Annotated in this window: 41 protein-coding genes and 8 tRNA genes (2 of these 49 only partly in view); 27 read left to right on the top strand and 22 right to left on the bottom strand. The window is 27.7% G+C overall.

Going from position 1 to position 57,671, the window contains the following annotated elements; translation table 11 throughout:
- The 3 genes in view from argS to HNR35_RS01285 are tightly spaced (at most 28 nt apart) and all read right to left on the bottom strand, a layout consistent with a single transcriptional unit that may run on beyond the window.
- Positions 1–1,442, bottom strand: the 5' portion of a protein-coding gene (gene argS, locus HNR35_RS01295; RefSeq protein WP_183223405.1) for an arginine--tRNA ligase. Its footprint begins 319 nt before the window's first position; 1,442 of the gene's 1,761 nt are visible here — the first part of the coding sequence; the start codon lies at positions 1,440–1,442; its stop codon lies beyond the left edge, outside the window.
- On the bottom strand, positions 1,435–2,034 hold the full coding sequence (locus HNR35_RS05775) for a hypothetical protein (protein WP_236845779.1): 600 nt from the start codon (positions 2,032–2,034) through the stop codon (positions 1,435–1,437). The genes argS and HNR35_RS05775 overlap by 8 nt, the downstream gene beginning before the upstream one ends.
- A 28-nt stretch (positions 2,035–2,062) precedes the next feature.
- Positions 2,063–4,210, bottom strand: a complete 2,148-nt coding sequence (locus tag HNR35_RS01285) for a methyl-accepting chemotaxis protein (RefSeq protein WP_183223401.1) — start codon at positions 4,208–4,210, stop codon at positions 2,063–2,065.
- Between the two features lie 266 nt (positions 4,211–4,476).
- Here HNR35_RS01285 and HNR35_RS01280 point away from each other — a divergent pair, with 266 nt between their 5' ends.
- A complete protein-coding gene (locus tag HNR35_RS01280) occupies positions 4,477–6,684 on the top strand; it encodes a methyl-accepting chemotaxis protein (protein ID WP_183223399.1) in 2,208 nt (735 codons plus the stop codon).
- Here the strand turns inward: HNR35_RS01280 and murB are convergent.
- Positions 6,681–7,601, bottom strand: coding sequence for a UDP-N-acetylmuramate dehydrogenase (gene murB, locus HNR35_RS01275; protein ID WP_006434000.1), 921 nt, complete (start codon positions 7,599–7,601; stop codon positions 6,681–6,683). The two genes, HNR35_RS01280 and murB, sit on opposite strands and share 4 nt — an antisense overlap.
- Before the next feature lie 51 nt (positions 7,602–7,652).
- Here murB and HNR35_RS01270 point away from each other — a divergent pair, with 51 nt between their 5' ends.
- The 4 genes from HNR35_RS01270 to HNR35_RS01255 are packed head-to-tail and all read left to right on the top strand — an operon-like array spanning position 7,653 to position 12,687.
- Complete coding sequence (locus HNR35_RS01270) at positions 7,653–9,095, top strand: cysteine--tRNA ligase (RefSeq protein ID WP_183223397.1); 1,443 nt, start codon at positions 7,653–7,655, stop codon at positions 9,093–9,095.
- A gap of 3 nt (positions 9,096–9,098) precedes the next feature.
- Complete coding sequence (locus HNR35_RS01265) at positions 9,099–10,655, top strand: IPT/TIG domain-containing protein (RefSeq protein WP_183223395.1); 1,557 nt, start codon at positions 9,099–9,101, stop codon at positions 10,653–10,655.
- Positions 10,655–11,908 (top strand): serine hydroxymethyltransferase, encoded by a 1,254-nt coding sequence (gene glyA, locus HNR35_RS01260; RefSeq protein ID WP_183223393.1) that lies wholly within the window; start codon positions 10,655–10,657, stop codon positions 11,906–11,908. Before HNR35_RS01265 ends, glyA begins: the two co-directional genes overlap by 1 nt.
- Positions 11,909–11,934: 26 nt before the next feature.
- Positions 11,935–12,687, top strand: a complete 753-nt coding sequence (locus tag HNR35_RS01255) for a J domain-containing protein (protein WP_183223391.1) — start codon at positions 11,935–11,937, stop codon at positions 12,685–12,687.
- A 57-nt stretch (positions 12,688–12,744) separates the two neighbouring features.
- Here the strand turns inward: HNR35_RS01255 and HNR35_RS01250 are convergent, their stop codons facing one another.
- Positions 12,745–14,601, bottom strand: coding sequence for an integrin-binding adhesin P66 family protein (locus HNR35_RS01250; RefSeq protein ID WP_183223389.1), 1,857 nt, complete (start codon positions 14,599–14,601; stop codon positions 12,745–12,747).
- Between the two features lie 238 nt (positions 14,602–14,839).
- Positions 14,840–16,345, bottom strand: a complete 1,506-nt coding sequence (locus HNR35_RS01245; protein WP_183223387.1) for a lactate permease LctP family transporter — start codon at positions 16,343–16,345, stop codon at positions 14,840–14,842.
- A gap of 81 nt (positions 16,346–16,426) precedes the next feature.
- Between HNR35_RS01245 and HNR35_RS01240 the strand changes: the two genes are divergently transcribed.
- From HNR35_RS01240 to HNR35_RS01180, 13 genes are all read left to right on the top strand, one after another.
- Positions 16,427–17,632: a D-alanyl-D-alanine carboxypeptidase family protein gene (locus HNR35_RS01240; RefSeq protein ID WP_183223385.1), complete on the top strand. Its 1,206-nt coding sequence runs from the start codon at positions 16,427–16,429 to the stop codon at positions 17,630–17,632.
- Positions 17,633–17,648: 16 nt separating this feature from the next.
- Complete coding sequence (gene cheD, locus HNR35_RS01235; RefSeq protein WP_006433932.1) at positions 17,649–18,140, top strand: chemoreceptor glutamine deamidase CheD; 492 nt, start codon at positions 17,649–17,651, stop codon at positions 18,138–18,140.
- A 2-nt stretch (positions 18,141–18,142) separates the two neighbouring features.
- Positions 18,143–20,119: an ATP-dependent helicase gene (locus HNR35_RS01230; RefSeq protein ID WP_214645957.1), complete on the top strand. Its 1,977-nt coding sequence runs from the start codon at positions 18,143–18,145 to the stop codon at positions 20,117–20,119.
- 127 nt (positions 20,120–20,246) lie between these two features.
- Complete coding sequence (gene pepD, locus HNR35_RS01225; protein ID WP_183223383.1) at positions 20,247–21,683, top strand: beta-Ala-His dipeptidase; 1,437 nt, start codon at positions 20,247–20,249, stop codon at positions 21,681–21,683.
- A gap of 133 nt (positions 21,684–21,816) precedes the next feature.
- Positions 21,817–21,891, top strand: a tRNA-His gene (locus HNR35_RS01220).
- An 18-nt stretch (positions 21,892–21,909) separates the two neighbouring features.
- Positions 21,910–21,983 (top strand) — tRNA-Arg (locus HNR35_RS01215).
- A 79-nt stretch (positions 21,984–22,062) separates the two neighbouring features.
- Positions 22,063–22,143, top strand: a tRNA-Leu gene (locus HNR35_RS01210).
- A gap of 5 nt (positions 22,144–22,148) precedes the next feature.
- Positions 22,149–22,220, top strand: a tRNA-Gly gene (locus tag HNR35_RS01205).
- Positions 22,221–22,260: 40 nt separating this feature from the next.
- Complete coding sequence (gene tig, locus HNR35_RS01200) at positions 22,261–23,619, top strand: trigger factor (RefSeq protein ID WP_183223381.1); 1,359 nt, start codon at positions 22,261–22,263, stop codon at positions 23,617–23,619.
- Between the two features lie 14 nt (positions 23,620–23,633).
- Positions 23,634–24,218, top strand: coding sequence for an ATP-dependent Clp endopeptidase proteolytic subunit ClpP (gene clpP / locus HNR35_RS01195; protein WP_095456353.1), 585 nt, complete (start codon positions 23,634–23,636; stop codon positions 24,216–24,218).
- Between the two features lie 23 nt (positions 24,219–24,241).
- On the top strand, positions 24,242–25,534 hold the full coding sequence (gene clpX / locus HNR35_RS01190; protein ID WP_183223611.1) for an ATP-dependent protease ATP-binding subunit ClpX: 1,293 nt from the start codon (positions 24,242–24,244) through the stop codon (positions 25,532–25,534).
- Positions 25,521–27,911 carry an endopeptidase La gene (lon, locus tag HNR35_RS01185; protein WP_183223612.1) on the top strand — a complete coding sequence of 797 codons (2,391 nt, stop codon included), beginning with the start codon at positions 25,521–25,523 and terminating at the stop codon, positions 27,909–27,911. Before clpX ends, lon begins: the two co-directional genes overlap by 14 nt.
- 39 nt (positions 27,912–27,950) lie before the next feature.
- A complete protein-coding gene (locus HNR35_RS01180) occupies positions 27,951–28,103 on the top strand; it encodes a hypothetical protein (protein ID WP_006433397.1) in 153 nt (50 codons plus the stop codon).
- 61 nt (positions 28,104–28,164) lie between these two features.
- On the opposite strand, the gene rpsD is transcribed toward HNR35_RS01180, so the two are convergent.
- From rpsD to HNR35_RS01165, 3 genes are all read right to left on the bottom strand, one after another.
- Entirely contained in the window at positions 28,165–28,791 is a 627-nt protein-coding gene (rpsD, locus tag HNR35_RS01175) for a 30S ribosomal protein S4 (RefSeq protein WP_006433396.1), read from the bottom strand.
- A gap of 28 nt (positions 28,792–28,819) precedes the next feature.
- Positions 28,820–28,892 (bottom strand) — tRNA-Met (locus HNR35_RS01170).
- 67 nt (positions 28,893–28,959) lie between these two features.
- Positions 28,960–30,327, bottom strand: coding sequence for a cation diffusion facilitator family transporter (locus HNR35_RS01165; protein WP_183223379.1), 1,368 nt, complete (start codon positions 30,325–30,327; stop codon positions 28,960–28,962).
- Positions 30,328–30,447: 120 nt separating this feature from the next.
- Between HNR35_RS01165 and HNR35_RS01160 the strand changes: the two genes are divergently transcribed.
- Positions 30,448–30,816 carry a hypothetical protein gene (locus tag HNR35_RS01160; protein WP_183223377.1) on the top strand — a complete coding sequence of 123 codons (369 nt, stop codon included), beginning with the start codon at positions 30,448–30,450 and terminating at the stop codon, positions 30,814–30,816.
- Positions 30,817–30,834: 18 nt separating this feature from the next.
- Here the strand turns inward: HNR35_RS01160 and cdd are convergent, their stop codons facing one another.
- Positions 30,835–31,275 (bottom strand): cytidine deaminase, encoded by a 441-nt coding sequence (cdd, locus tag HNR35_RS01155; RefSeq protein WP_006433771.1) that lies wholly within the window; start codon positions 31,273–31,275, stop codon positions 30,835–30,837.
- Between the two features lie 118 nt (positions 31,276–31,393).
- Here cdd and HNR35_RS01150 point away from each other — a divergent pair, with 118 nt between their 5' ends.
- Entirely contained in the window at positions 31,394–32,356 is a 963-nt protein-coding gene (locus HNR35_RS01150) for a DHH family phosphoesterase (protein WP_183223609.1), read from the top strand.
- On the opposite strand, the gene HNR35_RS01145 is transcribed toward HNR35_RS01150, so the two are convergent.
- Positions 32,334–33,929, bottom strand: coding sequence for a glycoside hydrolase family 3 N-terminal domain-containing protein (locus HNR35_RS01145; protein ID WP_183223375.1), 1,596 nt, complete (start codon positions 33,927–33,929; stop codon positions 32,334–32,336). The genes HNR35_RS01150 and HNR35_RS01145 overlap by 23 nt on opposite strands.
- Positions 33,930–34,137: 208 nt before the next feature.
- Between HNR35_RS01145 and HNR35_RS01140 the strand changes: the two genes are divergently transcribed.
- Both HNR35_RS01140 and HNR35_RS01135 read left to right on the top strand, forming a co-directional pair.
- A tRNA-Met gene (locus HNR35_RS01140) sits at positions 34,138–34,211 on the top strand.
- Between the two features lie 13 nt (positions 34,212–34,224).
- Positions 34,225–34,779: a DJ-1 family glyoxalase III gene (locus tag HNR35_RS01135; RefSeq protein ID WP_183223373.1), complete on the top strand. Its 555-nt coding sequence runs from the start codon at positions 34,225–34,227 to the stop codon at positions 34,777–34,779.
- Positions 34,780–34,834: 55 nt separating this feature from the next.
- Here the strand turns inward: HNR35_RS01135 and HNR35_RS01130 are convergent, their stop codons facing one another.
- A complete protein-coding gene (locus HNR35_RS01130; RefSeq protein ID WP_183223371.1) occupies positions 34,835–36,052 on the bottom strand; it encodes an acetate kinase in 1,218 nt (405 codons plus the stop codon).
- A 25-nt stretch (positions 36,053–36,077) separates the two neighbouring features.
- Positions 36,078–39,467 (bottom strand): transcription-repair coupling factor, encoded by a 3,390-nt coding sequence (gene mfd, locus HNR35_RS01125; protein ID WP_183223369.1) that lies wholly within the window; start codon positions 39,465–39,467, stop codon positions 36,078–36,080.
- A 96-nt stretch (positions 39,468–39,563) separates the two neighbouring features.
- Here mfd and HNR35_RS01120 point away from each other — a divergent pair, with 96 nt between their 5' ends.
- The 3 genes from HNR35_RS01120 (at position 39,564) to HNR35_RS01110 (ending at position 42,696) form a co-directional block, all read left to right on the top strand.
- The gene (locus HNR35_RS01120) at positions 39,564–40,526 is read left to right on the top strand and encodes a hypothetical protein (RefSeq protein ID WP_183223367.1); all 963 of its coding nucleotides are present in this window, start codon (positions 39,564–39,566) and stop codon (positions 40,524–40,526) included.
- Positions 40,486–42,582, top strand: a complete 2,097-nt coding sequence (locus HNR35_RS01115) for a LysM peptidoglycan-binding domain-containing protein (protein ID WP_183223365.1) — start codon at positions 40,486–40,488, stop codon at positions 42,580–42,582. The genes HNR35_RS01120 and HNR35_RS01115 overlap by 41 nt, the downstream gene beginning before the upstream one ends.
- A gap of 42 nt (positions 42,583–42,624) precedes the next feature.
- Positions 42,625–42,696, top strand: a tRNA-Asn gene (locus HNR35_RS01110).
- On the opposite strand, the gene rnmV is transcribed toward HNR35_RS01110, so the two are convergent.
- Positions 42,678–43,223: a ribonuclease M5 gene (rnmV, locus tag HNR35_RS01105; protein ID WP_183223363.1), complete on the bottom strand. Its 546-nt coding sequence runs from the start codon at positions 43,221–43,223 to the stop codon at positions 42,678–42,680. The two genes, HNR35_RS01110 and rnmV, sit on opposite strands and share 19 nt — an antisense overlap.
- Before the next feature lie 2 nt (positions 43,224–43,225).
- A complete protein-coding gene (locus HNR35_RS01100) occupies positions 43,226–44,497 on the bottom strand; it encodes a M18 family aminopeptidase (protein WP_006433660.1) in 1,272 nt (423 codons plus the stop codon).
- Positions 44,498–44,581: 84 nt separating this feature from the next.
- Here HNR35_RS01100 and HNR35_RS01095 point away from each other — a divergent pair, with 84 nt between their 5' ends.
- On the top strand, positions 44,582–45,310 hold the full coding sequence (locus HNR35_RS01095) for a hypothetical protein (protein WP_006433739.1): 729 nt from the start codon (positions 44,582–44,584) through the stop codon (positions 45,308–45,310).
- Between the two features lie 29 nt (positions 45,311–45,339).
- Here the strand turns inward: HNR35_RS01095 and HNR35_RS01090 are convergent, their stop codons facing one another.
- Complete coding sequence (locus tag HNR35_RS01090; RefSeq protein ID WP_183223361.1) at positions 45,340–47,202, bottom strand: fructose-specific PTS transporter subunit EIIC; 1,863 nt, start codon at positions 47,200–47,202, stop codon at positions 45,340–45,342.
- 89 nt (positions 47,203–47,291) lie between these two features.
- Between HNR35_RS01090 and pfkB the strand changes: the two genes are divergently transcribed.
- Positions 47,292–48,215: a 1-phosphofructokinase gene (pfkB, locus tag HNR35_RS01085; RefSeq protein ID WP_183223359.1), complete on the top strand. Its 924-nt coding sequence runs from the start codon at positions 47,292–47,294 to the stop codon at positions 48,213–48,215.
- 48 nt (positions 48,216–48,263) lie between these two features.
- Here the strand turns inward: pfkB and HNR35_RS01080 are convergent, their stop codons facing one another.
- The 6 genes from HNR35_RS01080 to HNR35_RS01055 form a co-directional block, all read right to left on the bottom strand.
- Positions 48,264–48,581, bottom strand: coding sequence for a hypothetical protein (locus HNR35_RS01080; protein WP_006433772.1), 318 nt, complete (start codon positions 48,579–48,581; stop codon positions 48,264–48,266).
- 152 nt (positions 48,582–48,733) lie between these two features.
- Positions 48,734–48,807 (bottom strand) — tRNA-Asp (locus HNR35_RS01075).
- Between the two features lie 37 nt (positions 48,808–48,844).
- The gene (recD, locus tag HNR35_RS01070; RefSeq protein WP_183223357.1) at positions 48,845–50,677 is read right to left on the bottom strand and encodes an exodeoxyribonuclease V subunit alpha; all 1,833 of its coding nucleotides are present in this window, start codon (positions 50,675–50,677) and stop codon (positions 48,845–48,847) included.
- Positions 50,674–54,195 (bottom strand): exodeoxyribonuclease V subunit beta, encoded by a 3,522-nt coding sequence (gene recB / locus HNR35_RS01065; RefSeq protein WP_183223355.1) that lies wholly within the window; start codon positions 54,193–54,195, stop codon positions 50,674–50,676. Before recB ends, recD begins: the two co-directional genes overlap by 4 nt.
- Positions 54,196–54,200: 5 nt before the next feature.
- Positions 54,201–57,440, bottom strand: coding sequence for a PD-(D/E)XK nuclease family protein (locus tag HNR35_RS01060; protein WP_183223353.1), 3,240 nt, complete (start codon positions 57,438–57,440; stop codon positions 54,201–54,203).
- A gap of 3 nt (positions 57,441–57,443) precedes the next feature.
- Positions 57,444–57,671 carry the final stretch of a nicotinate phosphoribosyltransferase gene (locus HNR35_RS01055; RefSeq protein ID WP_006433740.1) on the bottom strand. 1,218 nt of this gene lie beyond the right edge of the window, so only the last 228 of its 1,446 coding nucleotides appear in the window; its start codon lies off the right edge, out of view; the stop codon is at positions 57,444–57,446.

Raw genomic sequence — 57,671 nt, 5'->3', positions numbered from 1 at the left:
TATTTTTCAAGAATACTATTAATTCTTGCTCCGACGTATTGGATATATGGTCCAGAATTTCCTGTAAAAGATAGGCTTTCTTTTTTGTTAAATATAATATCTTTATGTACAGCTGATTTTAGTAGATAATAGTGAATTGCTCCTAATGCAATATTTAAAGCATTTTTTTTAGCATTCTCTTTGTTTTCAATTTTTTGTGTAATTTCAGGCGACATTATTGATTCCATGAGGTCTGAGATTAAATTATCTCCATCAATTACATTTCCTTCTCTTGATTTCATTTTGCCATCAATAAGATTGACCATTCCGTGTGACAAATGAAAAAGTTTTTTGTTTTTAGAAATTTCTAATTTTTCTGATACAAAAAATAAGTTTTTAAAGTGCTGAATTTGTTCATTTCCAACCACATAAATCATTTCCTCAAAATTAAATTCTTTTGTTCTAACTGCTATATTTCCTAAATCCTGAGTAAGGTAGATAGATGTTCCGTTTGATCTTATGAGTACTTTTTGTTTTACTTTAGTGTCCACTTTTTCATCTGAATCTAAGGGCAAATCAATGCATATTGCGCCATCTTCTCGTTTATAACAAAATCCTTTTTCAAGCCCTTCTAGCACGACATTTTTCCCAATTTCAAAAATTTCACTTTCAAGATAAATTTTATCAAATGAGGTATTTGTAATTTTGTATGTTTCTTTTATTCCTTCAATTGCCCATTTATTTAACTTTTCCCAAAGTTCAATTGTGCTTGCATCTTTTTGTTCCCATTTTAAAAGTAGATCTTGAATTTCTTCTTCAGCATTTTTATTTTCTTGAGCGTATTTGTTGTATTGAACATAAAAATCTCCAATAAAATGGTCTCCTTTTTTAAAAGCTTTTTCAGGGGTAATTCCATTTCCAAATTTTTTGTATGCAAGCATTGATTTGCAGATATGAACCCCACGGTCATTTATTAAGTTTATTTTTGTAATTTTTGCACCCACAGCTTTTAATATTCTAGACAGGCTTTCCCCTATTGCGTCATTTCTAAGATGTCCCACATGCAGTGGTTTATTTGTATTGGGCGATGAAAATTCTAATATTATTTTTTTATTGTCTAGATATTTACTTGTTCCATAGGTGTCTTTTTGGATATTTATCATTTGTATTGTATTTTTTATATATTCTTTTCTAGGAATTTTGATGTTTAAGTAAGGCCCCATAGCTTTAATTTCATATTTAGCTTTAAGATTTTTTATTATTTCTTCAGAAATAGTTGCAATAGGAAGTTTCAAAGTTTTGCTAATTTCAAATATTAATATAGAAATATCTCCTAGATCGTTTTTGGGAGGTTTTTGAATATTTATATTAATTTTGTCTAGCTTTATATTTTTTGATAATGCCAGATTGGTAACTATAATGCTAATTTCGTCTTTAATATTTTTTTTGACACTTTTATTCATTTTTTTCCTCTTTAACGTTCGTTAGTATATTTATTAATAGTAAAATTAAAGACGCTACAATAAAAATGTTTGAGCTATGGGCTGACATTTTTGTATTTATAAGCTCTTTTATTATAGGTATCTCTTTGTTAAAAAGTTTTAAGCTTCCTGTGTTTAATATTTCTCTAATAAGTGAAATTATTGAGCTTAGGCTAATGAAAATTAAAATTGGAATTTTAGAATATTTAATTATCATCGATGGAGTTTTTAGGATTTTAAAAGGCTCATTTTTATGGAATGATATTATTATGGCTATTAAAATAGGTATTGAAAATTTAAATTCTTTGTATAAGGTTGGTGTTAAATAGAGCATGAATAAGTAAGTCAGGCTAGTAAAAATTCCTATTATTAATAGATATATTCCTAATATATGACTTTTATGTTTTTTCAATTCTATTTGATTGATTATTAAAGCAGGAAATATAATGCACAGTGAAATCCAAACAGATACGATACTACCATCTAAAAAGTTTTTTGTATAGGCAAAAATAGGAAATAACATTAAGTGGCTTTTGAGATATTTTTCGGTCTTATAAAATGTCTTTTTTTGCATATTATTTCCTTTTAATCTATTTTATATTTTATTTGGTTTTAAATTGATTTGTACTCTCACTAATTCCAGAAATATGGCTTGAGTTTGTAGTTCCTAAAACTTTAATACGCCCAATCGCTTCTATTAGTTTGTTAATTTCTTCTTTTAAGCCTTTCATAGAGTTTGAGACTGTAATATTAATTTCTCCTAACAGTTTAACAGTGTTAATGATTTCTTTGTTGCCTCTAAACATATCATTTGAGCCAATTTTGACCTCATATGTTATTTCTCTCATTGTATTTAAGGCTTTTAAAATTTCTTGGCTGCCTATTGATTGTTCTTGCATTGTATGATTTATTTCTTCTATTACTTGAACAACTAGATTAATTGAATCGAATATTTGGTTGAAAGCTTTATTTGTTAATTCAGAAGTATTTACGGTTTTGGTTATGGAGTCCATTATTTCGTTAATTGATGAAGCAACCGATTCTGATTGTGATGTTACTTGTTCTGCTAGGTCTTTTATTTCTTCTGCAACAATAGCAAATCCTTTACCAGCTTCACCAGCATGAGATGCTTCAATTGCAGCGTTCATTGAAAGCAGGTTGGTTTGACTAGCTATAGATGAAATTAAAGAGTTTGCTTCTTGTAATCTTGTTGAGTTTTTGAAAATCTCTTTAATTTGAGCAATAATCTCTTCTTGTTTTTTTCGCCCATCATCAGAGAATCTTTTTAGTTCTTCTGTGCTTTTTGCAGCTTTTTGAGTTATTTCTGTTATTGATTGTATTCCTCCTATCATTTCTTCGATAGCGGATGAGGATTGTTCAACGCTTGCAGCTTGAGTTTCAATTGAGTTGTCAAGAGACGAAATGTTTTTTGAAAGACTTTCAATTACGTTTGTTGTATTAGAGATAAATTCTACTTGTTTTTCTACTTCTTCTTGTGTTTTTTCTATGTATTGATTTGAATTTTTTATTGTATTGTGGGTTTTATTTATTTCACTAAATAAATGGTCTCCGTTTTCTTTCAATAGCTTCACTCGTTCTTGTAGTGAATTTATTACATTTTTTAGATTTTCAATAAAATGACCAAAAAGATTGATTGTTGAGCTTATTGAATCTTTACCCTTTGATTCGATTTTAAATGTCAAGTCGCCGTTTTTAACTTTTGGAATGACAACATTGAGTTTATCTATTTTTGATATTATTAAGGTTTTTATGGTTGATATCATTATTAATATGAAAATTATTACCAAAATAAATATAATGGAAAGTGAAACCAATCTCATGTTTTTAAATTCTTTTGAAAATATGTTATTATAATCTATTTTTATTCCTAAGTACCAATTAGATGTTGTGATCCTTGCTAAGGAGATTATTTCATTTGAATTGCTTGTATTGTAGTTTGCTTTTCCTTGAGATAGTGCGTTTAATATTTGAGTTAATGTTTTTGCGTTAAAGCCAAATATGTGCTTTATATTTTTCAAAACCTCATCTTTTCCCCCAAATGCATCTCCACTGTTATTTATTATGTATATATTAAAGTATTTTGATGAATTTTGGCTGCTTGCATTTTGTTCTAGTAATGAGTTTTCTAAAAGTAGCAAAAGATATTCTTTTAGTTCAGAAATTTTTTCTGAAATGTCAGCATATAAAATAATATATCCAACATTAGATTTTTTTGAATCTGTTATTTTATATGCTATTGGAATATAAAAATTGTTATTTATTTTTGCTAAACTGTTGTGAAGAATTGAAATTTGAAATGCAGTTATAGCTTTACCCAAGATCAATTCTTTTAAGCTCATATATTGTCCAGATCTTTTTTTTTCACTTGATGCGATTATGTATCCATCTTTGTTTGCATACTCTATTATTTTAATAAAGGATGGTAATGTAATTAAAATTTTGTCAGATACCAAGTGTTCTTCATTTTTGTTATTTAGAATTGCGGATTTATAATCATACCTAGCTGTTAATATATTTAAAGCTTTTATTATTTCTCTAGATTCATCAGAAAAGCTTTTAATCATTGCTTGATTGATAAATTTTGTAAAGTCTTGAAGTTCTTTTGTTATGATTTTTTTATAGCCCTGATCTAGTAATAAAAAGGTTGTTGCAATGATAATTATTGTATATGCCAGAATTATAAAATTGAATTTATAAAAAAGGCTGGAGTTAAGTTTCTTTTTTTTCACTAAGTCTCCTCAAAATTTTGATTTTTTATAAAATCTTTAAAATTTTAAATTTTTAGTATTCTATATGTTTTATTATATAATTATATATGCATGTAGCTAAATTATAAAATAATTATTTGCAAATATTTAGGGATTTAATCTTTAAGCTTTAGAAAGGAAAGTCCGATTTGCTAATTGTTATTAGTAATTGTTTATATGTGGTTTGTGAAGGTAAAAGTTTTGTTTTAAAGCTTTAGTAATGTTAATGTTATGTTTGGAGAGCTTTTATGACTGATGAGAATGTAATCGATGTTAATTTGAAAAATACTAAACGAGTTCTTTATCTAGTTTTATTTGGATTTCTTTTTTTTAATATTTTATTTATAGGCTATTCTTATATGAATCATAAAAATGAATATTTGGATCGCTTTAAATTTGATTCTAAGTTGTTTTTAAACAGTGTGGCTGCTGTTATTAAGGCTAAATATTTAGAATCTTCTAGGGTTCTTGAGGAGCTTATAAAAGATAGCTATAGGTTTGGGATATTGGTGAATTCTTCAAAGAGCTTTCTTTTGTCTTCAAGTTTAAAATTGGGTGATAGTTTAAATGAAAATAGTGATTTGTTTTTAAAGTCAAGGGAATTTAGCTCTATAGATAAAATTTTTAAAACTATTCCTGTAGCAGAAAATTCACTAGAAGGTATATTTTATATTCCTATAGGAAAGAATGTTTTAATATCAAATTCAAATTTTTCACCTTTAGGTTTAAAAGATATTAGATTAGATCCAATTTATTCTGTTCCTATAGAAAAAAATTCTAAATATTATTCAAGGTATATGATAATAGATGGCAAAATTTATTCTGTAGTAAGTTTTCCTGTTAGGGATTCTGTTGCAATATTGGGCGTGATAGGGATTTTAATATGCTTTGATGAGTCGTTTGATATTATTGAAAATCAACTTTATTCTTCTCTTAAATTTGGCAGTAAGAATTATAATTTTTTTATGCTTGACAGAAATTATGTACCCATTTTTTTAAACTTTAATAATCTTAAATCCAAATCTTTTTCTACGGTTTATAGTGAGAATGTTTTAAGTAAGGTTATATCTTATACTAAGAAAGATTTTTCTCTTTCTCAGCAAACTTTTAATTATGGAGGCGATTTTTATTTTTTAAACTTTGCAAAAATCGATGATTTTTTGATTCAAGGATTGATTTTAAATGTCAATTCCATTCCTATTATGTTTAAGTCAAATTGGATTGTATTTTTTATATTTTTATTATCATCTTTTGCTATTATATTTTATTTATGTAATACTTTTATTTTTTCATTAATTAATGATTTTAATAGAATTGTTGATTATCAAAAATCAAAAAGCGATCCTTTTAGTCTTGATCCCCCTTTAGAGGTTAAGTATTCTTCGGCTATTGTTTCTTATATTGGTTCAAAGCTAGACAATCTGTCGTCTAAGAGTAACGAATCTTTTGAGAAGATAAAATTTTATTCTGAAGATTTAAATGGTTATTTAGAGCAAATAGAAACTGCAATATTAAATACTCAGAGCATAGATTCTAGCATTTTAGCTTACGAACAACTAAGAGATACTTTTTCCAGATTTGAAAAATCAATCGTTGATATTTTAAAGGGATTTGAATCTGTTACTGATCCGATTAATGATCACAATAAGTATATGTCAGAAATTTCCTCGAATTTTGAAGAGAATGTTAGTTTTTTTTATAGTATAGATAAAAATTTAGAAATTTTTAATAAAGTTGCTACTACAAATTCTACTGATATTGAAAGTATTAAAAGTAAAGTTTTTGATTTAAATGTTGTTTTTGAAAATGTTAATAAAAATTTTGCAGATCTTTTGTCTCAAACGAACAGCTTGCAAAGTGTAAATAAGCTTTTAGTTTCAATTTCAGCTCAGACTAATATGCTTGCTATGAATGCAGCAATTGAAGCAGCAAAAGCAGGCGATGCAGGTAAAAGTTTTGCGGTTGTTGCTGAGGAGATTAGAAAGCTTGCTATTAATTCTGGAAAATATTCTAAAACTATTAAAGATGAGCTTAAAACCGTTGATAGCATTATTGCAGTAATTAATTCAGAGATTGATACAATTTATAAAAATTTCATAGATATTCAAGATAATGTGGACAGCAATTTTTCAAGGCATGAGAAAGTAGATCTTACTCTTGCTAAGCATTTTAAAGAAATTGGTGAGTTTAAAGAAAGATATTTGTCTCATGACACTAAGATCAGAGATGCTAAGAATATGTATAAGGAAATATTTAATAATCATTTTTTTATTAGCGGCAAGTTTAATAACTTTAGTCAGGATTTAAAAGAGCTTAAAGCTTCTAAGATGAATTTAGATGTAGTAACCTCTCTTCAAGAATATTCATCTTTGATGAAATCTTGTAAGGATAAGATATTAAAGACAAGGGAATTGATTCAAAAAATTAATAATGAGATTAAGGATGTTCTTTTTTAGCGTTTTTGATTTTTAAATCCTATGTAAAGAACTTCTTCTTCGAGTAAAAGTCTAGTTTTCAAGTAGACTTCGGTTTTTACTTTTTCAATTAAGCTTTTTACTTCATTGGAAGTGGCATTGTCGATGTTGATAATAAAGTTTCCATGATACTTAGATACTGAGGCTCCCCCGATTCTTAGTCCTTTAAGTTTGCACTCTTCAATTATTTGTCCACTAGGTTTAAGAAATGCTTTATTATTTTTAAAGGTGCTCCCACTACTTGGGAATAAATAGTGCCCTTTGTTTATTCTTGTTTGTTTATTTCTATTCATTTCTTCTTCAATAATTTTTTTATTTCCCTTTTTTAAATTCAATTCAACTTTTAATATGAGAGAGTTTTTATTTTGAAAGGGTGATACTTTATACTTAAAGTCTTCTTTTTTAAATTCTTTGCAAATAGTTTCCCCTTTATCGTTTATAAATGTAATTTTTTTTAGTATTTCAGAGATTTCATTTCCAAAGCATCTGGCATTCATCCACACAGCGCCCCCTAGTGTTCCAGGTAATCCATAGATAAATTCTAGGCCACTTAAACTATTATCAAGCGCAATTTTACATAAATTTTCGAAATTTGCGCCACATTCGGCGATAATTTTATTGTCATGAATTTCTATTTTGTTTAGATGTCCAGTGTATATTATTGGAAAATCAAGTTCTTCTTCGTCATTGACTAAAATATTAGATCCTCCCCCAAGAATAAATAGTTCAATTTTTTCTTCTATTGCGGCTTTAAAAATACTTTCGGCTTCTTGAATATTTTCAGGAATAAAAAATAATTTCGAAATGTTTCCAATTTTATATGTTGTATAGTCAATCAAATTTTTTGTTTGAGGCTTTATATTGATTTTTTTAAAAAAATTATTTAGGCTTTTAAGCATACTTACTTAATAATAGATTAGACTTTTTATTTTTTCAATTTTGAGAAATGTATGATTTTAAAATTATATAATACTAGAACAAAGAATTTTTCAGAGTTAACAAATTTTAATAATGTTAAAGTGTATGCTTGCGGGCCTACTGTTTATGATTATGCCCATATTGGGAATTTTAGAACTTATATTTTTGGGGATTTATTAATTAAAGCTTTAAGGTTTTTAGGATATAAAGTTGACTATGCGATGAATATCACAGATATTGGGCATTTAACAGGTGATCTTGATGATGGAGAGGATAAAGTTGCTAAGACTGCAAGAGAGAAAGGGCTTACAGTCCATGAGATTAGTGAATTTTTTACAGAAGCCTTTTTTAAGGATTGTAGAAAATTAAATATTGTATATCCTAATAAAGTTCTTGTTGCAAGTAAACATATTCCCATCATGATAGAGGTTATTAAAATTCTTGAAGAAAAAAAAATTACTTATTTTTCTAATGGTAATGTGTATTTTGATACTTCTTGTTTTAAAAGCTATGGTGAGATGGCTGGTATTGATTTGATTAATAAAGACATGACTTTTTCTAGGGTTGATATTGATAAATTTAAAAGGAATAAAACCGATTTTGTTTTATGGTTTACTAATTCTAAATTTAAAGATCAGGAAATGAAGTGGGATTCTCCTTGGGGATTTGGTTATCCAAGTTGGCATTTAGAGTGCGCTGCTATGAATTTGGAGTATTTCAAAGATACGCTTGATATTCATTTAGGAGGAGTTGATCATATTGGAGTCCATCACATAAATGAAATAGCAATAGTAGAGTGTTTTTTGAATAAAAAATGGTGTGATATTTTTGTTCATGGAGAATTTTTGATCATGGATTATAATAAAATGTCAAAGTCACGCGGGAATTTCATTACAGTTGAAGACCTAGAAGAGCAAAATTTTTCTCCTCTTGATTTTAGATATTTATGTTTGACATCACACTACAGAAGTCAATTAAAATTTTCATTAAATAATCTTCAAGCAAGCAGGATTGCTAGGGAAAATATGATAAACAGGCTAAGTTATTTTTATGCATCTTTAGATCCAGTTGATTTAAGTATGCTTAATAAGGATTTAAAAAATTTTGCTTTTAGCGATGAAAAAGAATATTATGATTCTTTTATAGAAAGAGTTTCTTTTGATTTGAATATTTCTCAAGGATTGGCCTTGCTTTGGGAGATAATTAAATCTGAAAATCTAGGTCTTGTTTCAAAGCTCAGATTGGCTTTTATTTTTGATGAGGTTATTTCGCTTAATTTGAGAGAGGAAATTTTAAAAAATTTAGAAAATCATGATGTAGTTGTTGATGAGAGTATGAAAATTTTAATTGAGGAAAGAAGAATAGCTAAATGTGAAAAAAATTTTAAGCGTGCCGATGAGATTAGAGACTTTTTTGCTAAAAAAGGTTTTGTTCTGGTTGACACTAAGGAAGGAACCAAGGTTAAAAGAGGCTAGTATTTGGCTATTTTTTTAAAAAACAAATATTTTTATTTAAGCTTAATTTTTATTATTTTTTTATTTTTATTTGTTTTTTCTGGATTCTTATTTTATTCAAAGCCAATTATTTATGACATATCTCCAATTCCTACCTCACACAAGGATATTATTGTTATTAAAGGGAACAATTTAGGGTATAGTAAAGGTGATATTAATATTAACAATAATTATTTGGTTAAAAGTAGTATCATTAGCTGGAATAACACTGAAATAGTTTTTAAAATTACAGACGAAGTAAATTCCGGACTTATTTTTGTAAAAAGTGAAAGTGGGACTAGTAACGAACTTTTTCTTGTTATTAGTAGACAAGTTCCTATTAAGCTTAACAGAGAAAATATGCCTTATATTTTTTCAGGGGATAAAATAATTTTAAATGCAAATTCTTCAACTTTATTGCAGGGTATGAATTTATTTTCACATTCTAGTGCTATTAAAATTTTTCTTGAAACCAAGGACAAACTTTATACAATTTTACCCCAAAATATTTTAGATATTTCTGAAAATAGGGTAGAATTTATTTCTCCTAAAACTTTAAATTCTGGGGGTAAGCTTTATGTTTTATTAGACAAGCTTCAAAGCAATAAGGTTCCGTTCTCTTTTAAAGATGATTTTTTTAAGTGGACTTTAAGTGATTCAAAAGAGTTTACAATAGTTGAGGAAATTTATTTTGATCAAGATGTTAGTAATAATTTCGATTCAATCCCCGAAGATATTAATTTTAATATCTTTTATTTAAAACCAATTGAGAATGAGCGTCAAAAAATTGCAAAATGTAGTAATGAGGATCTTGATTTTAATATTAGTAATCTATTTTTTGAAAATCTGAAAACAAATAAATTTATTTTTAAAACTAAGGTAAAGACTTATAAACTTAATTTGAAATTTTTGGATACTAAATATTTAGAAAGCATTGAGGTTAATAAAGATATGAATAATCAAGAATACAAAACTTATGTTCAAAGCAAAAAAAAGGATTATGTATCTTACAGCTTTGTTGATTTAGTATCGTTAGATTCTCTAATCTTATCAATGACTGCTGGGAGTAATTCAGTTTATAGGTTGGCTAAAGCGATTATTGATGTTTTGACTTCAAATTTTAAAATTGTTGAGAATAATTTAAGTTTAAAGGATTCTATCAAAGAAAGAAAAATTTCATCTAGCAATTTAATAATTCTTACGAATTTATTATTTTTAAAGTATGAGATTCCACTGAGAAATATAGTTGGTCTTTACTACGATTCTAATTCTCTTAAATTGAATGAGCATTTTTGGTTTGAATTTTTTTTAGCTGGGGTTGGTTTTGTGTATTTTGATATAATAAATGCAGTATTATTTAAGGATATCCCTAAGTATTTTTTAAATATGTCTGAGAACTATATTCAATATGGGTGCAAAGAGGACTATGATAAAAATGAATTTTTTGATGGGTATTTAGATTCTAGGTTTTTAAAGTATAAAAGCTTGACAAACAGATCGTATTCTTTGATGCATAGGTTTGTTTTGGAGGATAATTTTTAATGAGAGATGATCAAATATTTAATTTAATTGAGAAAGAGAAATTAAGAGAGAAAGAGCATATTGAGCTTATTGCGTCTGAAAATTTTACATCTTTAGAGATAAGGCAGGCTGTTGGGAGTGTTTTAACTAATAAGTATGCTGAAGGATACCCTTTGAATCGATATTACGGAGGTTGTTCTTTTGTCGATGAGATTGAAACTTTAGCAATTTCAAGAGCAAAAGAGCTTTTTGGTGCAAAGTATGTCAATGTTCAACCCCATAGCGGATCTCAGGCTAATATGGCTGCTATAATGGCTCTTATTAAGCCAGGCGACAGGATTCTTGGTATGCAATTATCTCATGGGGGGCATTTAACTCACGGCAGTAGGGTGAATTTTTCTGGCATATTTTTTAACACTTATTTTTATGGTGTTTCTAGAGATTCTGAGGTGATTGATTATGATGAGGTTCTTAAAATAGCTAGAGATTGTAGACCAAATTTAATAATAGCTGGAGCTTCTTCTTATTCAAGAGAAATTGATTTTAAAAAATTTAGAGAAATAGCAGACGACGTTTCCGCTTATCTTTTGTGTGATATTGCGCATATTGCAGGTCTTATTGCCGCAGGTTTTCATAATTCTTCGATTGATGTGGCTCATCTTACTACAAGTACTACACATAAGACTTTAAGAGGGCCAAGAGGTGGAATAATATTTTCTGGAAAAGATTTTGACAGATTGGTAAACTTTAATGGAAAAGAGAAAGCTTTGTTTAATGCTGTGAATTCTGCAGTTTTTCCTGGAACCCAAGGGGGTCCTTTAGTTCATGTTATTGCAGGAAAGGCTATTGCATTCAAAGAGGCTCTTCAAGAAAATTTTAAAGAATACATTTCTAATGTAATAAAAAATACTAAAGTTATGGCCGAATATTTCAAGTCGGAAGGATTTCGGATTGTCAGTGGAGGCACAGATAATCATTTATTTTTGGTTGATCTTAGTAGTTTGGATATTACAGGTGCTGATGCTGAGAAATTGCTTGAGGGTGTAAATATTACTTTGAATAAAAATGCTATTCCTTTTGATAAAAAAAGTCCTTCCTTGGCTTCTGGTATTAGAATTGGGGGTGCTGCTATTACTTCTAGGGGCCTGAATGAAAGTGATTCTTTAAATGTTGCTAAATTTATTGTTAGAGCTTTAAAGACAAGGTCTGATATTGAATTAAAACAAATAAAAAAGGAAGTTGTAAGATTTATTAGAGATTTTGACATGCCTTAATTATGTTTGGAGGTTATGATTAATAAATGCCAAGCTTAATTAGAATATTTTTTTTAGTGTTGTTTCTTATTTTTGTTTTTAATCCCGTTTTAATAGGGATGCTTTTTATATTATTTCCTTTTTTTTTGATATTATTTAGTTTTTTAGGTGTTTTTAGAATCTATTTCACAAGAGATTACTCATATTCTAGATCTAGAGAGTTTGAATTTTATAAACTTTCTTTTTTATTAATGGCCAAGTTACTATCTATTTTGGGAACTGTAACTGGAGAACAGCTAAGTTATGTCAATTTTATTATCAATTCTTTAAATTTGTCTGAACGTGGTAAGTCAGAATTGTATACTATTTTTCATTCTGCTATTACTAAGAATAATAATGCAGATAAGATTTTATATACTCTTAAGCTTGGCTATTTTCAACATAAAGATCTTTTTGTATGGCTTTTTTCTGCGCTTAAAGAAATTAATAGGCTTTCTAGGTATAAAAACTTAGAAGCTGAGAAATTTATTTCTTATGTTGGTGTTTTTCTTGAACTTGAATTTAATGGTTATGAAGCTTATAAAGATATTAATATTAAAATTGTAAATCCTTATAGTGTTTTGGGGTTAGCTTATAGTGCTAGTGATGATGAGATTAAAAAGGCTTATAAAAGCCTTGTTATAAAGTATCATCCTGATAGGTTTGCAAATGATCCTGTAAGGCAAAAAGATGCAAATGATAAATTTATTAAAATTCAAAATGCTTATGAAAAAATTTGCAAAGAAAGAAATATTAAGTAATTAATTGATTTGTTTTTAAAGATAAAAAAGAAGGGCCTAAGGCCCTTCTTTACTACTTTAGCTTCCGCTGTAGGCTATTTTGAATTGTAAGAAAGCACTACCAATAGCGGCATTATTTGCGTTTTTATTGGCAAGTTCTATAATGTTATTTGAATCCCATCCAAGAGAAATTGTTGTAAATCTTATTAGTTTTTCAAGGCTAAGTCCTGTTTTTAAATAAATTTTTGTAGCATCGCTTGATATTTTATTAGAAGGCCCCAAAAGGTATGCTCCAATATATGGCACTACATATGCTTCTGTTGAAATAGATTCTATTGGAATTGCATAATCAAGATATAAAGCTATGCCGAGTTTCATTGCGTCTTCAAATGTCAGATTTGGTATAGCTTGTGTGCTTGTTGAGCTTTGTCCATTTTGATTGTTTGTATTAGCACTTGGGGTTGATGTAGGGTAGCTTTCTACAGATTTTTGTCTTAAAATATCATAAAGACCAATAGATGTTATCCATCCTAGTCCGTTCATAATCCCCTTTTTGTTGTCTTCATAGCTTGAGATTTCAACATTTAAGCTTTGAAATGCATTTTCGGATATGGTTTTTAATCTTTTTTCAGTATCCTTAGATCTGTAGAGATTTTGTCCATAGCTTATTCCTAATGCAACTCCAGATTTTTTGTCTTGCTCTCCAAATAGTCTTTTGCTGTAGGAATCAGCTCCCTTAACCTTCCAAGATTCTTTTTTCCCGGTGTCTTTATTCCAAGCAAGTCCTATGCTTGCCCCTGTTGAAAATGCAATGCCCAGTTCTGTATCTTTATTGAAGTTAAGAGCATTTCCATTTGGATCAAATATATTTTCGGACTTTTTAGTAGGATCTGAGGATATTTCTTGTTTAAAATTTGCTGCTTTTGAAATGTGTCCAAATACAGAAAAATCGCTTGCAAAAGGATCTATTCCAAAATCAGTGCCCATTTGTAAAACAAGATAGGTATTTTTATTGTTAATTTTTGTTAATCCAAGTTTATATTGAGCCCCAAGAGATGCTAAAATTGCAGAATTTGATAAAGTTGGACTCAATAAATCGTTGCCAACTACAGATTTATCTTTTAAAGAGTATGTTATTGATGAATTATTGAATGTTTCATTTCCATAAGCTCCTGATAAGCCAAAGTTTAATTCAAAAGGCGTTTCTGCGACTACAGATTCAGTATCTTCGTTTTGATCAAGCATATTTTTTATTGGCTTCCATGTTCCTTGAATTCCATAAAGGATTCCTTGATAGGTTTTATTATATGGAGTGTTTTTGTCATTCTCTTGATTTCTATTGCCTGTGCCTGTTCCTCCTATTGCAAATGTAAGGTCGAGTTGTGGGAGCTTGTATCCCAGTTGAATTGTTCCTATATTTTTAGAAGTGCCTCTTGCAAGAATTGTCCCTCTTACTGCTCTATCATTACTTGGGAATCCATAGTAAGTGCTTTTAAATCCAGTCATAGGTGCAAAACTAAATAAAGATTCTTTATTAAAGTCAAAATCTGTCATAGTACTTATTTTAATAAAAAAATCGTATATATTAATTTGGGCTGTTATGCTTCCTACATCAATTTTGAATTGAGCATCTTTTATGCCTTCTGCTTTTAATGCAAGATCTTCTACCTTAATGTAAGCCGAAAATGGATCGTCTTTACCTAATTCTGGATTAGCTTCAAATGGTTTAAGTTTAATAGTAATTTTGCTTTTGTTTTCAAATCCAGGGACAAGCTCGTCCATATCGAATCTGAACTCACTTGTATTTTCAAATCCAAATGTAGGTATCCACGGATTTATTTTAAATATATCTTTTTCCTTTAATGCATCTGCTGCAAATATTGCTACAGATGTAGTTAAAAATATAATTAGTTTATATAAAATATGATTTTTCATAATTATACCTTCCTGTTGTAACTACAAACTTTTTATTAGTTCTAGTTATTTATTAAACGTCTTAATAATATGTATTATATACATATTACTTATTCTACATAATAGCATGTATATAATATTAAAACTATTGGATAAAAATTCAAGACCATGTTGTTATTTTGTGCTTTTTATGTTCTTCAAATTTATAAATAAGATTAATTTTATTGTCAATTAATCTTATTTATTTTAAATGATTAATTTATACTAAATAAACTAGCAATCCTGTTGCTAAAATGTAGCATAAAGCGTAAGTTATTGTTTTTGATAAAAGCTTGCCTTCTTGTCCAATTAATCCAGCTGTTGTTGTTGCTATTGTGATGTTTTGGGGAGAAATCATCTTTCCTCCAGTTGCTCCTGTTGTATTTGCTGCTGCAAGCCAGTAAGGATTTGTTCCAATATTTTCTGCCATTTGTGTTTGCAAAGGTCCAAAAAGAACATTTGAAACTGTGTCACTTCCTGTTAAAAATGTTCCAATAGCCCCAATTAGTGGACTAAATAATGGACCAAATTGACCTGTTATTATTGAGATTCCATTGGCAAGATCTCTTATCATTCCACTGTGTGTCATTAATCTTGATATTGCAACAATACATATGATTATAAATGAAGATAATGCCATTTTTTTAAGGGTTAGTATAAATATTTTTAGTTGTTTAAATATTGGAACTCCTCGTATTGAGTAGGATATTATTGTTGCAAGTATAATCAAGAAGCCCGGAGAGGTAATCCATTTAAAGTGTAGGGGATTTGCTTCTGGATAAATGCTAATAGTGCTTTGGAAAGTTTTTAGGTATTCGTGAATTTTGTTAAAAAGAGGAGATACAAGTACTATAAACGTTACTATTAAAATGTAGGGTGAGCAGGCAATAATTCCTTTTGATAAAGGTATTGTGCTTTTGTTTTTGTGTTCGACATGCATTTCTTTATTTACAAAAAACTTTGCATAAACTATTGTTATTGTCATAGAAAGGATGCTCCCAAGGATTGCAGGAAGCTCTGGGCCTAAAGTTTTTGATATAAATATTTGAGATATTGCCATCGACATTCCTGAGAGTAGAGTAAGAAGAAACACCCCTTTTAATCCCTTGATGCCTCCTCCTGTAAGAATTACTAATACAAAAGGTATTGTTAAGGTTGGAAGTATTAGTTGTAATGCAATCTTAGCTGAAAGATTGTTAACATCTAAGTTGGTTGCTTGAGCTAAAGATATTATAGGAATTCCCACAGATCCATAAGCGGTTGAAGAGGTATTCATTATTAAACAGATTAAGCAAGCAAAAAATGGTTCAAATCCCATTGCTATTAATATTGACACGGGGATTGCAACGGCAGTTCCATATCCAGCAACTCCTTCTAAGAAATTTCCAAATCCCCACGCCACTAGCAAGACCATAATTCTTTTATCAGAAGATACGTTTGATAAAAGAATTTTAATAGTTTCTATATCTTTTTGATCTTCTGACATTTTGTATGTAAATATGGCAGCAATAATTACGGTTGCTATTGGCCATATTCCTATTAAGGCGCCTTCAAGTATTGCAAGACTTGTGTTTGCTATTCCTAAGTTTTTATAAAGCATAACTAGAGCAATAGTGATTATTAATGATATAGGTATTACATAGTAAGCAGGCTTTTTTATTATGCCAAGTCCAATAATTATTAGAATTATTGGTGCCAAAGCTGCTATAAAATCATAAGAATTCATAAAAAAATGACTCCTTTTAATTGTATTGTGATTAAAAATCAATAAATATTATATAATAATACATAATTTTAATATTATTATATGAATAGTATCTGTATTATTGAAAAATTATTATTAACTTTATTTTTATTTTTTTTATTACTTTGTGGTGATCTTTTTTCGGTTAATTTAGCTGAGATTAATAAATTATCTTTGCATGCAAAGTCAATAGTTTTAATGGATTTTGATACTAAGCGGGTACTTTATTCTAAAAAGCCCAATTTGGTTTTTCCTCCGGCATCACTTACAAAGATTGTTACAATTTATACAGCTTTAATTGAGGCTGGAAAGCGAAATATAAAATTAAAAAGCATAGTTCCTATTAGTGATTCTGCTTCATATTATAATGCGCCCTTGAATTCTTCTTTAATGTTTTTAGAAAAAGGTCAAATTGTTAATTTTGAAGAAATTTTAAAAGGGCTTTCCGTTTCTTCAGGTAATGATGCTTCTATTGCAATTGCTGAGTTTGTAGTAGGCGATTTAAATAGTTTTGTTAATTTGATGAATATTAATGTCATGAATTTAGGGCTTTTTAATATGCATTTTGTTGAACCTTCTGGATACAGTAATGAGAATAAAATTACAGCGCTGGATATGGCTTTTTTTGTAAAATCTTATATAGAAAAGTTTAAATTTATGCTTAATATCCATTCCTTAAAGTATTTTGTTTATCCAAAGAGTAAAAATTTAGGAACTACTTTAACATCAAAATTTTTAAACTTAAAACAAAGAAATGCTAATTTATTAATAGATGATTATCCTTATTCAGATGGTCTTAAAACGGGCTATATTAAGGAATCAGGCTTAAATCTTGTTGCAACTGCTCAAAAGGGCGATCGAAGATTAATAGCGGTTGTATTGGGAGTTGAAAAAGGAATTAACAGGTCTGGAGAGAGGATGAGGGCTTTGATTGCAAAAAATTTATTTGAATATGGATTTAATGAATATTCCAAATTTCCTTTAATAGTAAAATTAAAAGAAAAAGTCTATAATGGTATAGTAGATACAGTAGCTCTTTTTTCTAAAGAGCCTTTTTATTATGTTTTTACTAAAGATGAATTTAATAAACTTAATATAAGTTATACTGTTGATAAGTTAGTTGCTCCACTTACTGGGGATATGCCTGTTGGGAGGGCTGTGATTTTTTTAGAAAATGAAAAGGTAGGGGATATTGCTTTGTTTAGTAGTAAGGTAAATAAATTAGGGTTTTGGCAAGGCCTTTATAAGAGTTTTATAAATTTTTTTTAAGAGAGTATTAAATTTTATGTTAAATCATTTTAATTTTAAATTAAAACGAGATGTTACAATAATAGTTCCAGGCGAAGCTTTTGTTTCAAATAAAAGAGTTATTTCTACAATCCTCGGTTCTTGTATTGCTGTTGTGCTTTGGGACGAATCAAGCAATTTAATTGGAATGAATCATTATGTTCTAGTCAAGTCAGATCTTGATATATCTCCTGATCAAAGGGGAAGGTATGGAATTTATGCTATTCCCATGTTAATAAATGCAATGTTAGAAAATGGAGCTAATAAAGGTAATCTTAAAGCCAAGCTTTTTGGGGGAACTAATTTTATGGCAAAAGGATCGGTTAAGGTGGGACTTGAAAATTCAGAGTTTGCTGTTAATACATTAAATAAGTATCGTATTCCAATCTTAGCTAAAGATTTTGATCAATCTAAGTCAAGAAAGATTTTTGCTTTTCCTGAAAACTTTAAAGTTATTGTGGAATATCCAGATGGAACAAAGGTTTTTTAATCTTGCTTGATGATTTTTTTAAAAATTCTCTCAACCAATTTCAATATGAAGCAGTTACTACTATTGAAGGTGCCCTTTTAATTATTGCTGGTGCTGGTAGTGGAAAAACAAGGGTTGTTACTCATAGAATAGCTTATTTGCTTTTAAAAGGTATTGCTCAGAAGGAAATTTTAGCCTTAACTTTTACCAACAAGGCGGCTAATGAAATGAAAGATAGAATTAAAAAAATTTTAAAAAGTCCTCTTAGTAATCTTATGGTCTCAACTTTTCATGCTTTTGGACTTTTCTTTTTAAAAGAAAATTATAAATTGTTAGGATATAGAAAAAACTTCAGCATTTATGATGATAATGATAGAATTTCTCTTCTTAAAGAGATTTTACTTGATGAAGGTCTTTTAAATAAAAAAGTTTCTTTAAATTCACTCAGCAATGTTATTTCACTCTTAAAAAATGGGATTCTTACTCTTAATGATTTAAAGGAAGAAGATATAAATATTTTTAGACTTTATGAAGAGCGATTAAGGCTTTATAATTCTTTTGATTTTGATGATTTGATTTTAAAACCAAAAGAATTATTGAGTAATAATTCTGATATTAGAAATAAATATTCTAAAAGATATAAGTACGTTTTAATTGACGAGTTTCAAGATACTTCTTTGATTCAATATAATTTTATTCGCCTTTTGATAAATCATAGTAATTTATGTTGTGTTGGGGATGATGACCAATCGATATATTCTTGGCGTGGAGCTAGTTATAATAATATGTTGCAATTTGAAAAAGATTACAATGCTAAAGAAATAAAGCTTGAACAAAATTATCGCTCTGCAAAAAATATTTTAGATGTTGCCAATTCTGTGATTTTAAATAACAAAAATAGAAAAGAAAAGACTTTATGGTCTTCAAAGATGTGCAGCAAAGTTATAGATTTTTTTATATTTGAGGATGAAATTCAAGAATCTGAGTTTATTGCAAGTCAAATCATAGAACTTTCAAAACTAGAAGATTTTCAATCTAAAAAGATAGGAGTTCTTATGAGAACCAACGCTCTTTTTAAAAATGTTGAGATGATTTTTAGAAGACAAGGCATAAAATATAAAGTTTCGGGGGGAACATCTTTTTTTCAGAGAAAAGAAATAAGAGATATTATTTCTTATTTAAATGTAATAATAAATCCTAAAAGCGATTATGATCTACTTAGAATTATTAATGTTCCAAGAAGGGGGATTGGTAAGGAATATTTAAAAAAAATTAGAGATATAGCAGACAAGAAAGGTTGCTGTATTTATAATGCTCTTTGTGATATTGCTTTTTCTTTTGCAAGTATTTCTAGTTACGATAAAGTTTTAAATAAGCAGGTTATTGAAAGTATAGAAGATTTTGTGTCTTTTATTGAGGAGTATCAATATAAATTTAGCATAAAAAAAAATACCTATTCTAATATAATCAAAGAAATGATAGAAAGTATTGAATATTGGGGATTTTTAGTCAGTGAAAATCCTAATTCAATTAAAGTAGCTGAATATAAATATCAAAATATAGAAGGGTTTTTAAGTATTATTAAAAATTGGGAATCCAAACAATTTGGTGAATTGAGAGATTTAAGTAGTTTTTTAAACTATATAGTTCTTCAGTCTAACGAAATGAATGAGGAATCTGAAAATGTCAATATTAATTTAATGACAGTGCATTCCGCTAAAGGCTTGGAATTTGATTATGTATTTTTTATTGCTGTTGAAGACAATATTATTCCACACCATAGAATCATTGAAGAGAGTGAAGTTGGTTTAGAAGAAGAGAGGAGAGTTTTTTATGTTGCATTAACGCGTGCAAAAGATTCTCTTATTATTACTATGGCTAATAAGCGAAAAAAAGATAGGCAAATTTTTGAGCAATTGCCTTCAAGATTTATTTCAGAAATTCCTAAAGAATTTTTAAATTTTATTTATCATGCAAATTTTGCTGAAAATAAAGCTTAATGAACATTATTAAAGTTATTGAATGAATTTTAAGATTAATTTAGTATATTACTATGATTGATTATACTTAAATATAAGTAAGTAATAAGTATAATTATAAGTTTAATATAATCAAAGGGGAGTTATTATGAGTATCGTAATTGATTCTTTTAAAGAAATATCAAAAATTCCAAGATGTTCAAAAAATGTTAAAGGAATTATTAATTTTATTAAAGAGAAATCCAAAAAATTTGGTTATTCTTTTAAAGAAGATAGTGTTGGTAATATTGTAGTTCAGATAAAATCTAATAATAACATTGATATGTCCCCTATTATTTTACAATCTCATGTTGATATGGTTTGTGAAAAAAATGAATCAAGTTTGCATAATTTTAAAACAGATCCAATTAAAATTGTTGAAGAGAATGGGTATCTAAAAGGAGTAGGGACTACCCTTGGAGCTGATAATGGAGTTGGAGTAGCTATGATGCTAAGCATTATGAGTGAGGCCAATAGTTTTCCACATCCCGATTTAGAACTTCTTTTTACCGTTGATGAAGAAATAGGTTTAATAGGTGCTCTTGGTCTTGATTCTAAGTTATGTAGTGGTAAAAGCCTTATTAATCTTGATGGAGAGGAAGAGGGATATTTTTTAGTTGGCTGTGCGGGATCAAGACTTGTTGAGATTGTTTTTTCTCCCCAATATAGTCTTGCAATAAAAAAAACAAAAGTAGAGATTTTATTTAAAGGACTTAAAGGTGGTCATTCTGGGGCAGATATTCATTTAGATTTGGCAAATTCTTTAAAATTAATGTTTTTTGCTCTTTTTGAAATTAAAGCAAATATTGATTTTGAGATTGAAAGTATTTTTGGTGGAGAGAGCAGTAATGCGATACCAAATGAAGCTAAGGCTTTAATCTTCATCAATGATAGTGATTATGATTTGTTAAATAAAGAGCTTAAACTTTTTGTATTTAAAGTTAAAAGTATATATTCTCTTGAAAATGAATTTGACATTATTGTTAATAAAAAAGAATTTTCATCGGTTAAAGTTCTTGATGAAAGTAGCAAAAGTAAGCTTTTAAATATGGGAATGGGATTTTTACATGGAGTTCAAAAAGTAGAAAATTATGAAAATAAGCTTATCAAAACCTCTTTAAATTTTTCAAGTCTTTTTAAAATGAAAGACGACTATATTTTTACTTTTTTAATAAGATCTTTATTTGATTCAGATAAAGAGTATGTATTTAATCATTTGCAAGCAATAAGTGATTTATCAGGAGTGGCTAGCTTGCGTATAATTTATGACTATCCTTCTTGGAAATCTGATGAGAATAGCAGTCTTTTAAAACATCTTAAAGATGTATATAAAGAGATGTATCTTAAAGATGCTAATGTTTCTTTAATACATGCGGGGCTTGAAACAGGTATAATATCTTCTAGGTTGGGGGGGGGTATAGAGTCTGTTACTCTTGGACCTTGGATTGAATTCCCTCATACTACTAGAGAAAGAGTAAATATTTCTTCAGTTATTAGAGTTTATGATTTTTTGAAAAAAAGTTTAGAAAAATTTCGAAAATTTTAGTTTTAAAAATTTAATGTTTTAATACTTACTTATTTTATAATAAAAGTTGTGTGGTTTTTATTGTTTTTGCCTTTTATTGACTTAAAAATTAAATATTTATAAAATATTATAGTAAACATAGTTAGTCGTTATTGGTGGTTGTAGCTCAGTTGGTAGAGCGTCGGGTTGTGGTTCCGAATGTCGCGGGTTCAAGCCCCGTCAATCACCTTTTAGTAATTTTTTAACTGCATTCATAGCTCAATTGGATAGAGCAGTGGACTTCGAATCCGAAGGTTGCAGGTTCGAGTCCTGCTGAATGCGAAAATATTATTTATTTGATGGATTAGGCATACTTGCAAAAGCTTTTAAGTTTTTGTATACTAGTTTGAGTATGAAGTATGCAGGAGTGGTGGAATTGGCAGACACGCTAGACTTAGGATCTAGTGCCTTTGGCGTGTGGGTTCGACTCCCACCTTCTGTAAAAGTGCGAAAGTAACTCAGGGGTAGAGTGTCACCTTGCCAAGGTGGAAGTCGCGGGTTCAAATCCCGTCTTTCGCTTTTAAATAATTATCAATAAAGTTTAATTGAGGCATTAACAGTGATTTTGAGTAAAGATATTAAACTTCTTCCAGGTTCAAAAGTTGAGGTTGTCATTAGAGTTTCAAAAAATATTATTCAGGAAAAATATAACTTATTATTGCAAGATTATTCTTCTCGGCTTAAGATTCAGGGGTTTAGAATTGGAAAAGTTCCTATTAATATTATTGAGAAGAAATATTCTGAGGGTTTAAGAGCTACTGTTTTAGAAGAAGTGGTTAATAATTCTCTTAAAGAATTTTTTAAAGAAGAACCTAAAAGGCCTTTAAGTTATGCTTCTCCTACTATAAAGGAAGAAAATTTAAGATTAGATCTTGATAAAGATTTTGAGTTTACTTTTGTATATGAAACTTATCCTGAATTTAAAGTTCCAAATATTGATGGCATTGATGTTGAAGTGGAGGTTCCCGAAGTTTTTATTGATGATTCTGATATTGATGATGAAATTAGGCATCTTCAAATAGAAAATTCAATTATTATTGAAGATGAGGAAGGAGTTGTTAAGAAAGATAGTATTGTTAAAGTGAATTTTGTTGAACTTGACGATCTTTTAAATGAAATAGTATCAACAAAAAGACAAGATTTTGTTTTTACGGTTGGAAAATCTGAGACCTATTATGATTTTGATAGAGATGTAATTGGTATGAGAATAAATGAGGAGAGAGTTATAGAAAAATCTTATAATACGGATTACAAATTCGAAGAACTTGCGGGTTCTTTAAGAAAATTAAAGATTAAGATTAAGAGTATTAAAAAAAGAGATCTCCCCTTAATAGATGATGAGTTTGCAAAAGATATTAGCGGCAGATATGATACACTAGATGATCTTAAAAATTTTATAAGATCTAAGATTTTAAGTCTTATTGAAGAAAAAAAAGAAGCTTTAAAGCTAAATAAATTTTTTTCTAATATTTCTGAAAAATTAGAAATAGATATTCCTCATTCAATGATTGAAGCTGAAATTGAAATTGCCTTTAAGGATGCTAAAAGGCAAAATAAAATGGGCCTCGAAGAGTTTAAAAGTATGTTTTATTCTTCAGAATATGTTGGTAGCAATAATTTAAAAGATGAAATTCTTAATAATTTGAAATCTAAATTGATAATTCAGAAAATGGTAGATTTAGATCCAATTAAAGTTACTGAGAGTGATCTTAAGGATGAGATGGTTAGACAGTCTAAGAATTCAGGTTTGAGTTATGAGGAAATTAAAAAATTTTATGAAGATCAAAATTTGATTTCTTATTTAAAGGATGATATCAAAAGGAAAAGAGTTGAGAAAAAAATTTTGGCAAATATTAAAGAAGTAAAAGGCAAACAAGTTTCTTTTAAAGATTTTGTTAATTATAAAATTTGTGAGTAAGAAAAATGGAGTTTATGCATAATTTAATACCCACTGTGATAGAGCATACTGGAAATTATGAGAGGGTATTTGATATATATTCAAGATTGCTTAGAGAGCGTATAATATTTTTGAGTGGAGAGATTAATGATCTTAAAGCGGATACTGTGATTGCTCAGCTTTTGTTTTTAGAATCAGAAGATTCAAACAAAGATATTTATCTTTACTTGAATTCTCCAGGAGGCAGTATTACCGCAGGTCTTGCGATTTATGATACTATGCAATATATAAAGCCTGATGTAAGGACAATTTGCATTGGGCAAGCTGCTTCAATGGGAGCTTTTTTGCTTGCTGCTGGTGCCAAGGGAAAAAGAGAATCCCTAACTTATTCTAGAATAATGATTCATCAGCCTTGGGGCGGAATAAGTGGTCAGGCTAGCGATATTAATATACAAGCTAATGAAATTTTAAGACTTAAAAAATTAATAATAGATATTATGTCTAATCAAATAGGGGTTGATAAGGAAAAACTGGCTCTTGATATGGAAAGAGATTATTTTATGACTTCAAGTGATGCGCTTAAATATGGTCTTATTGATAGTATCTTAGTTAGGGAGTAGTTTTATTTTTGGTAAAAATTTTTATGGCAAGAGTAAAAGGTCAAAAAGTAAAAGAGTGTTCTTTTTGTGGACTTAGCGTTGCTGAGCTTGGAGGCAATGTTGTTATATCTAATGGAGTAGCGATTTGTCCGGAATGTTCTAAAATATGTCACAATCTTTTTAAGGAAAAGTTGTGCAATTCGCTGGATTCTAAATCTAATGGTTTGCCAACTCCTAAACAACTTAAAGATCATTTAGATATGTATGTTGTTGGTCAAGAAGATGCAAAAAAAGTTTTATCTGTGGCTGTTTATAACCATTATAAGAGGATATTAAAAAATAATAAATATGATGATGATATTGAGATTGAAAAATCTAATATACTTTTGGTTGGGCCTACAGGCAGTGGTAAAACTTTGCTTGCAAAAACGCTGGCTTCAGAGATGAATGTTCCATTTGCAATAGCAGATGCTACAACTTTAACAGAAGCTGGATATGTTGGTGAGGATGTAGAAAATATTTTGCTTAAATTGATACATGCTGCTCATGGGGATGTTAGTCTAGCTGAGAAAGGGATCATTTATATAGATGAAATAGATAAAATTGCTAAAAAAAATGAAAACGTTTCAATAACAAGAGATGTATCTGGAGAAGGTGTTCAGCAAGCTTTGTTAAAGATAATTGAGGGTACTGTTGCCAATGTGCCCCCAAGAGGGGGTAGAAAGCATCCTTATGAGGATACTATTGAAATTAATACTCAAAATATACTCTTTATATGTGGTGGTGCTTTTGTTGGGCTTGAAAATATTGTTAAGAATCGAATAAATAAGAGTTCTATTGGATTTTCAGCAATTGAAAAAAAGAATATAAGAGAGGACACTTCATTAAAGTATTTAGAAATGGAAGATTTGATTAAATTCGGTTTGATACCAGAGTTTGTTGGCAGACTTCCTGTACATTCGTATCTTGAAAAATTAAGCAAAGAAGATTTGATGAGAATATTAGTTGATCCTCAAAATTCTATTGTTAAGCAGTATTATTATATGTTTAAAATGGATAATGTTGAATTGGTATTTGAAAAAGATGCATTAGAATCAATAGTAGATGAAGCTATTTTAAAAAATACTGGAGCAAGAGGTCTTAGGTCTATTTTAGAGGGTCTTCTTAAAGATGTTATGTTTGAGGTTCCTTCAATTAGTAAGGCTAAAAAGGTTATTGTTACAAAAGAATCTGTTTTAAATGCAGATATTAATCCATTAATTTTGGTGGGAAATGCAATTAAAAAACCTTGGTCAAAAGAGTTGTATGAAATCAATCTTAAATATGATAAAAAATAGAAAAGAAGATCTCCCAATTGTTATTTTAAAAGAAAATGTTCTTTTCCCAAATATGACATTGTGGGTAACCTTTGATAATGAGTATGTAATTAATTCCATAGCTCAATCCATGCTAGAGGAAAGATTAATTTTGTTTGCTTATCCAAATGAATCTAATTATGACGAATCCGGTAGGGAAGGGATTAAAAATTTATGTTCTGTAGGCACTTATTCTAAACTTATTCAGGTTATAAAGGTTAGCAAAGACGTAGTAAAAGTTTTAGTTGAGTGTCAAAGTAGAGTTCTAATAGGTAGTATTTTTAAAAAAAATGATTATTTGAGAGCCAAAGTTACCTTTGTGTCTGATGCTGGTGGATTAAATAGGGAGCTTTACACTTACTCTAAATTTTTAAAAGAAACTTATGAAGTTTATAGAAATTCCCTATCTTTAAAATCTTATGATAGCGATAATGAGCCAATTAATTACTTTGAGAATCCAAGCAAGCTTGTCGATATTATAGCCTCTAATTCAAACTTAGAAAATAGTGTAAAATTAGAGCTTTTGCAAGAGTTAAATGTTAAAACCAGAATAGAAAAATTAATTGTTAATTTAAATATTGAAATTGACCTTTTAGACCTTAAAAAAGATATTAATTCTAAAGTTAGAGCTAAGTTAGATAAAGGTCAAAGAGATTATTTTCTTTCTGAGCAAGTTAAAGAGATACAAAAAAGACTAGGTAAAGATGAAAACGATTATATTGATAGGTTAAATTCGAAAGATATTCCAGAAGATGTTAAATCTAAGATTGAAAAAGAAATTTCTAGATTATCTAAAATGCAGATGAACTCCCCTGATGCTAATATTATTAGAAGTTATATAGAGTTGATATTAGATCTTCCGTGGAATGAAAATACTGTTATGAAAAATCATTTAAGTGAGATTGAGTTTATCTTAAGAAATTCTCATTATGGCATGGATGAAGCAAAAGAAAAGATAATAAATTTTTTAGCTGTTTATCAAATTAATTCTAAGGTTAAAGCTCCCATTTTATGCCTTGTAGGGCCCCCTGGTATTGGTAAAACATCTCTTGTAGAATCTATTGCAAGATCGTTATCTAGAGAATTTGTTAAAATATCTCTTGGCGGTTTAAGAGATGAGGCAGAAATTAGAGGGCACAGGAGAACTTATGTTGGCTCTCTTCCAGGTGTTTTTATTAGTGCAATGAAAAGATCTGGTAAATCTAATCCCGTTATTCTTCTTGATGAAATAGATAAAATTAATAATAGTTATAAGGGAAATCCCGAATCTGCCCTTTTAGAAGTTTTAGATCCTGAGCAAAATTATAAATTTGTAGATCATTATTTAGAAATTCCTTATGATCTTTCTAATGTTTTATTTGTTACAACAGCCAATTCCCTTAATGGTATGTCAAAGCCACTTCTTGATAGAATGGAAATAATTAAAGTTGAGGGTTATTCTTATATTGAAAAGTTAGAGATTGCTAAGATTTTTTTGATTCCGAGTATAATTAAAGAAAGTTTTTTAGACAAAGTTTATATAAGAATAGAAGACGATGTTATTTTTAATTTAATTAGAAACTATACTATGGAATCTGGTGTAAGGGGGTTAAAGAGAGTTTTGACTAATTTAATTAGAAAGCTTGTAAGGGAATTGCTTTATGAGTATTCTAAAGATCAAATCATCAAAGGCAATTTTTATTCACCAAGTTCTTTGATACATGGAAATAATTCGCTTTTTACTCATGATCCTGATATTCCAGGTATTTATAAAATAATCAATATTAACAATTATTATAATTATGTTGATACTGAGTATAATTTGGATTTAATTAAGATTGATTCTTCTGGATTTGTTTATGGACTTGCTTGGACAAATTATGGTGGCACAGTCCTCCCTGTTGAGGCAACTAAGTTTGAGAAAAAAGGAGACATTATTTTAACAGGTAGTCTTGGGACTATTATGAAAGAGAGTGCGCAGCTTGCATATTCTATAGTTAAGACCTATTCTTCTAAACTTAATTTTGACGTAAAAGAAAGTCCCGAAATTCATTTACATTTTCCAGAAGGAGCAACACCAAAAGATGGACCTTCTGCTGGTATTACTATTGCAACAGCAATTGCCTCAATACTATCTGACAAAAAAGTTCCTTTGGACCTTGCAATGACTGGTGAGGTGACTTTAAAAGGTTTCGTTCTTCCTGTAGGTGGCATTAAAGAAAAAGTTTTAGCAGCTTATAGAAATGGTATAAACAAAGTTATTTTGCCCAAAGATAATAAAAAAGATTATTTTAAGCTTCCAGAAGAAGTTAAGGATAATATAGATGTTAAGTTTGTTTCCAGTTTAGAAGAAGTTTTTGATTATTTGAACATTATTTAAAAATTTACATATTTAAATTTATATTTTAGGAGCAGATCTATGAAAGATGGAGTTAGAAGGCCCTCAGGCAGCAGGGCATCTTTTAGTGCTAAACCTTATTCCAAAAGCTCGAGAAATAATAATAGTTTTTCTTGTTTTGCTAAAAATAGTTTGGGAAAAAATTTTTCAAAGAGTAAAAAGAAAGGTAAATAAAAAAGTGGCTTTAATCGGCCACTTTTTATTGTTTTAGGTAATACAAAAATAAAAGATATGTCTATGCTCTCTTAGAATAATACTCTACAACCATTTGCTCATTAGCAAGTGTAGGTATTTCATCTCTTGATGGAGCATGCTTTACTTTTATGTTTAAGTTATCAGCGTTTACTTCTATCCAAGTTGGTAAATTTCTAAGAGATGAAGTTTTTTCTATGTTTGACCTTATTAATTTTTTTAGACTGTCTTTTTCTTTTATTTGAATTTGATCATTTGCTCGTAATATTATTGAAGGGATAGTAACTCTTCTTCCATTTAATATAATAATACCGTGAGAAACTATTTGCCTTGCATGTGCTCTTGAGATTGCAAATCCAGCTCTATATACAACATTGTCAATTCTTCTCTCAAGTATTGAGAGTAAGTTGTCCCCGGTGACACCGTGATGTTTTTTAGCTTCTTTAAAAGTGTTGGTTAATTGTCTTTCGCTTACGCCGTAAGTAAATTTTATCTTTTGTTTTTCTATCAATTGTTTTCCATATTCTGTGATCTTAGCTTTTCTGGCTTTTCCATGCATTCCAGGAGGATGTGGCTTTTTTTTAAGGATTTTGTCATATTTTGGCTGCTCAAAAATGTTAATGCCAAATCTCCTTACCAACTTACCTTTAGCTATTTGTTTCCTATTCATCAATTCCTCACATATTAAAAATAAAATATAGCAGGGATAGGACTCGAACCTATGACCTTCGGGTTATGAGCCCGACGAGCTACCAACTGCTCTACCCTGCGTCTTACAGTTTAAAATGTTAACACAACTTTATTATAAGTGTCAATTATTTATTTGTTATTAATTTAATCAAACTAAGAAATGTATATCATTTATTTCTTTATATTCTTGTTTTATTATTTTTCTAATATTTTCTGTTTTATTTATGAAACTTTGAAAGTCATTTTCTGAATTTAAATTTATTTTGATATAAAGCACAAGTTTGTTGCCTTGATTATGGAAATTTAGTGTTTTAAAGTTTGTATGTAAATTTTTTAATGTGTCTTTTACGCTTCTTTTAAGATCTATATTTTGTTTTGAGAGTAAATTGTTTGCGTTATTTATTATTACGTTAAGCCCCTCTTTTATTATGATAAAGCCAATAAATATAGACATAATTTTGTCAAAGCCACTCCACATGTAAGTTGCAAGTAGTAAGCTTAGTGTAATCCCGCCATGCGAGAATATGCAGTTTTTATCAGCTGAAGCTAATGCTAAGAGAAGTTGATTATTATATCTTTTTCCTATTTGGAATTTTGTTAAATATTCTATTATTTTCACTATAAAAAAAATGAAGGGGATCATTGGTATCCATAAGCTTTTTTTAAGGGATTTATTTGAAAATATTTCTAGTATATTTTTTTTGTCTTCTTCGTTGTGGTTGTGGTTGTGGTTGTGGTTGTTGTTGTTGTCGTTGTCGTGCGAGTGACCATGGTCATCTTCATGTATATTATCATTTTTATTTTTGTTTTGGTGTATGTGCAGATTAAATCCAGACTCTCCTCCAAGAGTTATAAATTTATTTAATCCGGTTGTATTTAAAAATAGTGTAAATCCCGCCATTAGTATGATTATTCCCATGATAAAAGCTATTAAGCTTTCCATTAGTTTGTGCCCATGAGGATAGTAAATGGTTTCAGGTTTGCTTGTAATTTTTAAACTAAAGTAAGTTATTGTAGATAAAACAAAGTCGGCCATGACATGGAAAGCGTCAGCAATAAGTGCAAATGAGTTAAACAGTATTCCAACAGTAAGCTTGGAAGATATTGATGCTACTTCGGTAAATATAGAGATTATTCCTATTCCCATTACAAATTTATCTTCTTCTATTTCAGATGCTAATTCTTTTTTATATTGAGAATCTTTGTTTTCAAATCCCAAACTTAAAAGCTCTTCTTGTATTTCACTAATTTTGCATGAAATTGTTTTAAATTTATTTTTTTTACCATAATGAATTAAATTGCTAATCAGTATTCTTTCTATACCTTCTGATTTAAAATCATCACTAATATAAAAATGAATTAGTTCAATTTGATTGCCTTTTGCTTTTGTTTTAAGATTTGCAATTAATTTTGAATTATTTTCAATATAAACGATGTAGACATCTTCTTTTTGTAAAGGATCTAGTTTTAAATAATCAAATTTATGAATGTTTTTTAAACTTATTACCTTGACCATAATTGTAACATTCTCCTAGTTGTTGCATAATTTTGTTAATGCAGTATTAATGCTACATTTTATCATTTATTAAATTCAAGCTCAATCTTGATTTGTTAAGATAAAAGTGAGGAATATTTTATGCGGCAAGCAGATTTTTTTGTTAAAAAATGTAAAAAACTTATTTTAAATAGTAGCAATTTACACAGTTTAATTGAGAATCTTAAAAAGATTTTTTGTGATATTTTAAAAGAGTTTGACAGAAAGTCATTAGAGGATATATTCAATTATTATTATGAAGCTTATGATTTTAATAATAATTTATACAGCTTTGTGGAAAAATTTATTCCAATTATTAACTTTTTATTATTTGAAAACTTAGAATATGATTTTAATGCTGATGAGAAAAAACTTATTTTAAATGTATTTGATTTATCTGCCAATACTCTTGAAAGCGACAAATTAAATAGGCTTGCAAGCGCTGTAATTTCTCTAAAGATATTAGATTAATTTAACTTTTGCAAGTTGCTATTGTGTTACTCTTTGTAGCTCTTTTTGATCAAAAGGAACTTTAAGCAAATCTTTTAATGTATAAATTTTTGTTGGCATTTTGTTTTCATTAAATGAATTAGATTCTGTTATTATTATTTTTGTATTTTGATCAAAAAATTCTGTCATTACTTGTAGGCATATAGCACATGGAATAGCTTCAGGGCTTGTGTTAAGTAATAAAAAATCTATTGTTTGTACACCAATTTTTACAATCATATTTGAAATAGCGTTTCTTTCTGCGCAACAAGTTGCTCCAAAGCTTGCATTCTCAACATTTGTTCCAATAAAAAAATCGTTTGTTTCAGTCTTAATGCAGGCACCTACTTTGAATTTTGAATATGGAGAATATGAATTGTTTCTTGCTTTTTCTGCCATATAAAATGCTTTATTAATATCTTCTTGTTTTGGTTTTTTCACAAATTTCTCCCCCGTTATATTTTATTAACTCTTGTGGTTTATTTTATTGAAATATTGTAATATAGTCAATGTAAAATAAGCTAAAAACTTGTTTTGCGGAAGGTTTTTGAATTTTATTATGAGGGATGTTATTAATTTTATTAAAAAGTATAATAATTTTATTATTATTGGGCACAAAGATCCTGATTTTGATTGTATAGGTTCGTCTTTAGCTTTATCGTCTTTTCTCTCAAGAATTGGTAAAAATTCTATTTTATTAAATGAAGGTCCTTTTGTTAGAAAAGAAATAATTCCCTTTAGGGATAAATTTTTATCTGAATGGCCTAATATTGAGCTTTCAGATTATTCGGTTATTATTTTAGATTGCTCAATTTTAGATAGAATAGGTGATGAATTTATATTTTATGTAAAGGATATGCCTATTTTAGTAATTGATCATCATATGTCTGGTGAGAAATTAAAATGTGTAGGTTATATTGATCCTTTTGCACCCTCTACTACTTTTTTAATTGAAAAATTAATAAGAGAGTTTGGGTATGATCTTACAAAAGAAGAGGCCTGGTATATTTTAGTGGGATTTTGTACTGATACTGGTTTTTTTAAATTTATTTCAAGAAGTGATCCAGAGCCTTTTGAAATGGTTGCAAGATTGGTTTCAAAAGGAATAAGTCTTAAAGAAGTTTATAGCTATATAGAAGCAACTAAAAGCTTGAAATCAATAGAAACTCTCAAGTTAATGTTAAACAGTCTTGAATCTTATTGGAATGGAAAGGTTTTGTTTACATCTTTATCTTTTTCTACTTTTAGCAAAGATGGTAGCGTTATTGGGGTTAATGAACTTTTTTATATGATTTTAAGTAATGTTGAGAATAATGAAATTTTAGGTATTTTAAAAGAAATGGAGGATGGTTCGATTATAGTTGGACTAAGATCTAAAGATTCTTTTAATGTTGGAAAATTGGCAGAAGATTTTGGAGGTGGGGGGCATAAAAATGCTAGTGGGTTTAGAATTAAACAAGGTTCCCTAGAGATTGTAAAAAATCGAATGCTAGCATACATTAAGGATAATATTTATTTATAACATTCCTTAAAGGAATAGTTCCTTTTGGATTAAAGTCTTTAGTGAGTGTTAAGAATCCAGATTTAAATGCCAGAGGTGTTGTTCCATAAATAATTACTATGTTTTTTATCCAATTTAATTTTTTGATGTGTTGAGGGGTAAGAGATACAATTACACTTATTCTATCTTTGTATTCTTTTAAATTTTCTAAATATTTCAAGCTTCCTGGTGTTGATAAGTTAAAGATAACTTGTTCAAAACTTTTAATTAATTTTTTAATTTCGTCGAGTTTTTGGAGATTAATCTCGTTTAAGGGATAATAGTTATAATAATAAGCATATGTATTTTGAAATATTTTTTTGCCTTCTGCAATCATTTTATAGTAAGGAGATATTATAAGGGTTTTTTTAGTTTTAGATATTTCTTTTTTTATTCTTACTTTTGTAATACCCCTTAATGTGCTTTGTTCGAAAAATTTTTCACCTTCTTTTGAATATATTTTCTCATCTTTATTGAAATTAGGATAAAGATTAGATTTGTTTATATTTTCTTTTAAGTATGTCAATTTAACTCTTAATATTCTTTTATTAGATTCAATAATATTGTTTTTTATTTCTAAATCTTTTTTCATTAAGTTTAACAGCATATTGTAAGCATTTTTTTGTATATTTTCATTTAAAGATATTAAAAAAATGTCACTTTTAGTTCTAACTATTCTTTCAATTGTATTGTAGATACTTTCATTATTGTATTTTGCTGCGCTCATTAATAGGTCATCAGTAATTATTATATTATTATATTTTAATCTTTTTCTTAGTATGTCTTTGATTATTTTTGTTGAGGATGATGCAGGAATATTTTCTCCATTTGTAAGATTTGGATATGCTAGATGGCCTGTCATTATTACCGGGATGTTTTCTTGTATTAATATTTTATATGGCATAAGTTCATTTAAGTTTATTTCTAATAAATTAGAATTTATTATTGGAATATTTATATGGGAGTCAAGAGTAGTATTGCCGTGTCCTGGAAAATGCTTTGCAGTAGAAATTATTCCTCCTTGTTTTTGTCCTTTGTAAAAGGCCAGAGAAAGAAGTGATACTATTTTAGGGTTATCTGAATATGTTCTTGGACCTATTGCGAAATTATTTTCGTCGCTATATATATCTACTATGGGTGCAAAATTTAAATTTATTCCAAGCCGACTTAATTCTTGTGCTATATAATACCCTGTATTATAAGAATCTTTTGAAGACAGAGATGCTGTAATTCCAAGATTACCAATTGTTTCTGATGTATGTGGTTTTATGTGGTTCGCCAATCCCCCTTCTTGATCTGTTGCTACAAATAAAGGAATTTTAAATTTATTATTTTGAGATGTTTTTTGAGCTTTATTAATACTTTCTGTTAATTTTTTTAAATTTTTTGCATTCCATCCAAAAATTTTAATTCCCCCAAGATTCTTTTTACTTATAAAATCAAGAACAAAATTTGTTATTGATTGATTTGGATAGCTTATCATGAACATTTGTCCTAGTAGCTCATGATCTTGCATTTTACTTACCATTTCATGTATTAGTTTTTCTTTTTCCATCGTGTCCCAAAAATCAATGGAAAAGCAATTGTTAGCTATAAAAAGGATAATAAGATAAAAATTTCTTTTCATTTAACCATACAAATAATAAATGCTAAATTAGATATATGTTTATTAGCAAATCATTTTGTATTATACTTTATAATAATGCTTTAAATAATAACATTGACAAAGCATTGTTGAATTTATACACTTAATAAAAGTTTAAGCTGATGTAGCTCAGTTGGTTAGAGCACTCGGCTCATATCCGAGTTGTCGTGGGTTCAAGTCCCTCCATCAGCATTAGAGGTTGTATATGGTAGTAGGAATTATTCTTGCAAATGGCTTTGAAGATATTGAGGCTATAATCCCGATTGATATTTTAAGACGGGGTAATGTTAATGTTCAAGTTATCAGTGTAAATGATAGCAATGTTGTGACAAGTTCAAAAGGCGTTTCTTTTTCAACAGATGATGTAATATCAAACTGTAAGGAAAATTGTTTTGATTTAATAATTCTTCCCGGGGGTATGCCTGGGTCTACTAATCTTTTTAATTCAAAAGAATTGGATTTAATTTTAAAAGATATGAATGCTAAGGGTAAATTTATTGCAGCTATTTGTGCTTCTCCAGTAGTAGTGCTTGCTGCTAAAGGTCTTTTAGGACTTAATAAGTTTACATGTTATCCAGGTTTGGAAAAAAATGTGCTTGATGGTGAGTTTGTAGATAAAAATGTTGTTAGGAGTAATAATTTTATTACTTCTAAAGGGGTTGGAACTTCATTTGAATTTGCTTTTACTCTTCTTGAAATAGTAAAGGGAAGGCAAATAATGGAAAATGTTAAAAAAGCAACGTTACTTTGTGAGAGTTAAATATAAACTATTTAAAATAATTATAGTCAGTAAATCAAATTTTATATTTTTAAAGTTATAAATTTTTTGGAATTAAATTGTAAATGTCTTCAAGAATGGTTGATTCTTCGTTTGTTGGTATTACTAGTATTTTTACTTTACTCTTAATGGTTGATATTTCGGATTCTAAATTTTTGTTTTGAGCCATTTCATTTTTTTTAAGGTCCAGCTCTATTCCAATTTTTTCAAATCCTTTTAGTGAAAGATTTCTTACTTCATAATCAACAACACCAATCCCACCTGTAAAAACCATTGCGTCAACATTAAAATCAAGGATGGCAATGTAAGATCCAATATATTTTTTTATTCTATATGTCATTATTTCTACTGCAAGTTTTGATTGATAATCCCCTTCTTCAATTTTGTTCCAAATGTCTCTCATATCATTTGATTTTTCAGAAATTCCTAGCATACCGCTTTCTTTATTTAACATTTCTTCAATTTGCTTAGTGGTTTTATTTAATATGGTGCTCATCAAATTAATAATTGCTGGGTCTATGTCACCACTTCTTGTTCCCATTGTAAGACCTTCAAGTGGAGTAATTCCCATGCTTGTGTCGTAAGATTTTCCATCTTTAACAGCATTAATGCTTGCTCCATTTCCTAGATGTAATATTATTAAATTTAGATTATCTATTTTTTTATTTAAAATTTCTGAGGATCTTTTTGTTATGTACGAATAAGAAAGACCATGAAAGCCATATTTTCTAATATTATGTTTTTTATACCAAGAATATGGGGTTGCGTAAAGAAAAGCGTGTTCTTTTATAGTTTGATGCCATGATGTATCGAAGCATAAAACTTGTTTTGTGTGTGGTAAAATTTTAAGTATTGTTTCTATTGCAATGATTGCACTTGGATTGTGAAGTGGTGCAAGTTCGGAAATTTCTTTTAATTTATTTAAAATACTGGTTTTAAGAATTATTGAACTTTTAAAGTGTGATCCCCCATGCACAACCCGATGTCCTATTATTTTAATTTCACTAATAGTTTTAAGGATTTTTGAATTGTTATTTAACAATATTTTAAACATTTTTTCTATTGCTTTTTGGTGATTTTCAATTCCTTTTTCAAATCTTTCTGTTGTTGATCCGTCAGTATTTATAATTTTTATGATTGATTTTTTCTCTTTTATTTTTTCAATAATTCCAGATATTAATTTTTTTGAATTTTCATATTGATAAATAGCAAATTTTAATGAAGAACTTCCTGTGTTTATGATTAATATTTTCATTTTTTCCCCTTTTAAGTTTGATAAGCTATGTGTTTGTTTTAAGTAAGTTAATATTTTTATATATGTAATTCATTTTGTCAGATTTTTCAATAGTTTTAAAGCTTAAAAAAATTGATTTTTGATACGATGGATTTAGCATCAATAAATTAGGTTCCTTTTGAAGTATTTCTATTATTTTTTCCATAGGGATACTTTTTGTATTTTTATATTCTATTTCTAAACTCCCAATTGTTTCTTTTATTTTTTTTATGTTTAATTTTTTTGCTAAAATTTTAAGTTCAGCTAACATTAATAGATTATTTATTTCTTTAGGTATTGGACCAAAGTTGTTCTTAATTTCTGATCTTATCTTTTCACTTTCTTCTTCAGTTTGAATTTCAAAGATTTTTTTATAGATTAGTATTTTAGTTTGTTCATTTTTTATATAATTTTCAGGAATAAAGCCACTATAGTTAATTTCAATATTAACTTCTTCTTCTTCTTCTTTTGATAATGATGATATTTTTCCCATTTTCTTTTCAATTGCCTTGTTTAGCATTGTTAAATAGTAGTCCAAGCCAATCGATTCAATTTCTCCATGTTGTTCTCTACCAAGTAAATTTCCAACACCCCTTATTTCCATATCTTTCATAGCTATTTTAAATCCTGCTCCTAGATCTGAAAATTCGGTTATTGCTCTTAGTCTTTCAATAGAGCGCTCATTTAGTTTCTCGCTATCTTGGTATAAAAAATAAGCATAAGCTTTTTTAGATCCCCTTCCAACTCTTCCTTTTAGTTGATATAATTGCGCAAGTCCAAACTTGTTTGCATTATTAATTATTATTGTGTTTGCATTTGGGATATCTATTCCATTTTCAATTATTGTTGTTGCCAATAAAATTTGATACGCTTTTTTAATAAAATCGTGCATTATGTTTTCAATCTCAATTCCTGTAAGTTTTCCATGAATTATTGCAATTCTTGCATAAGGAGTTAATTTTTCAATTAGCGTTTTTAAGTAATACAGCTCTTCAATATTATGATTTACTAAAAAAACTTGACCATCTCTAGATAGTTCATTTTCAATCGCATGTTTTATTAAAAGTTCACTAAACGATTCTAAATAAGCTTCTATTTTTACTCTGTTTTTAGGCGGAATTTTTAAAACAGAAATATCTCTGAGTTTAATTAGTGACATATGAAGAGATCTGGGAATTGGTGTTGCAGAAAGAGCAAGGCAATCAACCGAGATTCTTATTTCTTTAAGCTTTTCTTTTTCCTTTACACCAAATCTTTGCTCTTCATCAATTATTATTAACCCCAAATTTTTGCAGGAGAATTTTTTTGAAAGAATTTTATGTGTTCCTATTATTATATCAATTTCTCCACTTTTCAATTCTTTTAAAATTCGTTTTTCTGAGTTGTTTTTTATAAATCTGCTTAATACTTCGATTTTGATTGGAAAGTTTTTGAATCTTTTTTTAAATGTATTGAAATGTTGTTCTGCTAAGATAGTTGTTGGAGAGAGTACAATAACTTGTTTGTTTCCCATTACAGCTTTAAAAGCAGCTCTCATTGCGACTTCAGTTTTTCCAAATCCAACATCTCCACAAAGAAGGCGATCCATTACTTTAAAACTCATCATGTCTTCTTTTATTTCTTTTATTGCTGTTATTTGATCTGGAGTTTCATCGTATGGAAATTCAGATTCAAATAACAATTGTAATTCGTTATCTTTTGGGTATTTAATACCCTTAATACTTTCTCTTTTTGAATAAAGTTCTATTAATTCGTCTGCAATCTCCTCGATTCTTTTTTTTGCGTTTGCTTTGTTTTTTATCCATGCTTTAGAACCAATTTTATCTAATTTAATATTTTTAGGATCACTTCCGATGTATTTTTGGATTAAATTTGTTTGTTCAATTGGAATAAATAGTCTTTCTCCTTCGGCGTATTCAATCTCAATATAGTCTTTTTCAAGAGCACTTGTTTTTATTCTCTTTATTTGCCTGAATATACCAATTCCATGATTTATGTGAACTACATGACTATTTTTCTCAATCTCAATAAAAGAGTTAATGGCTTTTGTTTTTGAAGATTCAAAGGATTTGTTTATTTTTTGTCCTGTATTAAAGATGTTTGATTCAAGAATGATAGCAATTTTTTCTTCTTCTATTATTAAAGAGCTAGATATTTTTAAAACCTCAATTGATATTTTTGGTAATTCTTTGAAAATGTATTTAAGTTTTTCTTTTTGTGATTCAGATTCTGCTGCAATAATAATTTTAAACCCATTTTTTAGCCAATTTTTAAATTCTTCTTTTGTAAGCATAATATTTGAAAAAAAGCTTCTCTCACTTTCAATTTTAAACTCTATAACTTCTTTGGATTTAGAACTTTTAATTTTTGAAAATAAAATATCGCTTTTTAGATTGAAGGTTTTAGAACTTAGTAAAATTCTTTTTGGATCAATTGTATTCTTACCAGCTGCTTTTGCTTCTTTGTAAAGATTCTCGTATTCTTGGTGTATTTTTTCAATTTCTTTTTCGAAATTATTAATTTCAAAGCTTACAATAGGTGTGTGTTTTTCAATCTCATTACTTAAGTAAGTATTTGCTACTAGTGGATAAAACATTTCTTCTGTTTTTGTTTCTTTTTTAAAATTCAACTCTTCAAGAATCTTTTTATATTCAACAGATTTAATCTTTGTTTTTAAGTTGTTAATAACTTCATCATTCCAAATAATTTCTTTTTTTGGAAGAACTTGGAATTTCAAAATTTCATTACCCTGTTTTAATTGTGTTAAAGGATCGAATTTTCTTATTTCTTCTATTTTATCGAAGTTGAGTACAATTTTTATGGGGCTTTGTTCTCCAAAAGGGTATAGGTCTATAATTTCTCCTTTTATTGTAAATTCTCCTGGAATTGTTACTCTGAGTGTTTTTTCATATCCTAATGTTATAAGAGTTTTTTCAATATCTACTGTATTAATCTTAGTATTTTTTTCAATTTTGTATACATTCTTTAGTAATGTATATTTATCGGGTATTTTACTAAGCAATGATTTTAAGACTGTAATATATATTCCAGGATTTTTTTTATAAAAATTGATCAAGAATTGGATTCTTTCGTTAAAGATCGCACTTTTTGAGCCAATTCCCTTGTATACAAGAGGGCTGAAATAGTTAAGCTCAAAGATTTGATTTGTAATTACTTTTAAATCATTTTTGATTTTATCTAATGTGTGTTCATCTTTAACTATTAATATTATTTTTCCGGTTTTACTATATTCTTTTATTTTTTTAATTAAAAAAGCTTTGAAAAATCCTTCATATCCTGTTAATGAAAAAAATGTGTTTTGTTCTAAAAATTCTTTCATTTTTTTTAAATTGGAATTATTTTTTAATGTTATTGTTAGTTCTTCATCTATATTCATTTTTTACCTTTTTGTTTAATTAATTTAGTATAATAATATACTATAGGTATTATTACTTTCTTTATATATAATGTGGTTAGGTTTTGAGGGGAGCTTATGAAAATTAGAAAATTGTTTTTTTGTATCTTTTTTACGAATATTTCTTTTGTTTTGTTTGCTGGGGATTACAAGGGCCTTGATTTTAAAATCAAGTTTTTTAATCAATCTATTTATCGTGTCAATAGCAATGTTTTTATTGAAGTTTCTCTTAGTAATTCGTCTGACAGTGTTTTAACTTTAGAAATAGGGGATGTCAATTCTTTTAGCTTTGATTTTGATGTTACTGATACCACCAATATTAAAGTTAAAAGACCTATTGAATATGTTAAAAGTAGATCTAAAAATGTTGCTATTCCTGTTAGAAATATGAGCTTGAGACCTAATGAAAAGTTTTCTGTAGTTATTAACTTAAATCAATTTGTTAAGTTTAGTAAGGATGGAGTTTATTTTGTTAAGGGTATTTTTTTCCCAGACATTTCAGATCCATTTAAGAAAAAAGAATCCAATATTATTACGCTTTTTTTAAATGATAGTTTTGATGAAAATCCAGGAAGTATAGATCTTGTTAGTTTGTCTGAAAGTAAGGATATCCAAGATATCTTGAAAAAGAAAAAACTATCTCCCGATGAGATTGTTAAATATGTATTAAATGCGTTGCAGCTTGGAAAAAAAGAAAAATTCTTTTTATATCTTGATATTGAGGGCTTGTTATTAAATGATAAAGGCAAGGCATATCTTTATAAACAAAAGTTATCATCTGTTCCTAATAAAAATGTAGTTGAAGAGTATAAGGAATATTTATGGAATTCTAATAATTCAGATATTTCAAAAGTACCAAATGAATTTTCTATTATTGAGACAACTTATTCTGATACTGCAGGTAAGGTGATTGCTGATTTGTATTTTGACGATGGGCATTTTTATATTTCCAAAAGATATACTTTTTTCTTCAAAAAATATGATTATTATTGGATAATTTATGACTACATTGTTCAAAATACTGGCATTAAGGAAAAGTAAAACGTTTTATGTTTTACAAATTATAGAACTTATTATATTATTTTATTTTTTAATAATAAGTCCTGTTAATCTTAATGCTGATTTTGAGTATAAGGTTGTCAAAGGAGATACTCTTTTTTCAATTGCAATTAAGTATAAAGCCAAAGTAAACGATCTTAAAAGGATTAATAAGCTTAATGCTGACAATATTAAGGTAGGCCAAATATTAATTATTCCAAGTGATTCTAATTTAAATCAAAATATTACTCATAAGGTTAATCATTCTCTCGATTCGCTAGAATCTGTTAAGAAGGGGGTAATTCTTTATACCGCAAAGGAAGGTGACACTATTGAGAGTGTTTCAAAGCTTGTTGGGCTAAGTCAAGAACAGATAATAGCTTGGAATAATTTGCGCTCTAAAGATCTTAAAGTTGGAATGAAACTTGTCTTAACTGAGCCTGATTTTTTAAAACCTTATGTAGTTAAGAAAGGCGATTCACTTTCAAAACTTTCTCAGGATTTTGATATTAGTTCTAAGGATATTTTAAAATTTAATTTTCTTAGTGATGATAAATTAAAGATTGGTCAGCAGCTTTTTTTAAAGAAAGCTACTAAGAATGTTAATTTTCATTATGTGAAAAAAGGTGAAACTCTTGGTAGAATAGCTTATATTTATGGTGTTAAAGCCAAAGATCTTGTAACTCTTAATGGCAATCGGGCTGTTAATCTTAAAGCAGGTTCATTGTTAAATGTTTTAAAGATTGTAGATGATGATTTAGAAAAGCCTGTTAAGGGGGATTTAAAAATTGAGAAAAAAACAGACAATCAGTTTATCTATCATTCAGTTGCTGTAGGGGAGACTTTATATAGCATTGCTAGACATTACGGGGTTTTAATTGAAGATCTCAAAAATTGGAATAATTTAAGTAGCAATAATATTATGCACGATCAAAAATTGAAAATTTTTGATAAAAAACTTTTACTTGATTCTTCTATAGCTAAATCTAAAAATAATTTATATATTAAAAATAAGGTTGATTCTAGCTCTAATTCTTCTAATAAAGTTAAAACAATAGTTAATCTTCCCTCAAGTAAAAACAAAAAGTTGAATTTAAATACTTTTGGAATTACTACTAATCAAGGTCTTTTTGATATTAACTCTTTAGTTATTTTAGACTCCAAAATACCAATATTTGAGGTTGTTGGTGATTTTTATTATTGGTATAGACCTAAAAAGATAAGTCAGCCAAGTGAATTTTATTCAGAGGATTGGCATTCTCCTTTAAATTCTTATAAAAAGGCTACTCAACTTTTCAAAAGTTTTGAAAAATTGGTAAATTCTAGGTTTAATAAAGGATCAAGACTTAAAGATAAGTTAATAATTCTTGATCCCGGTCATGGGGGTCTTGATCCTGGGGCTATTGTTAAGTCTAGAGATGGTCTTGGAAACGAAGTTTTTGTTGTTGAAGATGAATATGTGTATGATATCGCTTTAAGGCTTTATGTATACCTTAAAGAAGAGGGTGCTAATGTTGAACTTACTATTTTGGCCCCCGATCATTTAATTAGGAATAGTGTTTTTGCTAACAATACTTTTGTTAATGTTAAAAATGAGGTTTACAATGATTATGATCTAAATAAAAATGATACTGTTGATTCCTGGATAAACGGTACTCCATCAGGTCTTAAAAAAAGATTAGTTGTTGTTAAAAACATTGTTAGTAAATATAAACACATTAAAGATAAGGATATAGCCTTTTTTAGTTTACATGCAGATAATAGCGTTGGAGCACCTAAGAGTATGGGGTTTTATTATCAAAAAGATGACGAAAAAAAATATGATATTCATTCAAAGTCTGTAGCAGAAAAAATTACAGAAGGAATGAAAAGAAGTTTTTACATTAAAGGTCAAAATCTCCATGTTTTAAGAAACAATGTAGTAATGACTAAGCTTTTAATAGAAGTTAGAAATTTAGCATTTCCAGAAGAAGCTTGGTCTATTAGATCTTCTAAGCTTAGAGATCAAGATTCTAAAATTCTTGCTAATGGGATTTTAAAAATATTAGAAAATAATTGACAAAATTTTTTAAATTTAAGATAATGTTTTTAGTGTTCAATTTCCCCTATAGCTCAGTGGTAGAGCGGGTGGCTGTTAACCACTAGGTCGGAGGTTCAAGTCCTTCTGGGGGAGTTAATTAAAGTTAATTGTCTTTTTAGCTCTGTTTTTGTTATTTTAAAGTAATTAAGTCTTTCTAAGAGTTTTTTATTGTTTCCATGTCCCAGGCAAAGGTGCTTTTGGATTTTTTGTTTATTTTCTTTTGAGTTTTCTCCTATTATGCGAAGTTCTAACAAATCGCTTAATGTTAATAAATCTTTTTGATTGTTTTTAGACAAAGTCCCAACTTTTTTAAGTATTTTTATTATTTCTGTTTTATTTACTGATTCAACTTCGGTATCTTTAGTATTAAGATATGCATGTTTGATTTTATTATTTTCTCCTAGATGTTTGACTAGTTTTTGTCTAATAATATTTCCAGATTTATCACTATCTGTTAGGATTATTATTCCTTTGTATTTCAAAGCTTTTTTCAGTAATTTAATAGTTTCGATTTTTAAAGCAAATCCTTTCGTTTCTATTACTGTGCAGTCAAAAGATTCTTTTATTCTTTTAAGATCATCTTTTCCTTCAACTACAATGATTTCTTTTATTTTTTCCAATTTTAAATTCCTTTTTCAAAAAAAGCCCTTAGCAATTTAATTGCTTCTATGTGATCAGATATTGATACTGTTTCGCGTAAGGAATGCATTGCCCACATTGGTGTTCCAATGTCAATAGTTTCTATTCCTGTTATTGCATTTGAGATTGGACCGATTGTTGTGCCTGAAGGAACATTTGCTTTCATTATTATTTCTTGAATCTTAATATTATTTTCATTAGCTAAATTTTTTAATCTTGCAAATCCCTTTGAAGTTGTTGCATATCTAAAATTGGCGCTATTTTTGACAACTACGCCTTTGCTTAGAGTTGCTTGATAGTTTGGGTCATGTTTAAATGCATATCCTGGATGAATGCCATGAACGCTGTCAATCGATATATTAAATGATTTGTTTGTTTTTATTAAATGCTCTTCTCTGGTTAAGTTAAGAGCAAGATCGATTCTTTCTAAAACTTCTGATAAAAAATTAGAGTCAGCACCTCTTGAGGTTAAAGATCCTACTTCTTCGTTATCAAAAAATACAGCTATTTTATTTTTATTATTATTTGTATGAACATAAGAATTCATGATTGCGTGGCATCCCGATTTGTTATCGAGATTTTTAGAAGTTAAAAATTCTCCCTCAGTTCCTATGATTTTAGAAGGTTGTGATTCTGTAAATATTAGATCACAGGATAGAAAATTTTCATATTTTATTCCAAGTTGTTCTAAGATATTATCTTTTATTGTTTTTTTAGTACTGTTGATTACTGTTAAGTTGTCGTGAGTATTATATACAAATCCTTCGTTAATTTGTCGGTTTAAATGTATCGCAAGGTTTGGAATAATTCCTATGTTTTCAATATTGATTAATTTTGAATCAATATTGTCATTTTTTTTAAAATATACAATTCCTGCTAAGCTTAAGTCTCTGTCAATCCAAGTAGAAATTATTGGGCTACCATAAATTTCAATGTGATTGTAAAACACCCCACCTTTTTTTTCTGTTGCATCTATTTTTAATTTTAATCCTGGGCTGTCTGTGTGTGCAGTTGCTATTAAAAACGGTTCATATTTTTTTTCAACATCAATGTTAAAAGCAATAATGCTAGTTCCTTCTTTTTTTATGTAATACGATCCTGTTTTAATTTGCCATTTTTCATCAAGTTTTAATTGTTGTGCATTAAAATAAGTTATTAATTTCTCTTCAATATAGTTTACTAAGTGATAAGGGGTAGGGCTATTGTCTAATAGACTTTGAAAAAATTTTGGCTCTAGTGTTTTATCGTACGCCATAGTTGTTCTCCTTTAGTTTTATTGCTTTATAGTTACATATTTTATTATAATAGTTTTTAGTTGTATATTAGTTGGGAGTTTGTTATGAGAAAGTGTTTTTTTTTCAGCTTGAGTTTATTGTTTATTTTTTTTGCTTGTAGTTCTAATGTTGAAATTGAGCTAAAAGATGATATTAGCGGTATTGTTTCAGTATTTATTAATGTTAATAAAGAATTTGAAAAAATTAGAAAAGAACTCTTAACAACTTTAGTGGGAGAAGAAATTGCAAATATGCCTCTTTTCCCTGTAGATGAAATAAAAAAATACTTTAAAAATGGAGAGGAAAAGTTTGGACTTAAGCTTTTGAGTATTAAAACCCAGGGAGACTCTATTAATTTAGTTGTTAAGTTTGATAATTTAATTAAAATTTTGGGTGATTATATAGAAAAATCTGATATATCTGTGTTTAAGATAGAAAAAAAAGATGGTAAGAATATTATTGAACTTAATATTAATTTGGAAAATGCTACTAAGAATATTAATGAAAATAAAGAATATATTAGTGATGCACTTGCTGCTCTTTTGCCATCAGATGAGATTCCAATGTCTGCTGAAGAATATAAAGATGTTTTGGTATATTTTTTATCGGATTTTACTTCTAAGGCAAGTGAACTTATTGACAATTCAAAACTTAATCTTATAGTTAAGACTTCTAGAAATATTCAAGAACAATTTGGATTCAAACAGATTAACTCAAACACACTAAAGTTTGAGATAGACATGGTTAAAGGGTTGAGTCTTGAAAGCCCAATAAAACTTAGATTAGTTTATTGACAGAAATTCAAGAACATAAACGATTAAGTTTATATTCTTGAATTATATTCTTTTTTAAAAATTCCTATTAAAACAGCTGTTATGATTGATCCTACTAGGATAGATAGTATCCACATTAATGGGTTTACTACTATTGGTAGAATAAATATTCCGCCATGTGGTGCTATAACTTCCACCTTGAAAAGTGCAGAAATAAATCCCCCTACAGATGAGCCTAGTATGCATGCGGGTATTACTCTTAGAGGATCTGATGCTGCAAATGGAATTACCCCTTCTGTAATAAAGCATGCTCCCAGAAAATAACAAACTTTTCCAGATTCCACTTCTTCTTTTGAGAACTTGTTTTTAAATAAACTTGTAGCAAGGGCAATTCCTATAGGTGGCGCCATTCCTCCTACCATTATGCTTGCATGAGGAATATAATTTTTTGCAGTTATCATTGCAATTCCAAATGCGTATGCAGCTTTATTTACAGGTCCTCCCATATCTATTGCCATCATTCCTCCAAGTAAAGCTCCAAGTATTGCCATATTAGTTCCGCTAAGTTGATTTAGTATATCTGTTATTGATTTATTAATAAATGATATTGGGCTAAGCATCACATATATTAAAATCCCCGAAATTATGACTGATAAAAAAGGATAAGTTAATACTGGATTTATTCCTCTTAAATTGCTAGGAATGATTTTGTCAGATATTTTTTTTACAAGTAGCGTAACGTATCCGGAAATAAATCCTGCTAGGATGCCTCCCAGAAATCCCGCATTTCCATTGCTCATCATTAATCCTGTAATCATTCCGGGTGCAAGCCCTGGTCTTTCTGCTATGCTAAATGAAATATAGCCAGCAAGTATTGGGATCATTAATGCAAATGCGCTTCCACCGCCAATTTGCATCAGAATATCTGCTATTTTATTGTAGCTTGGGTCGTTTATATCAAATGCTTTGATTCCAAACATAAATGATATTGCTATTATTATTCCACCTGAGACCACAAATGGGAGCATAAATGATACTCCATTCATTAGGTGTTTATAAATTCCTATTTTTTGGTTTTGTTTAGGGTTTTTGGCGGGTGTGTTTGTTTCGCTTTTATAAATTTGTGCTTTGTTTTTGAGAATTGTTTGAATAAGCTCTTTTGCTTTGTGTATGCCGTCTTTTACGCCTACTTCTATTAAAGGTTTTCCGCTAAATCTTTCTTTATTGATAGTCTTGCCAGATGCGATAATGATTCCTTTTGCATTTTTTATTTCTTCTTCTGTTATTGGGTTTTCGGTTCCACTAGATCCATTTGTTTCTACTTTTATGTTTACGTTTAATTCTAAAGCCGCTTTTTTCAGGCTTTCTGCTGCCATATACGTGTGAGCTATTCCCACAGGACATGCTGTTACGGCAAGAATGAAATCTTTTTTTGTATTTAAATCATTAGATTCATTTATATTGCTATTATTCATAATTATTTCTAAAAATCTATCTTCATTATTTGTGCTCATAAGTTCATGTCTTAATAAGTTATTGCTAAAAGTATTACTTAGATATGATATGGCTTTTATGTGCGTATTGCTAGGGGTTTCTTCGGGGAGAGCCATCATGAAAAACAGTTTTGAAAGTTTTTGATCAGATGAGTTAAAATCAAATCCATCACCATTAACTCTTAAAATAGCAATTCCGTGGTTTTTAATAAAATCACCTTTTGCATGGGGCATGGCTATATGTTCTTCAATTCCTGTTCCGTTAATTTCTTCTCTTTTTTTAATTTCTTTTATGAATGTTTCCATGTCATTTAAGTATCCATTTTCATTAAGCATGCTAGCCATTTTTTTAATTACATCTTCTTTGCTGGTTGCGTTGTAATTTAAAACAATCAAATTTTTGGAAAATAAATTTTGCATAATAATCACCTTTATATATTATATAGTGTATATATATTTATTAAATTTTACATTTATTTAATTAATTTTATCAATTAAAGGAGATTATCTTGATATATACTCTAACACTTAATCCCTCTGTGGATTATAAAATAGTTTTAAAAGAATTTCAGGAAGAAAGTCTTAATTATGCTTTGAATAGCAATTTCTTTGCTGGTGGTAAGGGAATAAATGTAAGTACTGTTCTTAAAAATTTAGGAAAACCTAGTACGGCTCTTGGATTTTTAGGAGGTTTTACGGGAGATTATATAAGATCTTCTCTTGATTTTAAGGGTATAAAAAACGATTTTATTAAAATAAAATATAATACAAGACTAAATATTAAAATGATAGCAAATGGCAGAGAAACAGAAATTAATGCTAATTCTCCAGATATTTCTGAGAATGAATTTGAACTTTTGAAAGATAGGCTTAAAAGTTTAACAAATAATAGTATATTGGTGATGTCAGGGAGTGTTCCTGCATCTCTTGGCGAGGATGCATACAACGAAATATCTAATAGCATTTCTAATGATGTTAAGCTTATTATTGATACTAGTGGAAAACCTTTAAAAAAAATTCTTAGATTAAATCCCTTTTTAATAAAGCCTAATATTTATGAACTTGAGGATCTTGTTAATGCTAAATTTAATTCTACAAAAGAATTGATTAAAATCGGGAAAAATCTTGTAGAAAGTGGGGTGCAAAATATGATAATTTCTATGGGAAGTGACGGAGCTATGTTTATTGGTAGTCAAAATGTTGCTTTTAGGGCTTTTGTTCCAAAGATTAACTCTATTAGTACCATTGGGGCAGGAGACTCTGTGATTGCAGGATTTGTGTATGCTTTTGATAATGGAAATACTTTGAAAGATTCATTCAAATTTGGTGTTGCAGCTGGTACAGCTACGGCATTAAAAGGTAATCTTTGTGATTTTCAAGATGTTAAAAAGATGCTTTGTGAGATTAGGGTTGAGGACATTTGTAATATTTGATTTTTAAACTTTACTGTAGCTTTTAAAAAGCTACAGTAATTAGTTTGCTTAAATTTTCAAATTTTTTAATTTATACAATTTATGTGTTGCTAGAGCTAATCCTATAACTGCCAACAATGCAAGTGTAGCTATGCTTACAAATGAGCCTGTTGTATTTGATTGTGTGATTTTTGCAGCGATTTCTGTAGTTTTTTCATCGCAAATACAGTTAACATATCCACATATTGGGCAGATCTCTTCTACTCCAAATTGGCTTAGGTTTCCATTTGAATTTATATTTTCTTTTGTTATTGTGTTGGTTTGTGCAAAAACAGATGTTGAAATCAATAATAAAGTAGTGAAAAATAAGTATTTTTTTAGATTCATTTAACCTTCTCCTTATAGGTTTTATTTTTTTGAATTATTTAAATTATAACTTTTAAATTAAATATTTGTAATTTTTTATTATTCAAAACTCGTTAGAGCATCAATAAATTCTTTAAGAAAAACTTTTGATATAATAAAATAAAAGTTGGCATCGGGAGCGACGGGTCTCGAACCCGCGACCTCCTGCGTGACAGGCAGGCGTTCTAACCATCTGAACTACGCCCCCAAAGTCATTCTTTTTAAAGATTATAGTAGTTTTTAACTTATTTGTCAATTTCTTTAAATGAGTTTAAGTGTTCTAGTATTTTTGAATCTCTTTCGCAAGATTTTTTGCTTAGTTTAAGAATAGTCTCTTTGTTAGAAATTATTTCTAAGCTGTCTTTAGCCCTTGTTATTGCAGTATACATAAGTTCTTTTGTTAAAAAGGGGTTATTTTCTAATATTACTTTTATATGTTTGTATTCAGATCCTTGGCTTTTGTGTATTGTTGTGGCAAAGCTGAATTCATAATTTGTTAGTAGATCTAGATTTATTTTTTTATATTTTTCGTCTTTTCTTTGGAATAAAGCATAAAACTTAGAATTTTCATTAAAAATGACCCCTCTTTCTCCATTAAATAATTTATTTTTATAGTCAGTTTTAGTTATCATTATTATTTGACCAATAAAGCTTCCATAGGTCTTTTTTAGGTAAGTTTTTATTATTTCATTTAGTGTTTTAGTTCCAAATTTTCCAAAATTTTTTGAACTTAAAATTATATTTTCAAGTAAGGTTTCAAGTATTGTTTCAATTTTTGATTCTTTTAGTAATTTAAGATTAAAAGTGGATATTTTTTTATATAAATTGTTTGTATATTCTATTAGATCTTTTTTTAAGTTTATTTTTTCTATTTCTTTTAATTGAATATTTTTATTATTATTAATGTATTTGCAAATTAAAGTGCTATCTTCTTTGTATATGGCTTTTGAGAGTAAGTTTATTTCTTTATTGCTTCTGAAATTTTCTTTAAGATCTTCTACATTATCGTTATTTATTTTTTTTACTCCTAAAAGACTTGAATATACATTCCCTTCATTTATAGATGGAATTTGATTTTTATCTCCCACTAATATTAGTTTAGTAGTTGTTGGTGTTGCTTTTAATAGCTTTAAAAAAGTATGTGCATCTACCATTGAAGCTTCGTCAATTATTACTACATCAAAATTTAGTTGATTTTCTTCATCATATAAATTTTTTTTATTTATAAATTTGATTCCTAATAGTTTTTGGATTGTATTGCACTCTATTTCTAAATTTTCAAATGAATAGTCGATACTTGTTTTTAATCTTAAGCTAGCTTTTCCTGTAGGTGCTACAATTGCTACCAATCTTTTTTTTTTATTGTTTAGTGTTTTATTAATTGCTTTTAAGATATAGTTAATAGTTGTAGTTTTGCCTGTTCCAGGGCCTCCGCTTAATAGAAAGAAATTGCTTTGTAAAGCCTTTCTCACAGATGTGATTTGCTCTTTATTTAAATTATTAGTGTTTAAATTTGATATTATATTTTGTATTTCGTTGTAATTTAATTCACTTTTATGGTTTTCTAATCTTTTTATGATTTGTTTTATTAACTCTTCTTCTTCTCTGAAGTTTTTTTGAGTATAAATGTAGATATTGTTTTCCAGGATTAAGGGAGTTGTAATTTTAAGTTTATTAAATTCCATTAGTATGTTGCTTTTCTTTAAAAGCAAAACCATATTCTTAATAGTTTCTAGATTTCCAAATATTTCTAACTCTTTTAGCATCTTTATTAATTTGTTATAGCCTTTATTGGTTTTTTCTAAGTTATCTTTTGTGAATGTTATTGTGTTTTGAATATCTTTTGCTAATAGATTTATATTAGCTCTTAAGTGACCTTTGTCAAAGTAGTTAAATAAAAATATTAAAAATATTACAATATTTTCATTGTTTATGGATCTTGCAAGTGTTTGTGCTTTATAGCAATTTTTTTTATTGATATTTAAAAGTTCAATTATTTCGTAAAGCTTAAGTTCAGGAGTTAAAAATTTTTTGTTTTTATCTTTTAAAAATTCTCTTAATACTAAAAAATCTCTCATAAGTGCCTTTTAATACTTAATCCTAGGATAATTTTATCTAAGTCCACATCATTAAATCTGGGAAGATCAAAATAAATACCATTTTCAAATTTTGATTGCAAGCATTCAATATTGTCTTTAAAGGCTCTTGTAAAAAGATATATTATTCCACCAAATTTTTGATTATATTCTCTTTTAGTTTTAAATAATATTTTTTTTATTCCAAGTGCATATATTTTATATTGCAAATCATAATATTCTTTTTTTATTATATTTTCTAAATTTGTTATATTGTAATCATCTGCATCTTTTCCAAGATAGTTTGTTTTGTAATCCAGGATGTATATTTTATTATTAGCTTTAAATATGAGATCTACTATTCCTTTTAAATATCCATCATTTAGTTTTATGTGAAAAGCTTCAAAGTGGTCGTCAAAAAGATTTTTCTGTTTTTGAAATTTAGGATTTATTTTGATTAAAAATTCCATTTCTTTTTGTAATTCTTCAATATCGCACAGACGCGCATTAATTGCTTTTATATTATAAGTTAGTATATTGTAAATCATTTTAGTTAATGAATTTTGTATTTCTATTGTATTAAGATTTGAGTTAATTTTTTGTATTTGTTTTTCAATAATTTTAATGTTAATTTTTTTAAAATTATCAAATGTATCTTTTGCTGTACTAAAAATTATTTCCTCCATTGCGGCATGCAAAATGTTTCCACTATCTTTTCCTTTAGGTAGAGTCTCTTCTAATGTAGGCTCGTAATCATCGAAATCTGTGAAATCTGTTTCTTTTTCGTAGTTGGTATTTTTAAAATCATAATTTTCGTAAAATGTTGTATGATGAGCTTGTGCTGTTAAACTTGAAAAACTAGATGTATATTCTTTTTTAAACATGTTTTTAATTATTGGTTTTGGTGGGATTAATTTTGTGTTTATATTTGTATTGTTCTTTTTTTTATTGAATTTCTTTTGGTTAATAAATTCATGTATGTTAAAGTCATGTTTAATGTCATCAATAGTAAAAATTTTTGCCATTTCTAATAATTTGCTAGTTATGCTATTTGTTTTTGTAATAAAAAGAGCAAATTTAGCTCTTGTTGCCCCCACATAAAATATATTTTTTTCTTCACTTAGTATTTTTAGTCTTGCATATTTTTTATTTTCTTCCAATTTAAAAAAATCATGTTCAATTTTTCCGTTTTGATAAAATTTGTAAAAACAATTTTTTTTTGAAAAAATATTGCTATTTTCTATTGGAGATGTATTTATTAAGAATACAATATTCATACTAAGCCCTTTTGATTTGTGTATTGTCAGCAATTCTATAGATTCATTGTCATTATTTATATTATTAACTCTTTCTTCTATTTCTTCAGGCTCTTCGTTTATTATTAGGTTTTCTAAAGTAGATATTAGAGATTGTATGTTTTGTTCTTTATGATATATTTTAGAGATGATCTCAAGTACTGTTTCATAGGTTTTTAAGTTTTCAAGCTTACCTTCTTTAATAAGAAGACCTTTGTAATTTATTTTATTTTCTGCCCATTTAATAATTTTTTGATCATTAGTGCTATTTGCAATTTTGATCCACAAGTTTGTTTCGAGTGCAATTTTATTAATTGCATTTATTAATGTTATTTCATTTTTTTCAAGCAAAGCTGTTATATTTTCAATAAATTCTTCTAAGATGTGAATTTTGTCTTGTTTGATTAAAATTCTTTGCAAATCCCATGGCACATTTAATATTTTACTGTTTAGGATATAATTTAAGGATTTGAAATTTTGTTTTCGGTCTAAGCACTTAAGAATATAGAAAATTTCGCTAAATTCTTTGGTTTTTAAAAATTTATCTTGAGTTTTGTTTGTTTGGATTTGCTCTTTTTTTAATGCTTTATCTATTAAATTGATTTCATTTTTTCCTCTACAAAGTACTTTAATGTCTTGCATTTTAATATTTCTAATCTTATTGTTCTCATTAATTGTTCCATATGTAAGCAAGTATTTTATTGTCAATGCTGTTTTTTGGTAAATGTCTTCTTCGTTTTCGGCATTTGTGGTTATTATATTGATTCCTTCTATTTCTTGTCCGTTGATGAAAATGTTATTATTATCATTTTTTTGATTTGCAAGTGAATTAGTAAATTCAATTTTTTCAATATCATCGACTATTGTATTATTGTATATATTGTCAAAAATTCTATTTAAAGGCCTGATAAGTTTTTTACTTGACCTATGATTTGTTTTTAATACAATTCTAGCATCTGTGTTAATTTTATTTTTTATTTCTTTGTTATAAAATGAAATGTCTGCTTTTCTAAAGGAATATATTATCTGTTTGGGGTCAGCTATGAATATCAATTTTATTCCTGCTGTTTTTAATATTTTAAATATTTCGATTTGAGTTAAGCTTAAGTCTTGTGCCTCATCAATTAAAATAATTTTGTATCGATTTTTGATTGCATTTAGAAGCTTTTTGTCTTCTGATTTTAAGCAATTTTTTAAATTTGAAATTATGTAATTTTGATCTATTGTGCTTGTGGATTTAATAATTTTTTCTAGTTTTTTTTCTATGTACTTTAGTATTTTGTATTCAACTTTTAAAATAACATATTGCTTTAAATTATTTCTATTTTTATTTCTATTGTCTTCCGATTTATATTTTTCATGTTTAATATTAATTCCTAAACAGATTAAATCATTTTTAACTTTAAGTTCTTTAGGTGATAATTTGGCATTTTTTTTAGTTTCCTTTTCTATTACGGTTGAAAAAAATTTATTTTTCAATAATGTTTCTGCTATTTTTAATATGTCGTTTTCTTTGGAGTATTCTATTTCAAGCTTGCCAGTTTGAATATGTTTATTATAAAAACCTAATATTTCATCTGCTGTCATTTTATCTAAGTCTTCTATTATTTTGTTATAATCTTTGATCAATTCTTCCTTTTTAAGAAGAATGTTTTCAAATGGTGTTTGGGTTTTAAGCCAATCTTCAAGTTCTTGAGTTGTATCTCTTTCGTAAGCTTTTTTTATTTTTAAAACAATTTCTTCTGTGTTTTTAGCATCAGATTTAAATACTTTAAGTTCATAGTCTTTAATATCAAGAGCTTGAATTAAGCTATCTGATTTTCTTAAAAAGTCATAAACTATTTCATCTATTTCTTTTGAAAATTTTTCTTTAGGTTTATATTTGGAATAATTTTCTGTTTCAATTTGAAAATTATTTAAGGCATGTAATGCGAATTTATTGATTGTTGATATAAAGAGTTTTTTTGATTGCTCATAAGCTTCTTTTAAAATTTCATTTGTTTTTAAGTTAAAATAAGCATTTTCTATTGCTTTTAGTATTCTTGCGTGCATTTCTTCTGTAGCTTTTTTTGTAAAAGTTAATACCAAGATTTCATTTATGGAGTATAGTTTGGTTTTCATTAAATTTAAAACCAAATTTTCAAGTATATGGGTTTTGCCAGTGCCTGCCGACGCTTCTATTAATATTGTTGAGTTATTTTGAATTTTTTCTAGGATTTTGTCCATGAATTTTAATTATTTGTCCTTGCAAATTTAATATAAAATTTTTCTATTAATGTTAGTAAATTTTTGTCTAGTTTGAAATCATGGGTGTCTTTAAATCTGTTATAATAATCGCAAAGTGTTATTTCGCTAGTTTTTAAGAATCTCTCGTGCGCCTTGCTTGTAAAATAAGCTTTAGAAGGGTTTTTTATTTGCATTTTTATGAAATTCTCAAAGCAATTTGAAAAGTTATTTTGATTTATTTTTGATAAAATTTTAATTATCAAGCTTTGGTAAATTGGAGTTGGATAGCTTGATATGTATGCAAATTGCATAAGCATATTTTCAATGTCATCAATTATTATTTCTTTATGGTGATACCAAATAGTTGTTTTTGCAGATAAGCTTTCAAGATTAATTCTTATTTCTGTTAATGAATTGAAGTTTTGTATTTCTTTTTTTATTAGTAGTCCTGTTATATATAAATCTATTTCATTTTTTATTTTATCTGGGATGCTACAATAGTCTTTTTTTACAAAATTTAAATAAAAATAATCGTTTTCGATTTTATATACATTATCAATATCTTTTTTTAATTCAAATTCTATAAATTTTTTTTGAAAATTTAGTTTTAGTTTTTGACAAAATTTAATTTTGGTTTTTATCATTATTGAAAGGGTTTTTAAGCTTTTAGCAGCGTTATTTTTTAATTTATTTATTTTTTTAAGAATATCATTTACGGTTGTTTTTTGATCTATGTTGAAAGGCATGCTTCCTTGTTGTATTTCATATCTAATGTGATTTTTAATAATTTCTATTGCTTCCCCTGCATTATCTTTTTTCCCCATTATGTATTCATGTAGTAGTGTTGAATTTTTTATAAGTCTGTAAATAATCTCAATAGTGTTGAAAATTTGTTCTTCTTGTTTTTCTTTGATTTCATTCTCTAATCTTATGTCTTGTATTTTAACGTTTAATGTTTTTTCATAAAAATGTTTATAAGGATTAGAAAGGGCGTTTTTTAATTCATATAAATTCAGCGTAATCGGACCTTCTAGTTGAATTTTATTTTGCTTAAACTTAATTGGTTTAGAATTTTGTAGTATTTTTGCGATATTAAAGGCCTCTAAATCATAGTTTATTAAATAATTCTCTTTTACATTTTTAAAATAAACTAGGTCATGATTTTGATTTGGATGCTTTTCTATTTGAAAATTTTTTTCATATTTTTGTATGTGATCAAGTATTTTGTTTATTGTTTTTGATGTATTAATTTCTGAGCTTAGATTGTCTTGAAATGAATAGTAAAGGTAAAATTTTTCTGATGTTGCAAAAATTAAATTAAAAAGAGTTGTGATTGCGTCTTTTTCGGTGTTCTCATATTCATAGTATTCATTTAATAAATTCATATTATTATAATTTATCTTAGAGTTGAATTTTTGAAATCCCAAAAAATGAATTTCTTTTTTTTGAAGATATTCTATTTCTTTGTAATTGGCAATCAATATTCCATTTTTTTTATACATTATTCCGTATTTTTCTTTTTCAAGACTTTCTTCAAACATAATCTTAAAAAGATAAAATTCAATTTTTATTTCATTAATTTCTTTTAAATAATTTTTGTAAAGATTGTCATTTAAATCTTTGGGAAAGTTTTTAAAGGATTTTATTTTATTTCGTAAATATTCATCAGTTGTATTAAATTCTTCAAGATCAATATATTTTTGAATAAAAATTTCTATTATTTCTGCCCATTCATATACTTTATATGATTTGTTTTTAAAATAGTTTATATCTTCGTACAAACTTTTTACTATTGTTATAAGTTTGATTATTGCTTCTTGATCTTGAAATCTTATGCTTTCTTTGTGAATTTCCTCTTCGTATTTTTCATCAAATATTTCAGACATTAAAAATCGATTAAATCCGTCTTCCCATGAGTTTAAGAAGTTTTGATCATATTTTAGGCTTTCTTTGTGAGTGTTATTTGCACCAAAGCTAATGTTCATTGCATCGCTAAATTCTATTAAATAGTTTAATTCAGATGCTGATATATTAAATTTTTTCATTACTTTATTGTTGCTCAATAGGTTAAATACTTCTTTTCTGCTGAAATTACTAATTGTTTCGTTTTTTGATATAAAAAGATCCATTAACCTTTTTAATGCTATTATACTTTCTCCTCTTGATAAATTGTTATGACATAAAACGCTATATTCAATTTCATATTTATTTAGGCACTCTTCTATATATGGCAAATATTCGTTGAATTCTTCTTGCAAACAAGTTATTGCTATTTCGTTTAATTTCAGGTTATTTTCTTGTATTGAGTGTACTATTTGATTTACCAAAATTTCTACTTCACGTTTTTGATTTTTAGCTTCTATTATTTTGAAGCTATCGTCTAATTTTGAAAGTGGAGTTTTTGCTATAATGTTATTTTTAATGCTTGTTAAAAAATTTTCACCTTCAAATAATTCAATATCTACTTTTTCTAAAGCTTGGTATTTTATTGGGTTGATTTTTGTCCTTGTTAACAATAATTCTTCAACAAGAGTAGATTTATAGTTGAGCAAGTCTTCAAAAATTAAAACATGCACTTCAAAGTCAAAAATTTTTTCTAAAGAATTAAGAGTTTTTTTCTCAAGCTCTTTATTATTGCCAATAAATATTATTTTTTTAATTTCAATTTCTATATTTTTTGTTGATTTTTCCTGAATTATTTTTTTATGTAAGTTTAAAATATTTTTTTGTTTTTCAAAGAGTTTGTTAAATAGTTCTTTTTGCATATTCTCGTAGGGCTTTAAATTTTCTTCTTGGCATAAAAATCCATTGTCTTCCCAGGTTTCAATTAATTTTGAAAATTTTGAGTAATAATGGTGGAATAAATCTATTATTTTTGATGCAAAAAAGTATCTATTCTTTGTTGATTTAAAATCTTTTATGTATTTTAGTTTTTCAGCTTTCAATATGTTATATAAAATGAATTTTTCTGTTTCCAAGTAAAATGAAAAAGTGTTCTTTTCTATATATTTTTTTATATTGGGATTTTTTAAAGAAATTTCATATATGCTTTTTATAGCATTTTTTTTAATATTTAGATTATAAGAAATCCCATTTAGTCTTGCTATAGTTTTTTTAATTTCTTCTTTTAAGAGATCGTTTTTTACTATAATGAGTGTTTCTTTTTTAAAGATATTGTCCTTTTGAGTTAATTCCTTAATTTTATTGTAAATTTTTTTTACTTTGTTAGTTTTATATATATTCACAGATTAATTGCTTTTATTATCTTTTGTGAGCTTGTTTCTTAATTTTCTTAAGTTTTTACTGATGCTCACTTTATATATGTGGGGATTAATTATTCTTCTGTATGTATGTTCAAGCTTGCTTAAGTCAAGCTTGGCTTTGTTTCTAATGTTATTTAAACTAGATTCATAGCCTTTGTGAAGTGTTCCATTTTCTAATACGGTGTTAATCAAAAATTCAAAATCGTCATATTG

Origin of the sequence: Borreliella spielmanii (assembly GCF_014201705.1) — a bacterium.
Taxonomy (GTDB): domain Bacteria; phylum Spirochaetota; class Spirochaetia; order Borreliales; family Borreliaceae; genus Borreliella; species Borreliella spielmanii.
This window is presented reverse-complemented; position numbering and strand designations above follow the sequence as displayed.

Excerpts from the sequence above, each read along its gene's own strand:
- clpX (WP_183223611.1), top strand. The coding sequence starts at position 24,242 with ATGGCAAGAGTAAAAGGTCAAAAAGTAAAAGAGTGTTCTTTTTGTGGA.
- HNR35_RS01280 (WP_183223399.1), top strand. The coding sequence starts at position 4,477 with ATGACTGATGAGAATGTAATCGATGTTAATTTGAAAAATACTAAACGA.
- lon (WP_183223612.1), top strand. The coding sequence starts at position 25,521 with ATGATAAAAAATAGAAAAGAAGATCTCCCAATTGTTATTTTAAAAGAA.
- HNR35_RS01255 (WP_183223391.1), top strand. The coding sequence starts at position 11,935 with ATGCCAAGCTTAATTAGAATATTTTTTTTAGTGTTGTTTCTTATTTTT.
- pepD (WP_183223383.1), top strand. The coding sequence starts at position 20,247 with ATGAGTATCGTAATTGATTCTTTTAAAGAAATATCAAAAATTCCAAGA.
- HNR35_RS01115 (WP_183223365.1), top strand. The coding sequence starts at position 40,486 with ATGACTACATTGTTCAAAATACTGGCATTAAGGAAAAGTAAAACGTTT.
- HNR35_RS01250 (WP_183223389.1), bottom strand. The coding sequence starts at position 14,601 with ATGAAAAATCATATTTTATATAAACTAATTATATTTTTAACTACATCT.
- HNR35_RS01130 (WP_183223371.1), bottom strand. The coding sequence starts at position 36,052 with ATGAAAATATTAATCATAAACACAGGAAGTTCTTCATTAAAATTTGCT.
- glyA (WP_183223393.1), top strand. The coding sequence starts at position 10,655 with ATGAGAGATGATCAAATATTTAATTTAATTGAGAAAGAGAAATTAAGA.
- HNR35_RS01120 (WP_183223367.1), top strand. The coding sequence starts at position 39,564 with ATGAAAATTAGAAAATTGTTTTTTTGTATCTTTTTTACGAATATTTCT.
- HNR35_RS05775 (WP_236845779.1), bottom strand. The coding sequence starts at position 2,034 with ATGCAAAAAAAGACATTTTATAAGACCGAAAAATATCTCAAAAGCCAC.
- recD (WP_183223357.1), bottom strand. The coding sequence starts at position 50,677 with ATGAGAGATTTTTTAGTATTAAGAGAATTTTTAAAAGATAAAAACAAA.
- HNR35_RS01160 (WP_183223377.1), top strand. The coding sequence starts at position 30,448 with ATGCGGCAAGCAGATTTTTTTGTTAAAAAATGTAAAAAACTTATTTTA.
- murB (WP_006434000.1), bottom strand. The coding sequence starts at position 7,601 with ATGCTTAAAAGCCTAAATAATTTTTTTAAAAAAATCAATATAAAGCCT.
- HNR35_RS01080 (WP_006433772.1), bottom strand. The coding sequence starts at position 48,581 with ATGAATCTAAAAAAATACTTATTTTTCACTACTTTATTATTGATTTCA.
- HNR35_RS01145 (WP_183223375.1), bottom strand. The coding sequence starts at position 33,929 with ATGGAAAAAGAAAAACTAATACATGAAATGGTAAGTAAAATGCAAGAT.
- HNR35_RS01245 (WP_183223387.1), bottom strand. The coding sequence starts at position 16,345 with ATGAATTCTTATGATTTTATAGCAGCTTTGGCACCAATAATTCTAATA.
- HNR35_RS01240 (WP_183223385.1), top strand. The coding sequence starts at position 16,427 with ATGAATAGTATCTGTATTATTGAAAAATTATTATTAACTTTATTTTTA.
- cheD (WP_006433932.1), top strand. The coding sequence starts at position 17,649 with ATGTTAAATCATTTTAATTTTAAATTAAAACGAGATGTTACAATAATA.
- rpsD (WP_006433396.1), bottom strand. The coding sequence starts at position 28,791 with ATGAATAGGAAACAAATAGCTAAAGGTAAGTTGGTAAGGAGATTTGGC.
- HNR35_RS01165 (WP_183223379.1), bottom strand. The coding sequence starts at position 30,327 with ATGGTCAAGGTAATAAGTTTAAAAAACATTCATAAATTTGATTATTTA.
- recB (WP_183223355.1), bottom strand. The coding sequence starts at position 54,195 with ATGGACAAAATCCTAGAAAAAATTCAAAATAACTCAACAATATTAATA.
- mfd (WP_183223369.1), bottom strand. The coding sequence starts at position 39,467 with ATGAATATAGATGAAGAACTAACAATAACATTAAAAAATAATTCCAAT.
- HNR35_RS01135 (WP_183223373.1), top strand. The coding sequence starts at position 34,225 with ATGGTAGTAGGAATTATTCTTGCAAATGGCTTTGAAGATATTGAGGCT.
- clpP (WP_095456353.1), top strand. The coding sequence starts at position 23,634 with ATGCATAATTTAATACCCACTGTGATAGAGCATACTGGAAATTATGAG.
- HNR35_RS01090 (WP_183223361.1), bottom strand. The coding sequence starts at position 47,202 with ATGCAAAATTTATTTTCCAAAAATTTGATTGTTTTAAATTACAACGCA.
- HNR35_RS01150 (WP_183223609.1), top strand. The coding sequence starts at position 31,394 with ATGAGGGATGTTATTAATTTTATTAAAAAGTATAATAATTTTATTATT.
- HNR35_RS01270 (WP_183223397.1), top strand. The coding sequence starts at position 7,653 with ATGATTTTAAAATTATATAATACTAGAACAAAGAATTTTTCAGAGTTA.
- HNR35_RS01180 (WP_006433397.1), top strand. The coding sequence starts at position 27,951 with ATGAAAGATGGAGTTAGAAGGCCCTCAGGCAGCAGGGCATCTTTTAGT.
- HNR35_RS01095 (WP_006433739.1), top strand. The coding sequence starts at position 44,582 with ATGAGAAAGTGTTTTTTTTTCAGCTTGAGTTTATTGTTTATTTTTTTT.
- HNR35_RS01100 (WP_006433660.1), bottom strand. The coding sequence starts at position 44,497 with ATGGCGTACGATAAAACACTAGAGCCAAAATTTTTTCAAAGTCTATTA.